The sequence below is a fragment of the uncultured Gilvimarinus sp. genome, from assembly GCF_963975215.1.
GTDB lineage: Bacteria > Pseudomonadota > Gammaproteobacteria > Pseudomonadales > Cellvibrionaceae > Gilvimarinus.
Genome location: NZ_CAXBFW010000014.1, coordinates 1 through 57,671, shown reverse-complemented (window position 1 = coordinate 57,671; position 57,671 = coordinate 1). Strand labels below are relative to the sequence as shown.

At 53.5% G+C, this 57,671-nt stretch carries 44 protein-coding genes (1 of these 44 running past the window's edge); 15 read left to right on the top strand and 29 right to left on the bottom strand.

Annotated elements, in window-relative coordinates; all coding sequences use genetic code 11:
* The 5 genes from AAC019_RS10730 to AAC019_RS10710 all read right to left on the bottom strand — a co-directional run.
* Positions 1 to 1,515, bottom strand: the 5' portion of a protein-coding gene (locus tag AAC019_RS10730) for a bifunctional acetate--CoA ligase family protein/GNAT family N-acetyltransferase (protein WP_339898850.1). Its footprint begins 1,164 nt before the window's first position; 1,515 of the gene's 2,679 nt are visible here — the first part of the coding sequence; its start codon is at positions 1,513 to 1,515; its stop codon lies off the left edge, out of view.
* Positions 1,516 to 1,654: 139 nt separating this feature from the next.
* A complete protein-coding gene (locus AAC019_RS10725) occupies positions 1,655 to 2,470 on the bottom strand; it encodes a PRC-barrel domain-containing protein (protein ID WP_339898849.1) in 816 nt (271 codons plus the stop codon).
* Between the two features lie 306 nt (positions 2,471 to 2,776).
* On the bottom strand, positions 2,777 to 3,373 hold the full coding sequence (locus AAC019_RS10720) for an outer membrane beta-barrel protein (protein WP_339898848.1): 597 nt from the start codon (positions 3,371 to 3,373) through the stop codon (positions 2,777 to 2,779).
* A 277-nt stretch (positions 3,374 to 3,650) separates the two neighbouring features.
* On the bottom strand, positions 3,651 to 4,076 hold the full coding sequence (locus AAC019_RS10715; protein WP_339898847.1) for an OsmC family protein: 426 nt from the start codon (positions 4,074 to 4,076) through the stop codon (positions 3,651 to 3,653).
* Positions 4,077 to 4,159: 83 nt separating this feature from the next.
* Positions 4,160 to 4,936: an EcsC family protein gene (locus AAC019_RS10710; RefSeq protein ID WP_339898846.1), complete on the bottom strand. Its 777-nt coding sequence runs from the start codon at positions 4,934 to 4,936 to the stop codon at positions 4,160 to 4,162.
* Positions 4,937 to 5,092: 156 nt separating this feature from the next.
* Between AAC019_RS10710 and AAC019_RS10705 the strand changes: the two genes are divergently transcribed.
* Positions 5,093 to 5,890, top strand: a complete 798-nt coding sequence (locus AAC019_RS10705; protein ID WP_339898844.1) for a DUF2807 domain-containing protein — start codon at positions 5,093 to 5,095, stop codon at positions 5,888 to 5,890.
* A 189-nt stretch (positions 5,891 to 6,079) separates the two neighbouring features.
* Positions 6,080 to 6,940 (top strand): ion transporter, encoded by an 861-nt coding sequence (locus AAC019_RS10700; protein WP_339898843.1) that lies wholly within the window; start codon positions 6,080 to 6,082, stop codon positions 6,938 to 6,940.
* A 14-nt stretch (positions 6,941 to 6,954) separates the two neighbouring features.
* Here the strand turns inward: AAC019_RS10700 and AAC019_RS10695 are convergent, their stop codons facing one another.
* Positions 6,955 to 7,461 carry a DUF2938 domain-containing protein gene (locus AAC019_RS10695; protein ID WP_339898842.1) on the bottom strand — a complete coding sequence of 169 codons (507 nt, stop codon included), beginning with the start codon at positions 7,459 to 7,461 and terminating at the stop codon, positions 6,955 to 6,957.
* Positions 7,462 to 7,524: 63 nt separating this feature from the next.
* On the opposite strand from AAC019_RS10695, the gene AAC019_RS10690 reads away from it, so the two are divergent.
* The gene (locus AAC019_RS10690) at positions 7,525 to 7,947 is read left to right on the top strand and encodes a helix-turn-helix domain-containing protein (RefSeq protein ID WP_339898841.1); all 423 of its coding nucleotides are present in this window, start codon (positions 7,525 to 7,527) and stop codon (positions 7,945 to 7,947) included.
* Positions 7,948 to 7,964: 17 nt separating this feature from the next.
* Here the strand turns inward: AAC019_RS10690 and AAC019_RS10685 are convergent, their stop codons facing one another.
* Positions 7,965 to 8,855, bottom strand: a complete 891-nt coding sequence (locus tag AAC019_RS10685; protein ID WP_339898840.1) for a type II CAAX endopeptidase family protein — start codon at positions 8,853 to 8,855, stop codon at positions 7,965 to 7,967.
* Positions 8,856 to 9,220: 365 nt separating this feature from the next.
* Between AAC019_RS10685 and AAC019_RS10680 the strand changes: the two genes are divergently transcribed.
* From AAC019_RS10680 to AAC019_RS10670, 3 genes are all read left to right on the top strand, one after another.
* Positions 9,221 to 11,299 (top strand): TonB-dependent siderophore receptor, encoded by a 2,079-nt coding sequence (locus AAC019_RS10680; protein WP_339898839.1) that lies wholly within the window; start codon positions 9,221 to 9,223, stop codon positions 11,297 to 11,299.
* A 125-nt stretch (positions 11,300 to 11,424) separates the two neighbouring features.
* Entirely contained in the window at positions 11,425 to 12,684 is a 1,260-nt protein-coding gene (locus tag AAC019_RS10675; protein WP_339898838.1) for a PepSY-associated TM helix domain-containing protein, read from the top strand.
* Between the two features lie 275 nt (positions 12,685 to 12,959).
* Complete coding sequence (locus AAC019_RS10670) at positions 12,960 to 13,946, top strand: glycosyltransferase (RefSeq protein WP_339898836.1); 987 nt, start codon at positions 12,960 to 12,962, stop codon at positions 13,944 to 13,946.
* A gap of 115 nt (positions 13,947 to 14,061) precedes the next feature.
* Here the strand turns inward: AAC019_RS10670 and AAC019_RS10665 are convergent, their stop codons facing one another.
* From AAC019_RS10665 to AAC019_RS10655, 3 genes are all read right to left on the bottom strand, one after another.
* A complete protein-coding gene (locus tag AAC019_RS10665; RefSeq protein WP_339898835.1) occupies positions 14,062 to 14,592 on the bottom strand; it encodes a cytochrome b/b6 domain-containing protein in 531 nt (176 codons plus the stop codon).
* Between the two features lie 554 nt (positions 14,593 to 15,146).
* Positions 15,147 to 15,503 (bottom strand): DUF1801 domain-containing protein, encoded by a 357-nt coding sequence (locus tag AAC019_RS10660; RefSeq protein ID WP_339898833.1) that lies wholly within the window; start codon positions 15,501 to 15,503, stop codon positions 15,147 to 15,149.
* Positions 15,504 to 15,651: 148 nt separating this feature from the next.
* Positions 15,652 to 18,498: a TonB-dependent receptor gene (locus tag AAC019_RS10655; RefSeq protein WP_339898900.1), complete on the bottom strand. Its 2,847-nt coding sequence runs from the start codon at positions 18,496 to 18,498 to the stop codon at positions 15,652 to 15,654.
* 368 nt (positions 18,499 to 18,866) lie between these two features.
* Here AAC019_RS10655 and AAC019_RS10650 point away from each other — a divergent pair, with 368 nt between their 5' ends.
* Entirely contained in the window at positions 18,867 to 19,424 is a 558-nt protein-coding gene (locus AAC019_RS10650) for an RNA polymerase sigma factor (RefSeq protein WP_339898832.1), read from the top strand.
* On the top strand, positions 19,421 to 20,404 hold the full coding sequence (locus AAC019_RS10645; protein WP_339898831.1) for a FecR domain-containing protein: 984 nt from the start codon (positions 19,421 to 19,423) through the stop codon (positions 20,402 to 20,404). Before AAC019_RS10650 ends, AAC019_RS10645 begins: the two co-directional genes overlap by 4 nt.
* A gap of 212 nt (positions 20,405 to 20,616) precedes the next feature.
* On the opposite strand, the gene AAC019_RS10640 is transcribed toward AAC019_RS10645, so the two are convergent.
* The 3 genes from AAC019_RS10640 to purL all read right to left on the bottom strand — a co-directional run bounded on the left by AAC019_RS10640 (position 20,617) and on the right by purL (position 27,944).
* Entirely contained in the window at positions 20,617 to 23,244 is a 2,628-nt protein-coding gene (locus tag AAC019_RS10640; RefSeq protein WP_339898830.1) for a TonB-dependent receptor, read from the bottom strand.
* A gap of 207 nt (positions 23,245 to 23,451) precedes the next feature.
* Entirely contained in the window at positions 23,452 to 23,964 is a 513-nt protein-coding gene (locus tag AAC019_RS10635) for a hypothetical protein (protein ID WP_339898829.1), read from the bottom strand.
* A gap of 107 nt (positions 23,965 to 24,071) precedes the next feature.
* Positions 24,072 to 27,944, bottom strand: coding sequence for a phosphoribosylformylglycinamidine synthase (gene purL, locus AAC019_RS10630; RefSeq protein WP_339898827.1), 3,873 nt, complete (start codon positions 27,942 to 27,944; stop codon positions 24,072 to 24,074).
* Between the two features lie 410 nt (positions 27,945 to 28,354).
* Here purL and mltF point away from each other — a divergent pair, with 410 nt between their 5' ends.
* On the top strand, positions 28,355 to 29,857 hold the full coding sequence (mltF, locus tag AAC019_RS10625; RefSeq protein WP_339898826.1) for a membrane-bound lytic murein transglycosylase MltF: 1,503 nt from the start codon (positions 28,355 to 28,357) through the stop codon (positions 29,855 to 29,857).
* 123 nt (positions 29,858 to 29,980) lie between these two features.
* Positions 29,981 to 30,388, top strand: a complete 408-nt coding sequence (locus AAC019_RS10620; RefSeq protein WP_339898825.1) for a hypothetical protein — start codon at positions 29,981 to 29,983, stop codon at positions 30,386 to 30,388.
* Positions 30,389 to 30,395: 7 nt separating this feature from the next.
* On the opposite strand, the gene tadA is transcribed toward AAC019_RS10620, so the two are convergent.
* From tadA to AAC019_RS10575, 9 genes are all read right to left on the bottom strand, one after another.
* The gene (gene tadA / locus AAC019_RS10615) at positions 30,396 to 31,157 is read right to left on the bottom strand and encodes a tRNA adenosine(34) deaminase TadA (RefSeq protein ID WP_339898824.1); all 762 of its coding nucleotides are present in this window, start codon (positions 31,155 to 31,157) and stop codon (positions 30,396 to 30,398) included.
* A gap of 128 nt (positions 31,158 to 31,285) precedes the next feature.
* Positions 31,286 to 32,800, bottom strand: a complete 1,515-nt coding sequence (locus AAC019_RS10610; RefSeq protein WP_339898823.1) for a tryptophan halogenase family protein — start codon at positions 32,798 to 32,800, stop codon at positions 31,286 to 31,288.
* A 57-nt stretch (positions 32,801 to 32,857) separates the two neighbouring features.
* Positions 32,858 to 33,874 carry a cupin-like domain-containing protein gene (locus AAC019_RS10605; RefSeq protein WP_339898822.1) on the bottom strand — a complete coding sequence of 339 codons (1,017 nt, stop codon included), beginning with the start codon at positions 33,872 to 33,874 and terminating at the stop codon, positions 32,858 to 32,860.
* A 64-nt stretch (positions 33,875 to 33,938) separates the two neighbouring features.
* Complete coding sequence (locus tag AAC019_RS10600) at positions 33,939 to 35,447, bottom strand: tryptophan halogenase family protein (RefSeq protein ID WP_339898821.1); 1,509 nt, start codon at positions 35,445 to 35,447, stop codon at positions 33,939 to 33,941.
* A 124-nt stretch (positions 35,448 to 35,571) separates the two neighbouring features.
* The gene (locus tag AAC019_RS10595) at positions 35,572 to 38,793 is read right to left on the bottom strand and encodes a TonB-dependent receptor (protein WP_339898819.1); all 3,222 of its coding nucleotides are present in this window, start codon (positions 38,791 to 38,793) and stop codon (positions 35,572 to 35,574) included.
* Positions 38,794 to 39,246: 453 nt separating this feature from the next.
* Positions 39,247 to 40,452, bottom strand: a complete 1,206-nt coding sequence (locus AAC019_RS10590) for a CaiB/BaiF CoA-transferase family protein (RefSeq protein WP_339898818.1) — start codon at positions 40,450 to 40,452, stop codon at positions 39,247 to 39,249.
* A 30-nt stretch (positions 40,453 to 40,482) separates the two neighbouring features.
* The gene (locus tag AAC019_RS10585) at positions 40,483 to 41,457 is read right to left on the bottom strand and encodes an NAD(P)H-quinone oxidoreductase (protein ID WP_339898817.1); all 975 of its coding nucleotides are present in this window, start codon (positions 41,455 to 41,457) and stop codon (positions 40,483 to 40,485) included.
* 20 nt (positions 41,458 to 41,477) lie between these two features.
* A complete protein-coding gene (pdxH, locus tag AAC019_RS10580) occupies positions 41,478 to 42,140 on the bottom strand; it encodes a pyridoxamine 5'-phosphate oxidase (protein WP_339898816.1) in 663 nt (220 codons plus the stop codon).
* Between the two features lie 145 nt (positions 42,141 to 42,285).
* On the bottom strand, positions 42,286 to 43,734 hold the full coding sequence (locus AAC019_RS10575; RefSeq protein ID WP_339898815.1) for a catalase: 1,449 nt from the start codon (positions 43,732 to 43,734) through the stop codon (positions 42,286 to 42,288).
* Positions 43,735 to 44,041: 307 nt separating this feature from the next.
* On the opposite strand from AAC019_RS10575, the gene mobA reads away from it, so the two are divergent.
* The 4 genes from mobA to AAC019_RS10555 all read left to right on the top strand — a co-directional run bounded on the left by mobA (position 44,042) and on the right by AAC019_RS10555 (position 47,709).
* Positions 44,042 to 44,665, top strand: a complete 624-nt coding sequence (gene mobA, locus AAC019_RS10570) for a molybdenum cofactor guanylyltransferase MobA (RefSeq protein WP_339898814.1) — start codon at positions 44,042 to 44,044, stop codon at positions 44,663 to 44,665.
* A 316-nt stretch (positions 44,666 to 44,981) separates the two neighbouring features.
* Positions 44,982 to 46,466 (top strand): SulP family inorganic anion transporter, encoded by a 1,485-nt coding sequence (locus AAC019_RS10565; protein ID WP_339898812.1) that lies wholly within the window; start codon positions 44,982 to 44,984, stop codon positions 46,464 to 46,466.
* Between the two features lie 20 nt (positions 46,467 to 46,486).
* A complete protein-coding gene (locus AAC019_RS10560; RefSeq protein ID WP_339898810.1) occupies positions 46,487 to 47,341 on the top strand; it encodes a universal stress protein in 855 nt (284 codons plus the stop codon).
* Positions 47,341 to 47,709: a VanZ family protein gene (locus AAC019_RS10555; protein WP_339898808.1), complete on the top strand. Its 369-nt coding sequence runs from the start codon at positions 47,341 to 47,343 to the stop codon at positions 47,707 to 47,709. Before AAC019_RS10560 ends, AAC019_RS10555 begins: the two co-directional genes overlap by 1 nt.
* A 21-nt stretch (positions 47,710 to 47,730) precedes the next feature.
* On the opposite strand, the gene AAC019_RS10550 is transcribed toward AAC019_RS10555, so the two are convergent.
* From AAC019_RS10550 to AAC019_RS10540, 3 genes are all read right to left on the bottom strand, one after another.
* Positions 47,731 to 48,207, bottom strand: coding sequence for a hypothetical protein (locus AAC019_RS10550; protein WP_339898807.1), 477 nt, complete (start codon positions 48,205 to 48,207; stop codon positions 47,731 to 47,733).
* A 223-nt stretch (positions 48,208 to 48,430) separates the two neighbouring features.
* Positions 48,431 to 49,243: an SDR family oxidoreductase gene (locus AAC019_RS10545; protein WP_339898806.1), complete on the bottom strand. Its 813-nt coding sequence runs from the start codon at positions 49,241 to 49,243 to the stop codon at positions 48,431 to 48,433.
* 3 nt (positions 49,244 to 49,246) lie between these two features.
* Positions 49,247 to 50,017, bottom strand: coding sequence for an enoyl-CoA hydratase (locus AAC019_RS10540; RefSeq protein WP_339898805.1), 771 nt, complete (start codon positions 50,015 to 50,017; stop codon positions 49,247 to 49,249).
* 162 nt (positions 50,018 to 50,179) lie between these two features.
* On the opposite strand from AAC019_RS10540, the gene argS reads away from it, so the two are divergent.
* Positions 50,180 to 51,913, top strand: a complete 1,734-nt coding sequence (argS, locus tag AAC019_RS10535) for an arginine--tRNA ligase (protein ID WP_339898803.1) — start codon at positions 50,180 to 50,182, stop codon at positions 51,911 to 51,913.
* A 74-nt stretch (positions 51,914 to 51,987) separates the two neighbouring features.
* Here argS and AAC019_RS10530 read toward each other — a convergent pair whose 3' ends face one another.
* The 4 genes from AAC019_RS10530 to AAC019_RS10515 form a co-directional block, all read right to left on the bottom strand.
* Positions 51,988 to 53,544, bottom strand: coding sequence for a sodium/sugar symporter (locus tag AAC019_RS10530; RefSeq protein WP_339898802.1), 1,557 nt, complete (start codon positions 53,542 to 53,544; stop codon positions 51,988 to 51,990).
* Between the two features lie 155 nt (positions 53,545 to 53,699).
* On the bottom strand, positions 53,700 to 54,833 hold the full coding sequence (locus tag AAC019_RS10525) for an aldose epimerase family protein (RefSeq protein WP_339898801.1): 1,134 nt from the start codon (positions 54,831 to 54,833) through the stop codon (positions 53,700 to 53,702).
* Positions 54,834 to 54,996: 163 nt separating this feature from the next.
* Positions 54,997 to 56,583: a glycosyl hydrolase family 18 protein gene (locus AAC019_RS10520; RefSeq protein WP_339898800.1), complete on the bottom strand. Its 1,587-nt coding sequence runs from the start codon at positions 56,581 to 56,583 to the stop codon at positions 54,997 to 54,999.
* 317 nt (positions 56,584 to 56,900) lie between these two features.
* The coding region (locus AAC019_RS10515; RefSeq protein WP_339898798.1) for a GGDEF domain-containing protein at positions 56,901 to 57,671 on the bottom strand (771 nt) is incomplete at its 5' end.

Genomic DNA, 57,671 nt, shown 5'->3' with positions numbered 1-57,671 from the left:
GTAGGCGGCTAAAAGCTCGGTGGATTGGTGAGTGTCGAGGTAATTTAGCCCCTGCTGCTGTGCACTTTCTAGCAGTTGTCGCGCGGCGATATAATCGTCCGGCACGCCTGCGGGTATCGACTCGGGCGTTTCCATTAAAAGCTTTTGGTTGCGCCGATACTGCACCATGTGCATAAAAGCACCCACGGCGCCCTCGGGTGTGCGAAACGAGGCAATACCCGCTTTGGAAAACCGCTCGCGCGCAATAAGCGAGGCGTTCTCGCCCATCCACGCCACCAACAAATTGGGGACTCTGCCGCTGCGGCGCTTAACCGTTTGAATAACTTTGGCGGCGTAGGTGTCGCCATTCACCAGCGCCGAGGGGCTATGTAGCACCAGCAAGTTATCGACTTCCGGCGCGTCCAATAACACCTCTAGTGCGTTTTGATACAGCTCGGGGGACGCGTCGCCCAGCAAGTTAACCGGGTTATTGGCATGGCCTCCCAGCGGCACCAGCGCACGCAGCTTATCTTGGGTCTGTTGCGAGAGCGCTTCGAGTCGGCCGCCGTTGTTAACCAGCGTATCTACCGCCATCAGGCTGGCGCCGACACCGTTGGCTAAAATAGCCAGCCGCTCGCCTTTTATCGGCTTGCCGTGGGCGAGCGTCTCTACCGCCGCAAACAGTTCGCGCAGCTCACCTACGCGCAACATCCCGGCACGGCGAAACGCGGCATCGTAAACGCCGTCGGCACCAATATCAGCGCGCCGGGCGTCGGTGGCGGTTTCAATGCTCTCTAGTGCGTGGCCGGTTTTAATCACCAAAATAGGTTTGTTTTTGGAGGCAGCGCGGGCGGCCGACATAAACAACCGCCCCTGACGAATCGACTCGACGTACAGCAATATTGCGGAGGTTTTGCCATCTTGCCCCAAAAAATCCAGCAGCTCGGCGTAGTTGATATCGGCCGCATCGCCCAGCGCAATAAAGTGTGAAAAACCAATCTGGCGGCGCTCGGCCCAGTCGAGAATCGTGGTACACACCGAGGACGACTGCGAGACAAACGCGATTTTACCGGGCAACGCCCCTATGTGCGCGTAGCTGGCGTTCAGGCCGATAGCGGGAACAATTAAGCCCAAACTATTGGGGCCTAAAATGCGCATGTGCCAGTGACGCGCGTTATCGAGCATTTGTTGCTGTAAGCTGCTTCCGTCCGCTTGCGACACATGCAACCCGGCGGCTATGACGATGGCGTTGCGGCAGCCTTTTTCGCCCAACTCGTCAATAACCGCCGGCACGCGATCGGCCCGGGTACAAATAATAGCCAGGTCGGGAACCGCCGGTAATTGAGCAATCGAGGGATACGCCAGCACCCCATTTACCGACTGGTACTTGGGGTTAACTGGCATAATGGGCCCGGAGAATTCGGCGCGCAACAAATTACGCATTACCGCATTTCCCGGCCGATTAGGTCGGTTAGACGCGCCGATGACGGCGACAGAATTGGGGCGCAGCAACTGCTGAATATGGTTTTGGCTCATGCCTCAATAGTAGCGTAAGGCACAGCCAGAGTCATGAGTTTGCCAGAAAAAAGCGGCCCGATAGGGGCCGCTTTAGCGCTAGCCGTGGATACAGCCTGAGGCGTATCCAACGTATTCTTAAAAACAAAAGTGCATGCGGCTAATAACCGGTGGAGCTCAATCTATCCCCTTCCTTGTATTCGGGAAGGTTATCAATGGCCTCTTTGTCCATTGGCGTATTCCAAACCACTTTATTACCCGTTACCTGCAGATTATTGGCATCGACTAATACATCTTTATCGCCAATACCCAGTAACCCGCCAACGCTGACAACAACCTCGGTCACCCGGCCGTTCTCGGTGATCACTTTTTCAACCTCACCGATGTCGTCCCCGTTGCGGTTTACGACATCCAGGCCATCTAACTGGTCAGGCTGAAGTTGCTTTGCCTCGCTTATGGTGACACTCTCACCGGCCTGAAACCCTCGTGGGGCGTCATCGCTGCCCGGCATCGGGTTATCGCTGGTGGTGCGCATCTCGCTGGCGGAAGCCTGCATCTCGGTTTCGGTTTTCATTTGCCGTTGCTGCGCACTGTTTTTCATCTGGGCGATATGCTGATCGAGCATGGTGCTTAGTAACTGCTCGTATTCCGGTGGATTTAGCCCACCACTAGCATTGGCGTCGTAGCGGCTGACTACCTGCTCGTCGGTCCAGCCATTTTTATCCAGCTGTTGCTGGTAGTAGCTGGCCAACTCTTCGGCACTAAGCTCACCACTGCCGTCGGCATCGACCTGATCAAAGGTGGGAGCACGCAGCACCTGACTGGTACGCACCTCTTCGTCGACGACCGTCGGACCATCGTCATCGGCCAACGCCTGCGGCGCAGACGCCAGCAAACAGGACAACACCACAGCCAAGGGCGTGCGCGTCATAAAATAACCTGTCGGTTGATCACTAAAATTCATTTGGATACTCATAGCCTTGTCCTCATAGTATTTTACTAAGCTCTACACAACGAGCCGGTATCCCCCTATTACTTACCAAGGTGCGGTTTCCCGCACCTATTGTTTGGCTGGTCGTTGAAAACCATCTGCGTAGTCACTGCGGCGTTACAACCGGGCTCAACGTAAGCATATGCAACCCATAACCTCGGCCTTGGCTTCCTGCGTCGCTCTAACGCCTACATCCTTGTAGGCTCCGCTTTTCGCCCAAATGTCGCCTCGTACGGACTATCTCGAAAACGTTTTTCAACAGCCTGCCTGTAGTCGCCTTATCCGGCGCTGTTAAAACGTAAACTGTAAATTGGCACTGGCGTAATCGACATCCATATTCACATCGCGGTTTTGCAACACATCAATCTCATCGCGCGACACTTCAAAGTTAAATCGCTCGTACTCCAGCTTTAAATCTAAATGCTCGGTCAACTGAAACTTGGTACCGACACCCCAAAAGGTTTCATCGCCATCAAAGCTGTTAGTGGCTTCGGCCACCTCCAAATCAAGGCTTGCATCGGCGTCCCACCACATCTGACCACCTTTGGCGTATACCGAGAACATCTGAGTAATAGGCGCCTCGAGAATTAAGCCCAGAGTTACCCCGGTGGCATCAAACTCGGCCCGGTCATTACGCGCTTCATCAAAATCGATATACGCTGTTTCAAGGCCGATATACTCGTTAAACTTAACCAAGGCAAACGCTTTTTTAGCGGCCTCATCTTCATCAAAATCTTCATCTTTAAGGGCGGTTACACCGTAACCACCCCCTACAGAAAACTCGGGCTGTAAACGCCAGCCACTTTCACCATCCGATTGCGCAAGCGACCCTACCGCTGCTGTAGAACAAACACAAAACAGAACTGCTGATGAAATATTTTTAACCATGGTTTATCTCCAATAAACTAACGTTGCCAAATCAATGGTACGAAAGCTATCGCAATGGCCGTGCCAAAACATAAAATAATATTTTTATCACAACTGGCTCACATTTTTATCGCCCGCAAAGCCCGTAAACATTAACCGCATCACATCGATTTTTTTATTACTCACTAGCCGACCAAATTCAGCGTAAAAGTTACAAGAAGAGCGTGTGTTTTACACAAAAAAAACCGCCCATCAGGCGGTTTTTTAAACACGATTAAGGCCCTCGTTAGGCCGGGCGTTAACTGACAAGCTCGGCTGACATAACAACCTTGGCGTTTAGCACTTTAGACAGTGGGCAGCCCTCTTTGGCCGCGTTGGCGGCCTTGTCAAAGGCAGTTTTGTCGGCGCCGGGGACTTTCGCCTTCACGCTTAACTGCACTTCGGGTATTACAAAGCCATCGCCGTCTTTTTCGAGCAACACCGTGGCTTTGGTGTCGATGCTGTCGGCCGTAAGCCCCGCCTCGGCAAGCTGCCCAGACAAAGCCATTGAAAAGCAACCCGCGTGGGCAGCGCCCAAAAGCTCTTCCGGATTTGAGCCCGCTTTATCTTCAAAGCGGGTGTTAAAACCGTAGGGCTGATCATTAAGCGCGCCACTTTCGGTGGATATCTGACCTTTGCCATCTTTAAGGCCACCTTCCCAATGCGCTGTCGCAAACTTTTGCATAGTATTCTCCTCGCTCGTTAACAGACATTTAACCAAACTACAGCGAATAGAAAGCACAGAGCTTGCCAGAGCCGCGCAGGCGATCAAATTGCAATCAGCGCATAGCGCCGCTGCACCTCGCGCGCACCGTACAGTCGCTCCAGGCGGCGAACCGTAAAATGGCCGGTCGCCATTTTTTGAAAGTGCTCCATAAACAAAGCGTTGACCGTGGCGCCGCCCAGTGCGCCGATAATCGGCACGGATTGGGCCGCTACTTTTTGTGATACCGGAATACTGAAGCGTGCTGCCACTTGTGCCATAAACCGCACCATCGCGGGCGCGCCTTGTTGCGCCATACCATGGTGTGCCACATGGGCCAGCGCATCGCTCATGGCTTTTGCCATAGCGGCGCGTATACCAAAGTAGCCAGTCTCGGCGCCGTCGTCCGACTCACCCGGGCCACCCAGGGCAAATACCGCCAGACAAGCCAGTTGCGCCTCCCGCTCGGTAAGTTGCTCGCCCTCGCTGCGCGCGATATCGGCAATAGAGCGAAGCATCAGGGTTGTGGAGACGGGCAACTCAAGCGCAAGCGCCGGCAAGCCAAACGCGCCGCCCAGCCCCCCACTTGCCGCCACGGTTAATTGATGCAGCCTATTAGCGGGCGCCTTGCGCTGATCGTTAAAACCTTTTAACGCCGCTTTTAATGCAGCGTCTAGTGCTTTACGGGTAGCGCTGGTTATCACGTCGCTTGCGCGTTTTGGCAACATTGATACCGCTTTTTCAATTGGTGTACCCAGCGCATTTGATAGGCGCGCCGCCACCGCCGGGGTTTCAAGCAAATACTTGGCGTGCGCTAATTGTTGCAGGTGATCTGGGTGCATTCGACAAGGCCTTTTAACGCAGTAAACGAGCCCACTAAGCTACAAGCACCTCAAGCGTTTGTAAATTGTGTTTTATCTGCATCTTTTTTGCTTTAATCGGCGTCTTTGGTGTAACGCTGCCAACAAAACGTAGCCATCACTTATCAGGATATCGCCATGAACTCTGTCTTTCGCCCCGCCACGCCGTTACCGTTGCTGTTTATCGCCTCTTTGCTAGCCATGTTTGCTTTTTCTCCCGTTTACGCCGAAGTGCCTACCAAACAGCTCTCGCTTGAGGGTATCAGTGAACTTAGTTTTAAAGGAGACGCTCAGGTCACCCTAATCCAGTCGAGCGACAACACCGCGATTATTCGGGTCATTAAAGGCGAGCTGGAAGACGTCGAGTTTGAAACCGATGGCGATAGTGTTTCGATCAGTAATCGCGGCCTGGGGTTTTGGTCTTGGTTTAAAAACGACAACGGCAGCGAGGTGGAGATTGAGATAAGCATTGCCCAGATCTCCCATATAGCCGCCAGTGGCAATATTCGCCTTAACAGTGCCAGCATTGAAACCGAGCACCTGACACTGGATGTAAGCGGCTCGAGCCAAATAACCATAGGCGCGGTGGCCGCCGAAACGCTCGGCTTAGATGCCTCGGGCGCCGTCACCGTTACCTTTGCCGCCGTTGAAGCGCAAACCATGTCCGTGGACATCTCCGGCGCCTCCCACGCAAGTGTTAGCAACGCGGGCGTCGTCCACACCCAGTCTATCGATGTATCCGGCGCCAGCCATTACAACGCCGGCAGCGTTATCAGTGAGCAAGTGGGTGTCGATGTGTCCGGTGCCTCGTTTGTTAAAGTGCAGGTCAGGCAACAATTATCAGCCGACGTCAGTGGTGCGTCTTCACTGGAGTACACGGGCGATCCGCGAATGAGCCTAAATACCTCGGGGGCAAGCACCATCAATAAGCTCTGAGCCGCTGGCACAGGGCTTTTTAACCTGCGGCGCTGTCAATAACGCCACTTGCAGCAACAGAAAAGCCCATGTAGACATGCGCTAATCTCCGCCATAGCCAGTACCAGCGCGAAGCGGTTGGCATTTGCCGTGTAATTCGGTTTAATCTGGGTAGCTTACAACCGTTCCGGAACGCAACAGGATGTCTTAATGTCAGCAAACGACCCAGCCGCCCCGCCCCCGCGCGACGAGACGCTGCGCGAAAAACTCAACCGTATTATTTTTGGCTGGGAGACGCCGGCGGGCCAGCGCTTTGATGTGCTGTTGATTTGGGCAATTTGCATCAGCGTTTTAGTGCTGATGCTCGAGTCGGTCGACTGGATTGCCATTCATTACCGCCCTTTGCTAAGGGCGACCGAGTGGACGTTTACCTTACTGTTTACCGCCGAGTACTTAGTGCGCCTGTACTGCAGCGAAAACCGCTGGCGGTACGTGAAAAGCTTTTACGGCATTGTCGATTTACTATCGATACTGCCCTCTTACCTTGCGTTTTTTATTCCTGGCGCCAACAACCTTCTGATTATCCGGATGTTGCGGGTGCTGCGGATTTTTCGGATACTCAAACTGGTACGCTACCTCGGCGAAGCCAATTTGCTGGCGCGCACCATGATGTTAGCAAGGCGAAAAATCTTAGTATTTTTTGGTTCGGTGCTAATTCTATCTACCGTATTTGGCTCGTTAATGTATATGGTCGAGGGGGCCGAGAATGGCTTTACCAGTATCCCTAAAAGTATTTACTGGACCATTGTGACCATCACCACGGTCGGCTACGGCGACATCGTACCGCACACAATATTGGGGCAAATCATCTCGGCGCTGGCCATGTTAACGGGCTACTCAATAATTGCCGTACCCACCGGCATTCTTACCGCCGAGCTCGCCCAGGAGATGCAGCGTGAGCGCGTCTCCCGCAACTGCCCCAAATGCACCCGCGCCGGCCACGAGGCTGACGCGATACACTGTAAACACTGTGGCGAGCAACTACCCGCCAGCGCGCCGCCGTCCAAATGAACCTTTTAAGATTTTTAACCGGCCCCAGAGTACAGCAACGCGGTAACATACAGCCCCATGCCAAATAAAACATGGGTAAGCAAGCTTTTTAAGCTGGCGCGAAGCGGGTGTGGCGTAAGTCGCGAAGCGACCCCCGCCCCCAAACATGGCTGCAAAATAAAATAGGGAAATACGACCGTTACTGCGCCAAAAAATAACGCCGGCACCACTGTGGGACGTGCTAACCACACAGGCCCGGCAACCAGTAGCAGGACTGCCGCAAATACAACGCCTATTAGGTAATGTAGCCCCCACCCGGTCAGCAGCTCGCCCTTAACCGGCGCGCTCTGCTTAATATTGTTATGGACAAGTACGCCGTCGCCCAAATGCCCAAGCCAGCGCCCCAGGTAACGGAAATCCAATGAGGCGACGCCCCAACCACGGCGTAGCAATAAAGCCCATACATCAATAAGAGCGGTGGCTCCAACTCCCAGACATAGCGCCGCCCAAATAAACTCCACAGTCAAAATCTGTTGATGCATAACCACCTCTAGATCGTTGTTTTGGTTAGAATACGACTTAAAGTTGACTTGAGGTCAAGACTCATGAGTGAGTTGGACATTGCAGCGGTAGCATCGCAAACGGGCTTACCCGCATCGACATTGCGCTACTACGAAAGCATAGGGTTAATTCACCCGGCAGGGCGCCATGGCCTGCGCCGCCAATACCACTCCAGCGTGCTGCAGACACTCGGACTTATTACCCTCGGGCGCGAGGCGGGGCTTACATTGGCCGAAATTAAAGCGATGTTTGCCGCCGACGGCCAGCCGCAGATTGATCGCGAGCGGTTAAACCGCAAAGCCGATGAGCTGGACGAGACTATCCGCCGGCTAAGCGCGGTACGCGATGGCTTGCGCTGCGTCGCCCGCTGCGAGGCGCCGAGCCATCTGGAATGCCCAAGTTTTTTGCGCCTGATAACGGCGGCGACGTACCAGCACAAACGCAAAAGCCAACCGCGGCGGCCCTAAAAATCACACAGCGCAATTTAAGCACTCGCTGGCAGCTTTAGGGGGCCTTTGGCAAAGCCGTGCTTGCGGTACAGGGCCCACAACACCAGGGTTATCACGGCAGCCACCAAGGCCCAGGACCATTCATCGCGAAAGGCCTTAAGGGTGTACTCATAATCGAGCCCCAAACGGGCCAAGTCCGCGGCATCCCACAGCCAGCAAACAAGGTTATTGAGCGCGTGACAAACGATGGGCACCCATAAGCTGCCTGATTTAAGGTAGATAAAACACATGATAGCGCCAAAGACCGCCGCCCCCAGAGGGTCGGTATGCAGCGCGCCAAAAATAACCGACGACCCGAATACCGCCCACAAGACACCATACTTAGGCGCCCAGCGATGCAGCAAAATACCGCGAAAAACAAACTCCTCCACCAGCGGCGGAATCACAACTAAAAACAGCAGGTTAAGCAGGTTAGGTAAAAGCGGAAACTCGCCTTCCGGGGTGAAGTAAATCAGCCAGGGCAACTCGATCACCCAGTATTGGACAAAATCTGGCAGCCAATAGGACAGCGGAATAAAGACGCCGTAAAACGCCACGGTGGCAAAGCTAAAGCTCAGCGCTGTTAGCAGCAACGCAGGCGTCCAGCTGCGTTTGGCCGGGCGGGCAAACAGTGTTTTACAAGCGCTTTGCCCACGCAGCCACTGAATAGCCACAATCATGCAAAGCAATCCGTAAAAGCAAGCGTAATAGAGCAGATCGTACCAATACCAAGGCACATCGTAAGCGTATAACCAACCGGCCAGCAGGCTATACCCCGGCACAACCACAAACGACAGCAGCCACACCGCCACAAGGTAGCGAGCTTTAAGGTCAAACCGAGGGGTGCCCTGAGTTAATCCGGAACTTGCTATGGTGCTGCTCTCCAATACCTTGCCGCAGGTGCTTAAAAGGCTACCCCGTGCAGCGCATACCAATAATCCAGTGCACCGTAACCGGGTAAGATCAGACATCCCTTTGCGGGGCTACCGGATCATATCGCCCGCAGGCGCTTGCACCAGCCAAAAACCAGCCAAAAACCAGATAGTAACCGGTTAGCCCGGTGGCTGTCGATTACAGACAATTACTGGGCAACGCTACAACCGGCACAAGCGCGGCCATTGAGATCAGAGCCTACCTCACCCAAAAATACAAATGAGAACGATTGATATTTAGCTTATCCATTGATATCATCGCCCACCTGAAACCGGTCTCATGGCCAACCCTACTGTCCTGCCGCCCCAAAGAGGTATGAATGCGTCGCCAACTTCAGCGTTTGCCACTGGCCGCCCTACTGGCCGCCAGCGCCGCCCAGCCGGTTATTGCCCAAAACAACGACAAGCCCGTGCAAATCGAGGTCGTTAACGTCTACGGCGAGCCCGAAAAATCGTCAACCGCCACCAAGCTTGATCTCTCGGTTTACGAGACACCGCAAACCGTTACGGTGATATCGCGCACCCAGATCGACGACTTTGCGCTCGATAATATCAACGACTTGCTACGCTACACGCCCGGGGTGACTGTCGAGAGCGTAGAAACGGACCGCACTTACTTCACCGCCCGCGGCTTTGATATCGTCAATTTTCAGTATGACGGCGTCGGCGTGCCTTTTTCCGCTGGCCTTTCGCAGGGCCACCAAGATACGGCGGTGTTTGAGCAGGTTGAAGTCGTTAAAGGCGCGGCGGGTTTAATTACCGGCCTTGCCAACCCATCGGCCACGATTAACTACATTCGCAAGCGGCCCACCGCCGATTTTGGCGGCTACCTATCGCTGCAAGCCGGGCCCGAGAGCAGCTACCGCCTGGAGGGGGATATTTCCGGCGCGATCAGCGATCGCATTCGGGCACGGCTGGTTATGGCCAAAGACGACGCCGAGTCTTACTTAGATCGCAATGAAAACGACAACAGCGTATTTTACGGTGTTATCGAAGGTGACATTACCGACAGCACCCTGCTAACACTGGGCTACAGCCAAAACCAAAACGATATTCGCGGCAGCTTATCGGGCGCGTTACCCATGCACTACACCGACGGCAGCGCCACCGATTACGACGTAGGTACCAGTACCGCGCCGGACTGGGCTTTTCGCGACATTGAGCGCCGCCAAACGTTTGTCGAGTTGCGCCAGCAGTTGGGTGCAAACTGGACGCTTAACGCGCACTACACGCAAAACGATATCGAGCAAGACTCCGAGCTGTTTTACGTTTACGGAACCCCCGAGCGAGAAACCGAAATCGGCCTGCTGGGCTACGCCAGCGGTTATCGGGCTGATGAAAAACAAAAAGTACTGGATGTGTTTGTCAACGGCACCTTCGCGCTGCTCGGGCAGGAGCACGATCTGGTATTCGGCTACAACAAAGCCGATATTGATTTAGTCGGTCAGTCACTTTACGACCACGTCAACGGCTACCCGGTACTGGGCAGCGATTGGGCCGAGGGCAATACGCCGCGCCCCGATTTGCAGGTTTACGATACCTACACCGATGGCAGTCAGGACAACCAAGAGCACGAGTCCCTGTACTTTGCCACCCGCCTCAAACTACTCGACTCGCTCTCGGTGCTGTTGGGCGCACGTCAAATGGAGGTGACTCAGGGCGGCTATAGCTACGGGGTGAGCGCCGATACCTACGCCGATGAGACCGTGCCCTACTACGGTTTTACCTGGGCATTTTTGGATAACGTTTCGCTCTATGCCAGTTACAGCGAGGTTTTCACCCCGCAATCGTTTGTCACGCCCGAGTTCCAACCCCTGGGCGTGGCCCAGGGCGACAACTCAGAAGTCGGTTTAAAAGTGCAGCTCAACGATGGTCAGGCCACCGGTACGCTGGCTTTTTTCCAGTCGGAGCAAAGCAACCTTGGTGAATACGTAGGCCGCGTGGATGGCGTCAATACTTACCTGGGTAAAACCTACGACAGCGAAGGCGCCGAGCTGGAGCTAAGCGGTGCCGTAACCGACAACCTCAATATGAGCTTTGGTTACACCTGGGTAGACATCACCGATACCGCCGGCACCGAAGTACGCACTTACGTACCGCGCAACTTAGTGAAGCTGGCGGCGGCTTATCAATTACCCATGCTGCCGCCATTAGTCGTGGGCGCCAGCGTTAACTGGCAAGATACCGTATCAACCACCTCCGATGCCGGGGTGCCGGTGAGCCAAAGCAGCTACGCGTTGCTGGACGTGTTTGCACGCTACCAGCTAACCGAGGATGTTTCACTGGCGCTTAACGTCAGCAACCTCACCGACGAGAAGTACTGGAACAGCCTATATTGGACTCAGGCTTACTACGGCGCGCCGCTGCAGGCATCGGCCTCAGTGAGCTGGAGCTTCTGAGGTTCGCGCGCACAAACAGCGCCGCACATGGCAATAACCTCACCCGCCACCACTAATGGCGGGTGTTTTACTTTATAATACAGCGCTATTGTTTGGCGCTCGGTTATCAACCTGGATTTAGTACTATGCGTTCTTTAATGCTTCATCTGCACCGTTATATGGGTCTTACCATTGCGGCATTCCTTGTCGTCACGGGCCTGACCGGCGCTATCATCTCGTGGGATCACGAGCTCGATGAGTGGCTTAACCCGCACCTTAACGAAGTCCACACACCCGGCGAACCACTATCGGCCTTTGCCTTAGCCGAAAAAGTCGAGGCCGAGTTCCCCAAGGTTGAAGTCACTTACTTTGAGCTAGCCCCCGAGCCCGGACACTCGCAGTATTTTTGGGTGCAACCCCGGGTTAACCCCGAGACTGGCCACCTGTATAAATCCGAGTTTAACCAGGTGTACGTCGATCCAGTCAGCGGCGACATCATCGGTAAACGTGAATGGGGCGCCGTCTGGCCCATTACCCGCGAAACCTTTATGTCGTTTTTGTACAAGCTGCACTTTAGCCTGCACATTCCCGAATTTTGGGGTATCGATCACTGGGGTATCTGGCTGCTGGGCGTCATCGCGCTCATCTGGACCTTTGACTGTTTTATCGGCGCTTACCTCACGTTGCCCAAAGGCGGCAGCAGTAAAAAACGCGAAAATGGCCGCAGCTATCTGAAGCGCTGGTCGCCCTCCTGGAAGATCCGCCGCAGCGCCGGGCCGATCCGCTTTAATTTTGATTTGCACCGCGCTCTGGGGTTGTGGACCTGGGGCCTGTTATTTGTGATCGCCTTTACCGCGTTCTCGCTCAACCTCTATCGCGAGGTATTCTTCCCGATTATGTCGACGATCTCGGATGTTACGCCGTCGCCGCTGGAGGAGCGCGCCCCAAACGATCATGACAACCCCATCACCCCAACCTTAAGCTTTGCCGACGTGTCTCAGGTAGCGCGCCAGGAGGCCGACGCCATTGGCTGGGATCAACCGGTCGGCTCTATTTGGTACGCACGCGACTGGGGTATTTATCGGGTTGAGTATTTTGCCGGCGGCGATAGCCACGGTACCGGCGGCGTCGGTCACGAGGCCATATTCTTTGATGGTCATACCGGCGAGGTACTGGGAGACTTTGTCCCCTGGGAAGGCACCGCCGCCGACATCTTTGTCCAGGCGCAATTTCCCGTGCACTCCGGCCGCATACTCGGTTTACCTGGGCGCATTTTAATTTCGATTATGGGTGTTGTTGTTGCGGCTCTGAGCATCACCGGTGTGATCATTTGGTATCGCAAACATAAAGCCAAAGAGCGCCGCATTGCCGAGGCGCGCCAGCAAAAATTTGCTAGCGCAACCTAAACCGTAATACGCAATCACTAAGTACCCAAAAGGCCGATCGCACTGCGGATCGGCCTTTTTTATTTCTGAACTAAATATATTAAATTGTGACTAAGCACCGCTAACGTGTGCATGCGTCTAAGCTTTAAAGCGGGTATTTAGCCACTACGCGCAATGAGTTGACTCGTTATTGGTTGACACGCTTTATTCTGCCCCGTATCTTCGCACCGCTTCAAATAAGGCCAGTGTGGCCTTGAAGGAACAAACCAATATCCACCACAAGGACACTGTGCGCCATGATCCACCTGTTTAACGCTTTTCACTCAGCCCATGGCGGCAGCGAACAAGAAACCCTACAGTTATATCGGCTACTCTCGCAGCAAAGCAGCACCCGTCTTTGGGCCGCATCGTCCAAGGGCTGTCCGACACTGATTGGCGAAAATAACGCCCGGCGTACCCGCCCCGGACCTGGCTACATGCCTCGCGGCGGCACTTACATTTTTGTCGGCACCCACTGGCGCGGCAAATTGTGGCCACGCTTGGCGGCGCCCCCCGAGCGCCTTATTTACGTCTACAACACGATGTTGCCCAACCTTCTGGAAAACACAGCCAAGGTGCCGCCGGGCTGGCCCAAGCCCGAGTATGTGATGATCTCCGATTTTCAGCGCCGCCTGCTCGGTGTGCCCGCCGCCATACATCCATCGCCCATTCATCTGGATCGTTTTACTCCGGCAACAATTCGCCCAGAGGGGGCGTTGCGCATCGGCCGAATGAGCCGCGACACCAATGATAAACACCACCCCCGCGACCTGACGCTTTATCGCGAACTTGCCGATGAGGGTATTGAGTGGCACCTTCAGGGCGCGCGCTGTATAGCGCCTTATATTAATCACCCCTCCGTGCATTTAACCGCAGCCGGCACCCGGGATGCAGCCGATTTTTTACGCAGCCTGGATATTTTTTATTACCAAACCGACACACATGTTGAGACTTTTGGCCGTGTTGTGATCGAAGCCATGGCTTGCGCCCTGCCAGTGGTGTGCCACCGTCACGGAGGTTATGCCGACTGGATTGAGCACGGCCACAATGGCTTGCTGTTTGATAATAACGACGAGGCCAAGGCGCTGCTAAAACGTTTAGCCAATGACAGCAACGAACGGCTACGACTGGGTTTGGCGGCGCGAGAAACCGTTGAGCAGATGTACAGTGAGAATGCCCTCAACGAGCGGCTGGCGTTTTATCTGGCCCCGCCGCGCCATAAATTACTGCGCCAAACCGGTTAGTAACAGTGCCCGCGCATTCCGTTTAAAAGTCGGGGGGACAGGGGCAACCTCTATTATTGGTTTGGTTGTCCATGAAAATGGCGGCAGGTACCTACACCAACAACTACTCCAACAACTACCCCAACATTCTTGGCAATACATCTTGCTTCGCGTTTTGACGGCGATGCCACACAACCATACTGACGTGGCCGACAATCGCCAGCAACAAAACCCACCCAAGATTACTGTGTAACAGGCTGCCAAGGTCTGTCATCCAACTGATTTTTCCCGAGTCAAAACCGGCAAAAATGGGAAGCCCAAACGGCTCAAACGCCCGCCCCGAGCCATATTGCCGCAGTAGCGCCACCGCCGGTACGCCGAGAAATAAAGCGTACAAACCTATATGCCCCAAGCGCGAGGCAAGGCTCAACTCGGGCGGCCGAGAACCCAGATTACTTAAAGCCCACAGCAACCGCAGCAGTGCCAGCACAAAAATTAAAAAGCCCACCATTTTGTGAGTGCCCCACATAAACTCGTCAAAACCTGTATCTTCCAGCAAAATATGCGCAAAAACACTGGTAAATTGCCACAGGATAGCGGCAACCATCGACCAGTGAAAAAAACGGCTTACGCTACCGTAGCGTATCTGATTATCGCGAATGGGCATCGAGTACTCTCCAGCAAGGTTTCGGCTAACGCCACGGTTATATCAGCAGTATAGAAGATTCTTACAACACACAAGAAACCAGACAGCATTATTTACGGAGGTTTACGTACGCTCCAGCGGCCGCGCGCAGCTATTCAATGAGCCAACCAACGACCACGATCAAGAGCAATACGCCGTTGTTAGATTCGTAAAAGCCTTGAACGGGCAACAAAAGCACATAGCCTGTTTCGTTCACTGTTGCAGCACCAGTAACCGTAAGCATCTCGCCTACTTTTTCTTGTGGCAGTGCACCTCACCAGCCTTATTATCTTTATGACAACACTGCCCGACAGGGGAGCTTTTACGACACCCGCCACCATGAGCAAAAACCGTACTGCTGGCAAAACATAAGATCAACATCATCAAAAACACTTTCATAGAGATCACCTTTTTTTCTTTATAATTACGTGATATTACGTTTTAAAGTAGAAACTGGGCGAATTCACTTAAAACCCAGAGAACCAGAACCTGCACAAATAAAACTAATACACCTACCGTTAAGACAATACAAGAAGTTACGCGGGCAATGCCCCCAGTAAAGGCAAGCTCTTAAGGCTTTGGTAGCGCAGTGCCAGCGCTACACAATGTGCAACCTCATGCTCTGGCAACGGTTTATCAAGCGACAACACAATCGCCCTATTGCCCTGAAACACCAATGCGTGTGCGTACAGCTCGCGAAAAGTATCCACCAGCTTGGTTTGGCAATTAAAGAATAAAAAGTACTCGCTCGGCGTTTTTGCCTTCCAGTCCATTCTGATCGCACTGCCACCTTTGGCTAGATAACTGGGCTCACCCCATTTTAACGACTCGTCCAGGTTACTGATGCCAATACGGTTGGCAACCGAAAAAACCAGATCACGCAACGCCAGCATGCTGGGCCTAACCGCTGGAGGATAGGCATCAAAGGTTGCTGCACATCCAGTGGAATCATTGACTCGTTTTTTATCATAGCGAATACATTCTATCTAGGGTTATGGTTAAATCCGCCGCTCATAATGCGGCGGCGCAACATCGGGCTTATCACTCCCAGTGATAGCGCAAGCCCACCAGAATACGGCGGCCATTTTCATAGAATCCTTGGGGTATGCCGCTTGCACTGCGAATATAAATAATCTCATTGGTGAGATTTACCCCTTCAACAGATAAGCTCACCCGATCGTTTAAATGCCAATGCACACTGCCGTCAATTTGGGTGTAGGAGGCCGTCTGAGTCTGTGAGCCAGCCAGCACCTCACCGTAAGAGCTGGAGCGATAGTTGTAAGAGAGCCGCGCATCGAGCCAATCACCCTCGAAATATACCGAGGCATTAAACTGATCGCGGGAGTTGCCTGGCAGCTCGATTGGGCCCCCCCCTGCTGGGGCGGGAACTTCAGCGTCGGTGTACGTGTAGTTAGATTGAACGCCAAAACCCCACGCGATGTCCTGTTGCCAGCGAAGTTCTGCGCCGTGGATACTAACCCCCCGGGTATTAGCCGGATGAGTGATATTCAGGCTGCGGCCACCGATTTCGCGAATCTCCGTCATCGGGTAGACAAAACTGGAAAACTCTTTATAAAAGCCGGCAATGGAAACCAGCGATGTATCGGTGCGATACCACTCGGCACTAACGTCAAGTTGATCGGCCCTATAAGGGTCGAGTAACGGATTACCCGCGAGCCCCGAGCCACTCGTAGGGTCAATAATAAAGCCTGGAGAGACATCCTCGTAATTGGGTCGCGCCATTACCCGCGCCACGGACCCACGCAGCACTAAATTATCGCGCAGCTGATAACGAACATTTAAATTTGGCAAGAGGTTGTGATAGCGATGTTTAACGGTGCGCAGATTGTCATCCAGGTAGCCGCTGGCGTACTGCTCAGTCACAACGGCTCGCAGCCCGAGGTTCGCTTGCCAATGGGACCAACTAAACTCGGCACTAAGATAATAAGCGGCGGATTCTTCCTCAATTCGATAGTAGGCGTCAGTATCTTCCCGATAGCGCAGCAAGCCTGCATCGTAACGAGTAAGCAGAATATCTTGCAGCTGTGCGTTGTCAGTGCGGGCGTAGCGAGTAACACTGCTAGCGCCTGCAACATGCGGCAGTAGCGCAGGCGTCAGGCCACGTGATACGTCGGCCAGCGAGGTTTGCCGCAGGCTATTCCAGCTTGCATAAGTGGTGTCAATCTCGCCAATCGATTGGCGATTTACCACCGTATGATCACGCAATTTAAACCCAGTTTTTACGGCCTCCAACCAAGAGACGTGCGGTTGATAGGTAAGATCAAGCTGGGCGTAATTTTCGCGGTTATTCATATCGCGAACCAGATCCCGTGAATCTTCCGAAAACTTAGTTAACGCGCTAGCGTCAGTAGGATCTAAATCCAAATACTCCACTTGTACACTATCGGGCGTTAAAGCAAAACGAGTGCGAGTATCGCCCAAAAAGCGGTAAAGGTAATCGTGATCGGTGCCACCAGACGATTGCGTTTGACCCAGCTGCCAATGCACCAGCCAAGGCCCATTGCTGTAATTCGTGTCCCAATCGACAACTTCAGTATCGATATACCCCTGGCGGTAGATAGCATCCAGTAAGGCGCCCGTTGTATCGGCACCGGTAAGCGTACCGGCGGCCAAATTCAGGTAGCCGTCATCACTGGGCCGATACACCGGGTTAGCGACCACCGCTGGTGGGCTTTGACGCAGCTTAAAACCGCCCGGCGCAAACAAATAATTGTGGTTGACGCTGTCAATATCCATTTGTGAGCGCAACACGTTAAGCGCTGTGTCCCAGTGTTCATCGGGCGACCACTGCAAGGTAACATTGCCGGTAAAGTGCTCGCGGTCTTGCTCTAACAGTGCCGTGCCTCCGCCCCATATTGCATAGACATTGTCGGTGACGGTGCCATCTGGTTCAGTAATGGTATAAAGGGTATTGTCAGCGAAAGTCTCTTGGCCGTCGCGCCGACTTTGCCGCTCTTGCCAGTTTACACTCGTCAGCACACCCCACGTGCGATCGTGGTTATTCCAACTGCCGAGTACAGAGGCCTGCGGGGCCCAGCTTTGCGCCAAGTCGCTGTACTGCTCTTCTATACTTACGCTGAACATCGGCCCAGACATAGAAAGCGGCCGGCGGGTGCGCACTAGCACCGTCCCGCCGATACTGCCCTCGTCAATGTCAGCGCGGGGAGTTTTATGCACCTCGATCGATTGCACTAATTGCGAGGCCAGGGTGGAGTAATTAAACCCACGGCTCAGGTTATCGTTAGCCCACCAATAAGCCGACGCAACGTGCTGTCCGTTAAGTAAGGTGCGATTAATGTCTTTATCAGTACCGCGAATATTAACATCCCGCCCCTCGCCCCAAAGTCGGTCGACAGAAACCCCCGCCACCCGCTGCAGGGAATCGGCTACATTGCGATCGGGAAACTTGCCAATGTCACTGGAGCTGATCACATCAATAATGTTAGCGGCCTGTCGCTTTAGCGCGAGGTTGATACGCAACGAGTTGCGCACTCCGGTGACGTAGGTCTCCTCCATCACGACCTGTTTCAATGGCGCCTGCACCACTTGTGGGCCAGCGCTGTCACGCGGTTCACCCTCAAGCCGGTGGATGACCAACGTATTGCGCCCGTCCAGGCTATAGCGCAAATCTGTTCCAGAAAGTAACTGATCCAGCGCCTGCTCAGGCGTTAAGCTTTGCTGTATGGCCTGCGTATTAAGTACAGGTAAAATATCGCTGCGATAAAAAATCTGCACACCCGACTGATCGGCAAAAGACTTTAATGCCTGAGACAATAGCTGGGCCGGAATATCAAACTGTACTTTCTGGTAAAATAGCGCGGATTCCAGAGTTGGCTCGGCCAGTGACTCTGTGCTGGCGAAAAACACCAAGCCACACGCTAGCAGCCCGCACGAACACCGGCGTTTAAACGCTATTATTAATTGATACAGACGCTTAATGGCCGAAGCACGCATTAGATTTGTTATCGCTCTGTGTAATTTGCCTTTACCCGGTGTTGGTTACTGTTACATCGGCATTGCGCAACATGCGCTATTTACCCCAAAAATACAAGATTCGCAAAATAGGGTTTACTTGACCATAAGTGCTTCAACAGCCTTTGACAAAAAAACTAAAAAAATTGTCGGGTTTTTGTTGGGGCCGTCGTTTAACCTTGTGAGATAGTGGATTCAGCGCCTTTAGCGGCGAACCACTCAATACAAACGCAGGTCGGACATCATTAATGGCGGTATCCAAAGTGAGCCTCAGACTGGTCAAAAGTGACGGCGCCGAATCGCTAGACCGGACGCAGCGCGAGTATGTAGAGAAGCTCTACAGCGAGTATCGCGCCGATCTGCACGGCTACATCACGCGCTTATTGCCCGCCGGCGCCGGCGATACCGAGGGCATTTTACAAGACACCTACGTGCGCTTGCTCAAGCAAGATAGCCTGGAAAAACTGAGTGAGAACGCCAGGGCCTATATTTACACTACCGCCACTAACCTGGTGCGAGACGCCCTGCGGCGCCACGTAAGACGCAAAGGCGAGTGGCACGAGCCGTTGAACGAAAGCGAGCTATACAGTGACGAGCAGACCCCATCACAAGGCGCCCAATGGGAGCAATCGCTGGAGCGAATACGACAGGCTCTTAGAGTGTTAAAGCCGGTCACACGGCAGGTCTTTATCCTCAGCCGATTCCACGAATACAGCTACCCCGAAATTGCGACTAAAATGTCGCTCAGCACACGCAGTATTGAGCGACACATGAAAAAGGCCGTAACCCACTTGCAGCACACACTGGATGATTTGATATGAACAGCGCCAAGCACGACGCGCAACCACAAACGGCGGCAGGTTGGTTTGCCCGAGTACAGGCCGGATCCCTGTCCGACGCTGAGCGTCGCGACTTTGAGCGTTGGCGCGCCGCAGACCAAGAAAACGCCCTAGCCTACGCCCAGTGCGAGCTGGCGTGGGAGCTTACCGGTGCACTCGCCAACGAGGCCGAGTTTACACACGGTGGCGCGCCCGCCGCCGATACCGCTTCCCACGGGATGGCTCTACACGACTGGCGAATATGGGGTTCAGTAGCGGCCAGCGTCACGCTTGCGACCACGCTGGTATTAACGGCCGATGTAGATTCAGGACAGCGCTACCAAACCGATATAGGAGAACAGCGTGTTGTGCATTTAGAAGACGGCTCATCGGTTATGCTCAACACTAATTCGATACTCGCGGTTTCCTACTCCCACAGCCAGCGCTCTTTAGTATTAGAGCGCGGTGAAGCATTTTTTTCCGTTGCTAAAAACCCTGATCGCCCCTTTGTGGTAGACGTAGGCGGAACCGAAGTGCGCGCTCTTGGTACCGCTTTTAACATCGAGAAACAACACGACAACGTCGAGGTGGCCGTGACTCAAGGGCTCGTCGAGGTCTCGGCCCAGCGCCGCTTTTGGCAAGACGCTAACCGAACTCGATTGCAGCCTGGGCAAGGCGTCATTTGGCACGCCAACGTAAGCACTGAGAGACTCACCCCAACCCCAATAGACTTAGAGCGAGTTACCGCCTGGCAAGCCCGTAAGTTATATTTTGATAACGAACAGCTCGCCGATGCATTAGCCGAGTACAACCGCTACACCAAACGCCAATTTGTGCTGGTAGAGGACACCTTAGCCGACCAGCGAATTAGCGGTGTATTTAACGTCGGAGACGACAAAGCCCTTACCTTTGCCCTGGAAAAAAGCTTGGGGGCGCGCATTGTCGCCACCGATAACCGTGTTCTCGTATTGGCCGGACAGTAACTTACCTACGCGGATATGCCGGTGTAACTCACCGGCATATCCGCTCATCCCATGACAATTAACAACGTCTCTAAAATCACTGCGTACCGGTAGTGTCAGCTGTCTTTTCTATGCATAAAAAAAGGCGCCCGAAGGCGCCAAAGTAGAGGTATAACTTCGACAAAAACCGAAGTAGGCTATGGAAATTTGCATCCTTGCATTAACACTCCCAATTAAAACCGATAACGCAGGCCAACACTGTAACGGGGGCCATTTTCGTAGAACCCTACCGGAAGCCCATCAGTGGTGCGTTGATAAATAATCTCATTGGTAAAGTTGACCGCTGTAGCAAACACGGTGAAGTTATCTGTCAACGTCCAGTCTGCGGTCGCATCCCACTGATCATACTTATCAGTCGCCAACTGCGAACCCGAGGTCAAGCCACCGTAAGATTCAGAGCGCATGTTGTACGACACCCGCATGCTGACAACATCATTCTCGTAGTACACCGATGCATTGAACTGATCCTCGGAGTTGCCGGGCAACTCTAACTGAGTCCCATCTTCATTGGCGGGAACTTCAGCGTCGGTCCAGGTGTAGTTAGCCAAAAAGCCAAAGCCTAAACCCAGGTCCTGTTGATACTGCAACTCAAGGCCCTGAATATCTGCCCCATTCGGCGCATTGTAGGGGCGCGTAACATTGATCGTGTCGCCATCAATCTGTTCCGGCTGAGTATCGGTAAAAACGAAAGTACTTAAGTCTTTATTAAAGTAAGTTGCCGCCAATAAGCTCGCCTCAGCAAAGTACCACTCGGCGCCAAATTCAAACTGATCAGCCATGATCGGTTCAAGTTCAGGGTTACCCGCCGTTGCTGTGCCGCTGGTGGCGTTGATCACAATATTAGAACTTAAGTTTTGAAAAGTGGGTCGGGCCATTGCGCGCGAAGCCGCGGCGCGCAGAATAATGTCATCGCGCAAATCGTAAATCACGTTCACACTTGGCAAGGTATCTGTGTAGCTGCGACTCACAGCGCCTAAGGTGCCATCGATGTAAGCATTAGACGTTTGATCTGTTTGCACCACTCGCACGCCAAAATTACCCCGCAAATTGCCTGCGGCAAAGTCAGCCTGTGCGTAACCGGCGGTGATCTCCTCGTTAATTTTGTAATAGGCACGTTGATCTTGTGAATAGGTCATAGCGCCAGCATCGAGAATGCTATCGATTTTTTGCGCAGCCAAATCAATATCCATAAACGCATACTGGGTCAAGGAGCCCGCAGTAGCGGCTTCTGAATGCAGTACCGGGCTCGGCCCCGACGACACGTCAGCCAAGGTAATGGCATTAAGTGCCGCCACCTGATCGGCGATCGCAGCGTTGCTGGTATCAACGCCGCCCACATCACGATTGTTTTCGATTGTGTGATCGCGGAATTTAGCCCCCACTTTTACAGACTCTATAAACCCCCACTGCACTTCAAAATCCAGATCAGCTTGAGCGTAGGTTTCGTCATCCTCCATAATACGGACCCAATCGCGCAAGTTGGCCGCATTCAAATGAATGGCGCTACCATCCAGCGGGTCAACATCGGGAAAGCTAAACTCATTGGTGTTAGGCCCAAAGTTAATGGTCTCGCGGCTGTCGCCCTCAAACCAGTAATTACGATCTTTGGTACTACCGCCCTCGGCGCTGGTTTTACCAGCCTGCATGTGTAGCAGCCAACCGTCGCCCGCGTACTCGGCATCAAGATCCAATACTTCTGACTCAACAAACGCATCACGCACAATGGGCTCATCAGCAACGCCGATGCTATTGGGGTTCTCAATTGTGCCCCCCACCAACGCCTGACGACCATCGCTTGTGGGAATAAATACCGGATCGGTGACAGTATCACCATTGGGGATCTTGTAACCACCAACCAAAAACAAATAATTTTGGTTGGAGTTGTCCATATCCATATCAGACTTAACGTAGTTAAGCGCAATATCCCACGCATCCGTGGGGCGAAATTGCAGTGTTACATTAGCCGTATCACGCTCGCGGTCTTGATTGAAAATAGCCGAGCCGCCGCCCCAAGGCACGTATACATCCTCGTAGGTCGCACCGTTTTGATCGGTAACCGTATAGAGGTCGTTAGTAGGGAACACCTCTAAACCATCGCGGCGCATGGTACGGGTTTGACTGTTAAATGACGCTAACACCCCGAAGGTCTCGGCATCGTTCTTCCAGCTCACCAGACCGGAGAATTGCGGGTCCCACTCGTCGGGTAAATCACTGTAAACCCCCTCGGCGGAAACATTAATGGTCAAGGGGTCTAAGTCCATCGGGCGACGAGTACGCACGTTAACCATACCGCCAATACTGCCTTCATCATGGCGCGCTTCGGGGCTTTTGTACACTTCAAGCGAAGACACCAACTCCGAGGCCAGGATCGAGTAATTAAAACCACGGCTTGGGTTATCGTTTGCCCACCAATAAGCTGACGACACATTTTGGCCGTTCATTAAGGTGCGGTTTAGGGTGCTATCGGTGCCGCGAACAAAAATATCCCGGCCTTCACCCCAGATACGATCGACCGATACACCAGGAATTCGCTGCAGCGAATCAGCCACGTTTTTATCGGGAAACTTACCAATATCTTCTGAGCTAATAGCATCAACAATAGAGGTGGCATCGCGTTTAACATCAAGCGATTGCGCCAAACTACCGCGAATACCCGTTACCGTCACCTCTTCCAAAGGTGGCTCTGAGTCTTGCGCCGTTACGTGGGCGCTTAGCAAGGGAAGACCGATAGAAAGTGCAAAAACAGACACTGCAAGCGGCTTTTTGCGCGCCAGCAACTGGAAACCTCTGGGGTATTGCATAATGTGAACTCCGCATTCTATTGTTATGTTAAGTGGCACTTTTTTACCGTGCTCATTAACTAAACGCCAAAACGGGAGAAACCCCGACAACTTCTTTTTAATTACAATAAATTTACGCGCAGATCGCGCTGACGATGACATTGAGCCTTAAGGGCTCACACACAACCAGCCCTACAGTAGTCTACGGGCCCTCGTGGGCATCAAGCACTAACGGCGAGGCGCACCAGGGAGAATAGATTGCCTGCGAACCGCAGAAATATCGTCCCAGCGAATTAACTCAGGCTCTGACAACACAATAGAATAAACCGCGTTAAACAAGCCATCTGCAGGTTCGTTAGTAATATCGTACAACTGCTCCTGCCAAACGTGATTTATGTTATCCCATCGGTAGATTGACCTGGTCGGCGTGTGGAATCCAATCGTGAGGATATCGCCCCCTACCATTGGCAATGAAAAGTCGCGAAGCCTAAGCATTTGCTCCGGGCTCAGTTTCGCCCAAAAATACTCCTGCCCCGCACTTTGCGCATCAGATGCCAGCAATACATCGCCGTTACTCCACACAGCAAGAATCAAACCGGTGGGGTAGCTCTTACAAGGGGAGAAACAATTTCCAGAATCTTGCCTCACAATCAACCAAGGAGAATCATCAAAATGGCTAAAGTCGTTGGTGGCACAGCCTGCCAGTACAAAAACCCAAATAACCCATAAACCTTTACGCATCACCCCACCTCAATGTCGGCTTCACTGTCCCAACTGCCCATGATTTACGCCAATAAAAAAGGCGAACCAACCGGTTCGCCTTTTTTATTGCATGTTGCAATGGCTTACTAGCCCACAAACAAACGGGCATTTCTAAACAAGCGCAACCAGGCGCCGTCTTCTTGCCAGTCATCCGGGTGCCAGGAGTTGCTCACGGTGCGGAACACCCGCTCCGGGTGCGGCATCATGATGGTGGCACGACCGTCTTGGCTGGTCACACTGGTAATACCGTTGGGCGAGCCGTTGGGGTTGGCCGGGTACGTCTCGGTAACGTTTAAGCTGTTATCCAGATAACGCATGGACACCAAGCCGCTGGTGTCACAGCTGCTTAATGCCGAGCCATCGGCAAACTCGGCGCGACCTTCACCATGGGCAACCGCCACTGGTAAGTGTGAGCCGGCCATGCCTTTAAACAATACCGAGGGCGACTCTTGAATCTTAACCAGCGAGAAGCGCGCCTCAAACTGTTCGGACAAGTTACGCACAAAACGCGGCCAGTGATCGGCACCGGGAATCAGATCTTTTAAGTTAGACATCATCTGACAGCCGTTACACACACCTAAGCTAAAGGTATCGTCGCGGTGAAAGAATTGCTCAAACTGATCGCGCACTTGCGAGTTAAACAATACAGTCTTAGCCCAACCTTCGCCGGCACCCAGAACGTCACCGTAAGAGAAACCACCGCAGCTAACCAAGCCTTTAAAGTTTTCCAGGCTTACCCGGCCAGCCAACAAATCGCTCATGTGTACGTCTACAGCGCTAAAGCCGGCGCGATCAAATGCCGCCGCCATTTCTACGTGCCCGTTAACGCCCTGCTCGCGCAGCACCACCATACGCGGTTTGCTGCCGCTGTTAATAAAAGGCGCGGCAACATCGTCACTGGGGTCAAAGCTAAGCTCCACCGACAGGCCCGGGTCACTTGCCATCAAAGCGTCAAACTCTTGCTTCGCGCACTCTGGGTTGTCGCGTAGCGATTGCATTTGATAGCTGGTTTCACTCCAGAGGCTGTGCAAAATAACGCGCGACTGATCAAACACCAGCTCGCCCGCCTGAGAGATACGCAGCCAGTCGTCATCGTTAAGCGTGCCGACTTTATGGGTACATGCCGCAAGGCCCGCCGCGGCATACAGTGCTTTAACTTGCTCGGTATGCTCGCGCTTGACCTGCATTACCGCGCCCAACTCTTCATTAAACAGAGCCGTTAGCGGGCACTCGCCCAAATCGTCGATGTCAACATCGATACCGCAGTGACCGGCAAACGCCATTTCGGCAAGTGTGGCAAACAACCCGCCGTCGGAGCGATCGTGGTAGGCCAGTAACCAGCCTTCGGCCAGAGCTTTTTGCGTGGCTTCAAAAAAGCCTTTTAGCTGCGCTGCATCGTCGACATCGGCCGGGGTGTCGCCCAAGCTATTGTAGGTTTGCGCCAAAATCGAACCGCCCAAACGGTTTTTGCCGGCCCCTAAATCGACCAGCAATAAATCGCTGGCGCCCTTATCCGTGCGCAGCTGTGGGGTTACCGCCAAGCGCACGTCTGTGACTGGGGTAAACGCCGAGATAACCAGCGACAAAGGCGCGGTGACGGCTTTTTCTTTGCCGTTGTCCTGCCAGGCCGTGCGCATCGACATAGAGTCTTTACCGACCGGGATGGTCAAGCCAAGGGCTGGGCACAACTCCATGCCCACCGCCTCGACGGTACGGTAGAGCTTTTCGTCTTCGCCTTTGTGGCCAGCGGCACACATCCAGTTGGCCGATAACTTAATGTCTTTAATATCGCCAATAGGGGCGCAGGCGATGTTGGTCAAGGCTTCACCAATCGCCATACGACCCGAGGCCGGCGCATCCAGCAGCGCAACCGGAGTGCGCTCGCCAATGCTCATGGCTTCACCTTTGGTGGAGTCGTAGCTGACGGTGGTGATCGCGCAGTCGGCGACCGGCACCTGCCAGGGGCCGACCATCTGATCGCGCGCGACCTGACCGGTTACCGAGCGATCGCCAATAGTAATCAAAAAGCTCTTGCTGGCCACGCTCGGATGAGTAAGCACTCGCTCGGCGGCTTCATTGATGTGGATGTCGGCGGTGGCAAATGAATCGGTCGTAGGCGTGTAACGGCTCGCCTCGCGGTGCATTTTAGGCGCTTTGCCAAACAGCAGCGACATGGGCAAATCCACTGGCTTGGCGTCAAAGTGGGTGTCGTTTACCAACAGGTGCTGCTCGCTGGTGGCTTCACCCACTACCGCGTAGGGACAGCGCTCGCGTTCGCACAAGGCTTCAAAACGGGCCAGATCTTGCGGGGCAATTGCCAGCACGTAGCGCTCTTGCGACTCGTTACACCAAATGGCCAGCGGGCTCATGCTGGGCTCGTCGTTGGGCACGTTGCGCAGTTCAAACTTACCTCCGCACCCGCCATCTTTTACCAGCTCGGGGAAAGCGTTAGACAAACCGCCGGCGCCCACATCGTGAATAAAGGCAATGGGGTTTTGCGTCCCTTGCTGCCAGCAGCGGTCGATGACCTCTTGGCAGCGGCGCTCGATCTCGGGGTTTTGCCGCTGTACCGAGGCAAAGTCTAAATCGGCGGACGAGCTGCCCGAATCCATGGAGGAGGCGGCACCACCGCCCAGGCCGATCAACATCGCCGGGCCACCCAGTACCACTAACTTACAGCCGGGCTGAAACGGCGGCTTATCGACGTGCTCGGTGCGGATGTTGCCGTAGCCACCGGCCAGCATAATAGGCTTGTGGTAGCCGCGACGCTCGCCGTCGTGGTTTTCTTCAAAGGTGCGAAAGTAGCCACAAATATTAGGGCGACCAAACTCGTTATTAAACGCCGCGCCACCAATGGGGCCCTCAAGCATAATATTCAGCGCGCTGCAGATGCGATCTGGCTTGCCGTAGTCTTGCTCCCAAGGCTGAAGGTAGGAGGGAATGTTGAGGTTAGACACGGCAAAGCCCGTCAGGCCAACTTTAGGCTTAGAACCACGGCCCACCGCACCCTCATCGCGAATCTCACCACCGGCACCGGTGCCGGCACCAGAAAACGGCGAGATAGCCGTTGGGTGGTTGTGAGTTTCCACCTTCATTAACAGGTTGATCGCCTCGGACGAATAACGATACTCACCGGTCTCCGGGTCGGGGTAGAAACGACCGGCCTCGGGCCCGGCCACAACCGCGGCGTTATCGGAGTAAGCGGACAATACGTTCTCGCCACCCAACTCGTTGGTGTTTTTAATCATCTTAAACAGGCTGAGCGGCTGCTCTTCACCGTCCAGCGTCCAGGATGCGTTAAAGATTTTATGGCGGCAGTGCTCAGAGTTGGCTTGGGCAAACATCATCAACTCGACATCGACCGGGTTGCGACCCAGCGCCTGAAAGTTCTCCACCAGGTAATCGATTTCGTCATCGGCCAGGGCCAGCCCCAGCTCGCTGTTGGCAGCGACCAGCGCTTCGCGGCCTCCGCCAATCACATCGACACTGGTTTGCGGCGCGGGCTCGGCGTGATCAAACAAGCCACCGGCGGCTTCAAGGCTGGAGAAGACCGACTCCACCATGCGATCGTGCAGCAAGGCCGCAATCGCCTCGCGTGCGCTAGCGTCAAACTCACCCTGCACGTGGTAGCTTATGCCCCGCTCTAAGCGGTTTATCTCAAACAGGCCACTGTTGTGGGCAATATCGGTGGCCTTAGAAGACCAGGGCGAAATCGTCCCCAACCGCGGCAGTACCAAAAACAGCTCACCCTCGTGAGAGACCTCATCCATACGTGGGCCATAGGTTAACAGCTGTGCCAGCACTTGCTGGTCCTGTTCACTCAGGGGCGCCGAGAGATCGGCAAAATGGGTAAACTCGGCGGCAACCGAGGTAATACCGGGCGCAACGGCCTGTAAATTGGCAAGCAATTTTTGTGAGCGAAACGGTGAAAGTGCCGGGGCACCGGGCAATATGAGCATAGTAGGCTGCAACCTCAAGCTTGCGGGGTTGGTTGGATTGAGCGTCTTACCGCCTGACACTTCGACTCGGGCGTAACCGATACCACCGAAGACGCCGGATTTAGGCGATACTGAGAGGGCCGGTATTGTACTGCAATTGATCAGCCTTGGCAGCATTCGAGCGGCAAAAATGAGCAATTACAGTGCCGCCAGCCGTTAACCGCCGCCCACAGCCAGATGGACGCCCACCCGCCAATCGACTATTATTCAACCAGCCCAGCTAACCTTTATTCACAAGTTTTCGGTGGTACATCGGGGTGATAATGGTTAAAATCGCGCGAAATTTGTGCGGCTGAGCTGCCGAAGAGAGGGTTCCCCCTTTGGCAGCACCGACCAAAAGCCGGTAACGGCAAGGTTAGGTATTAATGGTGATGAGCAAACTCAGGCAATACGCACGGCAGCTGCCGCAGCGCTTTTCATTTAAGCGCACGCTGTTTGGCGTACTCTTGATTGCGCTCTGTGGCGCCCTCGTCGCCAGTCGCCCCCCCACAGCCCTGGAGCAAGTGCTAGCCAGCGGCACATTGGTAGCCATCTCACGCAACGGCCCCACTACCTATTACGAAGGTCCCAACGGCACCACAGGCTTTGAATACGCGCTGCTACAGGGCTTTGCCGACTCTCTGGGCGTCACGCTGGAAATTCGCGAGCAGGAGCATCTGGGCGCCATGCTCGATATGGTCGCCGAGGGCGACGGCCAACTCGCCGCCGCCGGACTGACAATCACCCCACAACGGCAACAGCAGGTTCGGTTTACCTCGCCTTACCTGGAGGTCACCCAACAGCTTATCTACAATCGCGGCGGCGCTAAGCCACAGTCCATCGAGGACGTCTTGGGGGGCGACTTACTGGTGATTGCCGGCTCATCCCATGTAGAGCGCTTACAGCAGCTAAAAGCCGACTACCCCGAGCTAAGCTGGCGTGAAGAACCCAACCTGGAGATGATTGACCTACTAGAGATGGTGCACCGCGGTGAGGTAGATTACGCGATTGTCGATTCTAACGCCTACCACATTAATGCCCAGACTTTCCCCCGGGCAAGACTGGCGTTTGATGTGGGCGAGCCCGAAACCCTGGGCTGGGCTTTTCCGCGCTGGGCCGACCGCAGTTTGTATCAGCGGGCTCAGGCCTATTTGGCACAAATCGATGACAATGGGGTGCTGGACTCTCTGGCAACCGAGTTTTTCAGCAACGACGACCCGGTCAGCACCGGCGGGGCTCTGCTTTTTACCCACCGCCTGGAAAAACGGCTCCCGCAGTGGCAACCGCTAATGCAACAAGTCGCCGATGAAGTTGACCTTAGCTGGCAATTATTGGCTGCCATCAGCTATCAGGAATCGCACTGGAATCCAGAGGCCCGCTCCCACACGGGGGTACGCGGCTTGATGATGCTAACACGCACCACCGCCAAAGAACTGGGCGTTAAAAACCGCTTAGACCCTGAGCAAAGCATGCGCGGCGGCGCCACTTACTTAAAAGATTTGTACACCCGCTTACCCGAGCGAATCCAGGACCCAGACCGCACCCTGCTCGCGCTGGCCGCTTACAACACAGGCATGGGCCACCTAGAGGACGCGCGGGTATTAACCCAGCGCCATGGCGGAGACCCGGATAAATGGCAAGATGTCGAAAAATACCTGCCACTGCTGGCCAAACGCAAATACTACCGCACGTTAAAGCACGGCTATGCCCGCGGCTGGGAGCCCGTTCAGTACGTCAATAATATTTTGCGGTTTCGCGACATTATCGCCTGGCACGACCAGCAAGAGCAGCGCCGGTTAGCCATGGCAACCAACGCCGACAACACCCCCGACGAGCCAAGCAAGGTAAAGAGCGAGCGCAACGACAACGGCATTATGCCTATGTCAGTCTTGTAAACCTCTTATACTTGCTCACACTGGCTGGCGGCAGCCAACCTTAACACGCCCCGCAAAGATATTTGACAGCGCACCCTTGCAGCGTGACACTTTAGCCATCGTCGTTCGTAACGGAGTCACACCATGATCACTTATCTTTATTGGGCCGCCGTCATCGCACTGGCTATGGCACTGCTGATTGGCCTGGGCAAATACAATTACTGGAAAGCCGCGCTAATTAGCTCTGCCGTGGTGTTTTTAGTGGCCTGGGGCGCTTATTACTTTCACTTTGAGCAAGTGTTTGTCAAAAAATACGGCGGCGTAATGAGTGTGAGTGTACCGGATGGCCAGCAGCATATCGCCGCTACCTGGAAGGACGAAAACCTCTGGATTGAGAACTACGACCCCAAGACCAACACGTGCCATTTTAATGAATACTCAAAAGGCAACGTGCTGCAGGGCAAAGTCAGTATCAAAAACTGCAACCCGATACGGGGCAACGGCGCCACCCGCGCTATCGCACCGGTGGCGCAGCGCGAAAGCGCACAGTAACAGCCGTCTATCCGTCGGTGTCAGTACTCTGCTGACGCCGCTGTTTTTGCTCGTGTCGGCGACGCTTAAAGAACGCGCTTAACTGCTGCTGGCAAGCCTCGCGACCTACCCCGCCGGTTACCTGTACCGAGTGGTTAAAATAAGGCGCATCCAGCAGCTGCGCCTGACTCTCGACCACACCCGCTTTAGGTTCGGTGGTGCCATACACCAACCGCCCAACTCGCGCGTGTACCATGGCGCCCACGCACATGGTACAGGGCTCTAGGGTCACATAGAGCGTGCAGTCGTTCAGGCGGTAATTTCCTAACTGGCGGGCTGCTTCACGCAGCGCCATCATCTCGGCGTGAGCGGTTGGGTCACACCCGCCAATGGGGCGGTTGTAACCGCGCCCGACAACCAGGCCGTCACGCACAACCACGGCCCCCACAGGCACTTCATCGTTATCCGCCGCTTGTTCGGCCAGCGCCTGAGCCTCCTGCATCCAACGCAGATCTTCCGGGCGGTGTGCAACACGGCTGTCGGTAGCGTGAGCGAGACGCTCAGCCTCGATAAGGCTCATAGGCGCGACAAAAGCAAAGCGCGACAGCGTCTGCCCCTCACGCTCAACCGTCTCGGTAAACATCTCAAGGGGGCGTACCCACCACGAGTAATCGCCATACAGGCAGCGATACACCACCAAAGGCTCGCGGGTTTCGCTGTGGGTGGCGATACGGTAAACAAAATACTCCCCGCCTTTGTAGTGGCGGTAGAGGCCGGGGCTGATTTGCATAGCAATGCTCTGTGGTCAAAACCGCCATTTTAATGGGATTGCGACCGAATTACACCGGCAATCCCTACCGCTAACGACCACCGTCCCCAAAAAACTGGCCTGCACGGCAGGCTGTAACGCTCGCCCCCTCATTCAGACAACATGTGAGCAAGTAACTCATTATGATCCCTAAAGTTTAAGCCGCACCGGCGAATAAAGTCCGCCAATTGCTCCATATCAGCCTGAGAGCTAGCGCGAGCTTGTGCTTTATTAGATCGCTGCCGGGGGAAGGCACCATAACCTGCCAATAAGCAGGCCCATGATTTGGCCTGATAACCCACGTCCAGGTTCTGCGCGCGCATGTCTTGAGCAAACGTCTCACTGCCGGCCCACAAGTTTAAAATTGCACCCAGCCGCTCTGACAAGTTCGTATTGGCGGCATTATCACGCCAGTACTCGGTATCAACTCTTTGGTTGGCCTTATAGTGACACACAATATAATCTCGCACCGCCTCGAACTTTACGTTTATAGCATCATTAAATTCACGCTCAAATTTGTTTGTAAAGTGCCCATCCTCATAATGCCGCATAAACAACATGACCGTATCAAAAGTAAGCGCAAGGGCCGTCGCTTCCAGCGGCTCTATAAAGCCTTGAGACAAACCAACGGCCAAGCAGTTTTTCTCCCAATGCTTTTCTGCCCGGCCGACTTTCATGGTTAAGTGCCGGGCGGTGACATCAGCATCCGGTATATTTAGGTGCTGCCGCAATTCTGTTTCGGCCTGCTCTGCGCTAATGTAGTCACTACTATACACATACCCGTTACCATAACGGTTGGTTAGCGGAATCTTCCAGGCCCAACCATTTGACAGTGCCGTGGATCTTGTCGCCGGCGTAATAACATCTGATATTTCCGTGGGAAGGACGACTGCGGCATCGTTAAATAAGTTCTCTTTGTAACTTTTAAAAGAAACCTTCAATGCTCCCTGCAACAGTAACGATCTAAAACCCGAGCAATCAATAAAAAAATCGGCATCCAGTAGACTATCATCATCCAACCTGACCGACGCTAGCGCACCGTCCGAGTCAAGAACTACCTCCGTTACCGTACCATTGAGCCGAACCAGCCCTTTAGCAATGGCCCTCTCTGCAAGAAACTGCCCTAAAAGTTCTGAATCAAAATGGTACCCGTAACCCACAGAAAACGGAAAACACTCTGCGGCCAACGGCCCAAGATTGTTTTGGGTCAGATAAGATTCAAGAAAGTAATGATCCGGGTGGGCTTGCGCCTCATCCCCTTGCATACGCGCTTTAATATTGTGAAAAAACATAGGCACAGTCAGGTCATCAACCTGCGCGGGAAAGGGGTGAAAGTACTCTTTATGACCGGGCACAAAAGACCAATCAGAAAAATAAATACCATTTTTGTAGGTTGCATTACAACGAGGCATCCACTCCGACTCAGACACACCCAATGCATCAAAAAATAACTTAAGATGCGGGGTTGTTCCTTCACCCACTCCAACAGTACCGACACCGCTGGACTCTAACAGACAAACCTCTACATTATTCCAGCGAGACATAAGTAAGTTAGCAGCCATCCACCCGGCAGTGCCGCCACCCACAATGAGGATTTTTTTTGGCTTTTTAGATTCACCTTGCATACTTATAAACCACTCACTTGGCGTTCACTTAAACAACCGTCGACTGACCATTGCTTTTTATTGTTGTAGCTTTTCTATTAAATAGTCTTTAATACTTCTTTCATCTTCAGGCGATAGCTCACCAAGCACATGCTGGCACGGCTCTGGAATATACGAGACAGGGTCGACACCCTGTTTAAACAGGTAGTGATCAAACAGGTAGCGCCATGAGTTACGCTGAGCAGGCGTTAGTTTCCGCATTGCCAGTATCGCCATGCTTAAGCTGTCAATCGGAGTGGGGCTAGCAGCATCTTTAGCCCCGGAGCCGGTCCACCAATAGTTCATCAAGCCATTCACCTTGGCCAGCGAGTCCACATTGTGCCACCACAGCATAGGCATAAAAATGGCGTCACCAGGGCCAAGTTCAGCAGAGTAAGCATGATTGAGTGCTGTTCTAAAGCGCGGATAGCGGTCAAGATCTGGATCATGCACATTAACCAAGCTGACAGGAGCCCCGGCTGGGGTAAAATTAAGCGAACCAGGATACAAATTGGCGGTCTGCTCAGGAGGGAAAAGAGTGAAACGCCTACGCCCTGCTATGACACAAGCCACATTATCAGAGCCATCGTAGTGTGTACTTACCGTGCCTTCATTACCCAGCCACAGTCGTGGCTCGACATCGGGAAAAAAACTGGATTTATTTTCATTGTTAAGGCCGGGCAATATGTCAGATAGCGAGATATTTTGTATGGATACAGCAGGGTAAACCTCTTTTTCAGCCAGCTCCAGTAAACGGAACAAAAACAAGTCCAACCTTTCATCACCACGGATAAAATTAACACCCTGCATATCATCGGTGTAAAAGAATCGTCCATTAATACAAGGATGACCAAGTGCGATGTTTGCTTTCCCACCGGCATAAAAACGATTAAGGTAACCCACAAACTCGTTCGGCCCACTTTTTGCCGCATCGACTATTGGCCAATGTTTGGCAAAATCACGGATCACTATAGGCTTCTGAGCGGGAACTATTTCATTAAAAAACTGCTCTTCTGGGATGTTTTTATACTCGGGTATTTGTTTATAAGCAGTCATTTCTTATCACCCTCAATATATGCATCGCGAAATTCACCAACCCTCTTTTTAACAAGCTTATCTCTTAGGAAAAAGGCTTAGAAAAGCAGTTTTTCTTGATAAAGTCGCCATGCGTCGGCATCCTCAAGACTATATCATGCATTTTCTGCGAACTCCCTTCAAGCAGTTGCGCCAGCTCCTTATCATTAAAGGCGTTCATTAAAGGGTGATATTTTTTTGGTCTAACATTCATTCCCTCCAATATCGAATACCAGCTATCACTCCCAAAGAAATCATTTTTACCTCCTTGCAGCTGCCCTCTCTCCCGAAAAAGCTCAATCTTCTCATGCAACGAATCAGGCACAGGCATTGTCTTACACCACTGCCAAAACTCCGTATCATCACGATCGCTAGTACAGTAATGCAATATAATAAAATCACGAACCTCTTGATAATCGGCATTTACCTTGCTGTTAAACTGGTCTTCTTGGCAAATATCAAAGTCCGCATCAGGAAAGTGACGAATGAAGTGAATCAATGATTGATAAACAAGATGAATAGCCGTCGACTCTAGAGGCTCCAAAAACCCAGAGGCGAGACCCAACGCCAAGCAGTTCTTATGCCATACTTTTTTTCGCCGTCCAGTGACAAAAGGTATTACTTTTGGATCAGATATTACATCGCCGTCAACAGCACTGAGCAAAGCGTCAACAGCCTTATCATCAGAGCAATGCTGGCCGGAAAAAACATACCCATTACCTGTACGGTGTTGCAAAGGGATCTTCCAAGTCCAGCCGGCTTCACGGGCGGTAGATATTGTATAAGGGGCCAGATTTTCGGAGTTCTTTGTTTGCACCGCAACAGCGCGATCACAAGGCAAATATTTATCCCAGCTTTCATAGCCAACTTTTAACGCCTCCTCAATGAGCAAGCCTTTAAAACCAGTACAATCGATAAAGAAATCGGCCGTGACAACGGCTCCCGAATTAAGCTTTAGCGAATCAATACACTGGCGTTCGTCTAATACAACCTGATCAACTGTTGCCTCTACTCGTTTTACTCCCCTAACTTGAGAAAGCTCGCGAAGATAGCGCGCCACTAAAACAGCGTCTAGATGAAGGGCGTAGTTGTACTGAGGTAAAGGCATTTTATATTGAGCGGATCCCAACATAAAGCGATGATTCTCAGCCATAATAGCGGACGGAGAATGATCAACCCAGCGGGTTGAGTGTCCATCAGCAAGCGTTTTTAACCAGACCTGATAAAATTCATAACCATTGACCTCCTGGCCCACTTTACCAAAGGGGTGAAAATAGCTATGGCCTGGCTTAAGCCAGTCATCGAAGCGTATACCTAACTTGAAGCTAGCGGAGGTGGCCTCAATAAACTCTTTAGGGTTAATCTGGCAAACACTCAAAAAGTCCATTATCGACGGCACTGTAGACTCACCAACACCAATACTTGCAATATCTGGAGACTCTACAACGGTAATGCTTATATCACTGCCTTTTAAAACAGAGGAAAGTAAACTTGCAGCCATCCAGCCTGTAGTACCACCGCCCACAATACAAATTGACTTCAAGGTGTTATCCATAAAACGCACTCATTCAAAGGCACAACCAAACCACTATAATCGCACATAACATTCCAAAAAAAAACGCGCTGCATAGTTGCAGCGCGTTTTCAATTTAACCTCCAGTTAACTTTTCACACAGACATTAAAAAGTTGCCCGAAGACTCAGAGAGAACATGCGATCAGTCATAAAACTAAGAGCATCCGTTTTATCGCCTTCCTGATTCAACTGATATTCGGTTTCAGTCTCGGTGCCTAGCAAGTTACTACCTTCGATACCTACCTTCCAATTATCGTTAATAGTGTAATAGAAGCTAGCGTCCATCATGCCCTGATCCTTAACATAAGTTGGGACAAAATCTTCAGATTCACGCAAGGTCAACAGGTACTCAGAGCGCCAAGTGTAGGCCAAGCGGAACGAGACATCCTCGTACTCATACATGCCCACAATGTTCATATTCTCCTCTGAGTAACCAGGTAACGGCAAGTCACTAAACACACGGAAGGTGTTGCGCTCATCCACTATCTGCTCACCTACCGAGTTAAAACGTGTGCTAGGCGGTACGGCACTAGTAGGATCTTCCAAGCCATCTTGATCAATATAGGTATAGTTAAACTGTAAACCTAAACCACTCCAAGCACCCGGCAGCATGTCGTAAAACTGCGAGTAGGAGAACTCCATACCCTGAATAGTACCCGAGTCGGTATTATTGGGGCCGTAGGCGGAAGCCACACTGGTAACCCCATCGTTTTCAATCTCGAGGTCAAACTGACGGTTACGAATAATACCGTCCAGCTCTTTGTGGAACAAACCGACCGTCAATGAGCCCGCTGGTGCAAAGTACCACTCGGCGGTTAAATCCAAGTTAATGGACTCTTCAGGCTCTAGATTGGGGTTGCTAGCCGAAGCGTTTAGCGCAACGCTATCAATACCAACGACAGGGTTGGTCTGCTCATCTTGCGGTAAGTTTTCGTCCTGCAGTCTAGAATCAACATCAAGACTGACGACAGCGCGGTTACGAGTATCGATCAGGTTGGGGAAATACAAGCCTTTAGACGCACCAAAACGCAGCACTACATCATCGGTCAAACCCAAGCTTAAGTTTAAGCTTGGTAGCACTGTATCGTAGTCCGTACCATCAACGGTGCTCAACATAGACTCGCCATTGGCGAGATCGTAAATGCTTTTGTATTCTTGCTCTAAAAACTCAGCGGTTGCCGCACTACCACGGCTTGCCTCTGAAGGCAGCACCAAGAAACCAGTGGACTCTAGTTGATAGCTTACATAGCGCAGGCCGACATTACCCTTAAGGGGCATTGCCATATCATCAAACGCAAAGTCACCGCGTACATAAAACTCGGTACGCTCTTCGTTAGTGGTATTCACATCTTGCACACCAAAAGGGCTTCCCGGTGCAATACGGCCTTCCATCTGAGAGTATGGAATAGCGCAACCACCACTGCCATCGGCCGCATTACCCGCGGAATCACCTTCAGTTGACCAACCGTCTTCACATGCCTGTACCAGAGTTTGCGGGTAGTTTTTCACTAGGTCCAAACGCGGAAACAAGAATGTTTGCAGGTCGCCCTGGATAACATCGCCACCATAGTAGTCTGACATATCCAGTGTGTCGTACAAATCGGGACGATTCGCTGCGGCAGACTGTACGCGCTGATCGGCGACCCAAGGAGTCGATATGGGCGACCAACCGGCGTATTCGGTATCGCGCACCGTTAAATCTTTATCAGAGTAATAGGCACCCGCCTTAATCGCGGTAAATACACCGTCAAACGCATACTCGGCATCAATTTGGAAGCTGTCAGCGACGGCGGTATTGTGCTCCTCTTGTTGCATCCCCGAGCCAATAAACACATCAGGCTGAACCGGAACTTCGGCATCGGCATCAATAAAGCCTTTAAAATCAGTGTCGCTCAAGAATTCGATGGTAGGCCGGTCGCCACGCAAATCAAGGTAAGCAGGTAGCAAGTTGCCAACCTGATCACCGCGAGTTTGACCACTCATGTTGTAGTTGTGAACCAGCTTCTCAGAATCGATGTGTTGGTAATCCAATTCAACCGTTAAACGATCGTTGGGAGTTAGCTGAACATTAAGCGAGGTATCTTCAACAGTATTTTCATTGTAGTTATAACGCGTAATGTAAAACAGTGGCACTTCGGGGTGAACGCCTAAGCCAATACCTGATGTTAAAAAGCCTTCGTCATCAACAGTCAAAGGACGGCCGTTCTCTTCGTCTCCGATCCAATCGTGCGACACTGCCATCCAGCTCTTAAAGCCTTGAGCCGCCTGGCCAATACGGCGCTCGTTCCACTCCAGCGATGCTTCCGAGTTAATGTGCTCTAAGGTAACCTGAACCGTTTCGTCGTTGTTAGCCCACTGCAAAGAGGTGGTAAAGCCCCGACGCTCACGATCGTTCTCTGCGGTGCTGATGTGATATTGCGCGGGGGCGTACCAAGCAACACCTTCAGGCTGACCTTGCAGCGGACCACCTTCATACTGAGGTACGTAATTATCCTCTTCTTCCTGAGTGATCTCATTAGCAGTAACGCCACAGCCATCACCCCAAGCTTGGGCATTTGGCACACAAGGGCCGTCGTACATTGGACGACCCAGCGAATCTTCAGCAACAATACCTGGAGCCGGAGTACCCCAAAGATCGTAAGAAAACGGAATAACACCGCGAGAGTGGAAGTTACCCAAACCTACGCCATCGCCGCGGGTTTTAAACTCCGAGTAAGAGCCGGCCAGCAAAAAGCCAAACTTACCGGCACTGGTGTCCCAGCTGTCAGAAAACAGTGCCGAGAATGATGGAGTCACCTCTTCACGAAAATCGCCATAGTTTGCTTTACCGTTTACTGAGATCAAACGCTCGTCAGAGTCAAACGGCTTGCGGGTAATCAGATTAACGGTACCTGCGATACCACCGGAAATTAGGTCGGAGGTTTGGTTTTTAACCACCTCTACCGCCGATAAAAGCTCTGCTGGGAAGTCTTCGTAGCTTAGGCCACCATAAGGATTGGCACTAAAGGCATCGCGACCATTGATTTCACTGCGCACGCGATCCAAACCGCGCACCAATACACCAGTACCTTCGTCGGCGTAGTGCTTAGGATCATCGGATGACGCAAAGCGCTCGATAGTGACACCGGGTACACGCTGTAGCGCTTCGGTCACACTTTTATCTGGCAGAGCGCCAATATCAGAAGCGGTAATAACGTCTTTAACGGTATCGGCGTAACGCTTCATGTCTTGCGCGTTTTCGATACTTACGCGCATACCGCGTACCACGACCTCCTCAACCAGTTCTGGAGAATCCGCACCCTGCTCTTGCGCAAATGTTGGCATCATTGCCCCACTTGCCGCTGCACAGACTGCGATGCTTAATAGTTTTTTATGAAATTGCATAGCCACCTAACCCCTATTGAATTGTATTGTTATCAAAATCTAATCAATCAGCGTCCAAGCTCTGTCTTTCTTCCGCCACTGCATCGCCCCATAACTACTCAGGCGAGGTACCGCAACCTGCACGCTATCTTTAAAAGCACACCCGAAATGTTATTAACTATCACAAATTCGGTGAAACTCAGATACTTGTTTTACCTCGACTTGGACAACGTTGTCAAGAGTTTGCGACCGATGTCTCATTACCGCATTATTGTCAGTGGTTAGCGAGCTAGAATTTTCAACCTAATTTCAAATACTTAAGCGCTTTTATCAAAGGGAAGCTAAGATAGAGCAAAATACAAAAAAGCCGCTAAAGCACCTGAGCGATAGCGCAATCACTGGCGTCGCACAGCTCGCTTAAATAACACCTTGCTGCTGTAGCTGCTCTAACGCCTCGGGCGATACCCCCAACACGTCTCGCAGCACTTGGTGAGTATGGCTGCCAACCTCACCACCGGGCCACTCGGTGCGCCCCGGTGTAGCCGCAAGTTTTGGCACCATCGCCGGAATATCCAGTGGCCGACCATTAATTTCTACCCGTTCAAACAGGCCCCGGGCGTTAAAGTGCTCATCGTTAAACATATCGACAACATTGTAGATGGGGCCGGCGGGCACTCGTGCCGACTCTAGGGTTGCCAACACATCGGCGCTGTCTTGGCCGGCACACCAACTCGCCAGCGCGCGGTCAATTTCTTCTTCACAGGCCACACGCCCGGTATTGCTGGCCATGCGTGGGTCGGCGGCCATCTCCGGGTGCCCCGCCGCCATCATAAGGCGCTGAAAAATCGAGTCACCATTGCCGCCAATCACCACATATTTACCGTCAAAACACCGATAGGTATTGGTGGGTACAATGCCCGTTACCGTACTGCCCGATGGCTCGCGCACGATGCCGGCGCCGGAATATTCTGGCACCACGGCCTCCATTAAATTAAACATGGATTCATACAGGGCGACGTCTACCACCTGACCGGCGGACTCAGAATCACGTTGGCGCCCAAGCAGTGCCAGCGCGATGCCAAAGGCGGCGTGCAACCCGGCAATCGAGTCGCCAATGCTTAGATTGGGCCGAACGGGCGCCTCGCCCGGGTGACCATTAACGTAGCGAAAACCGCTAAACCCTTCGCACACAGAGGCAAAGCCGGGTTTACCGGCATAGGGCCCGGTTTGGCCGTAGCCAGAAATGCGCGCGTACACCAGCGCTGGGTTTTCGGCCTTGGCCTCGTCCGGCCCCAGCCCCCAGGCCTCCATCACCCCTGGGCGAAAGTTTTCAATTACCACATCGGCGCCCGCCATAAGCTGCATCGCCAGCTCGCGGCCACGCTCGGTTTTCAAATCGAGTGTGATGCTTTTTTTGTTGCGGCCAATGCTGCGCCACCAAAACGAGGTACCGTCTTCCACCGCTCGCCAACCGCGAATCGGGTCGCCTTTACCGGGCGGCTCGACTTTAATCACCTCGGCGCCAAAGTAAGCCAACAAACACCCGGCGAAAGGCCCGGCAATTAACTGGCCAAACTCGATTATGCGAATACCCGCCAGGGGGCGGGAGTCAGGCTGACTCATGAACCTTCCTTATTTTTGTAAGAGCCGCTTTTATAGGGTTAGCACGATCTTACCAATATGCTGGCTAGACTCCATTAACTCGTGAGCGGCGGACGCCTCGGCCAGCGGCAATTCGGCGGCAATTAAGGGCGTTATTTGGCCATTGCTCAACAGTGGCCAAACCTGATTCTCTAGCGCCTGTGCTAACGCCGCCTTGGTTTCGTCCGAGCGCGCCCGCAAGGTCGAGCCGGTTAGCGTTAAACGCTTGAGCATCACCGGAGTAAAGTCCAGCTCGACCTTACTGCCCGATAAAAAAGCTATATTAACAATGCGCCCATCGGGTGCCGCCGCTTTAATATTGCGGGCGATATAATCACCGCCCACCATATCGAGTATCACATCGGCGCCGCCCGCTGCCTTTACCCGCGCAACAAAATCGTCGGTGCGATAATTAATAGCGACATCGGCACCCAACTGCAGCGCGGCGTGGCACTTTTCATCGCTGCCGGCGGTACACATTACCCGGGCGCCAAAAGCTCTGGCCAGCATGATGGCGGTAGTACCAATGCCACTGGTGCCGCCGTGCACCAACAGTGTTTCGCCCGCCTGCAGTGCACCGCGCTGAAACACATTGTGCCAAACGGTAAAAAACGTTTCGGGCAAAGCGGCCGCCTGTACCGCACTGAACCCGCTAGGTATAGGCAACACCTGACCGGCGGGGGCGACACAATACTCGGCGTAACCGCCGCCATTGACCAGCGCGCATACGCGATCGCCCTTTTGCCAGCGGCTTACGTGTGCACCGCACTCAACCACGGTGCCGGCAACCTCCAGCCCCGGCAAAGGCGACGCCCCTTGCGGCGCCGGGTACAACCCCTGACGCTGCATCACATCGGGCCGGTTGACACCCGCCGCTTCTACTTTAATCAGTACCTCGCCAGCCCCTGCGCGGGGGCAATCAATGGTTTGCCTCTGTAATTGCTGCTCGACAATGGCTTGGGCATTAATGTGCGTGGGTAAACTCATAAAACCTCTCGTGGTTCGCGTTAGGGCGCGAGACGATCAATATGCCACTCGCCAGAATCCCGCCGCTGATAGCGAAAACTATCGTGCAGGCGATGGGCCCCGCCCTGCCAAAACTCAACCTCGGTAGGCACCAAACGGTACCCACCCCAGTGCTCGGGCAAAGGTATCGGCTGCTCGGCGTAGCGCTGCTTAAGTGATTCGAACCCGGCCATTAGCGCGTCGCGCGATTCAATTACCTGGCTCTGCGCCGACGCCAAGGCCGCCAACTGACTGTCGCGGGGCCGGGATGCAAAGTAGGCTTCGGCGTCGTCCTGCCCTAACACCTCAACCCGACCCGCCACTTTTACCTGGCGATCCAGCGGGTGCCAGGGGAACAACACGCTGGCCAAAGGATTGTGCGCAAGCTCGCCACCCTTGCGACTGGCACGATTGGTGTAAAAAACAAAGCCCTGATCGTCAAGGCGCTTAAGCAGTACTATGCGCTGCGATGGTTGACCATTTTGCGCCACGCTTGCCAGCACCATCGCCGTGGGGTCGCCGAGCCCAGCGGCCACCGCCTCATCAAACCAGCGCTGAAACTGCTCCAGTGGGTCGGCCGACAAGTCAGGTCGGCGCAAACCGCCACGGGTATACTCGCGACGCATTTGCTCAAGTTTTTGCTGCTGCTTTGGGTCTTGATTCATTAGCTACCTATCTAGGCTTATCGGGCGTGAACATGACCTTATTATACGCGCCGAGCCGACGCAAAGTTTACCGGTGTCATGCCAGACAAAAAAATACCCGCCTCAAGGAGACGGGTATTTTAGATGGCCACCAAAACGCTACAGCTTAGGCGTCGATAGCCGCTTTAACCTGGGCACCATAGTCGGCGTCGCAACGGCTTATTAAGGCCACCATGCGCTCTTGTACCGAGGCATCCGCCTGGCTTAAGCCGCCGGCAATGTTACCCACCAACTGACGCTTTTGATCGTCACTCATCAAGCGGTACAGATCACCCGCCTGAGTGTAGTGATCATCGTCCGAGGTATCGTAGCGAGTGGCTGCCGCACCCGACAAAGCCAGTGGCGGCTCGGGTACGTGATCACTTACATCGGGCGCCCCGGATGCAGCGCGATCATTGGGGTAAAAATTGGCCCCGGAGCCTTGCACACTGCCGCTGTGGTAAGGGCAGCCCGCCATTTGGCCGTCGCGCTGATAGTTGTTTACCGGACAGCGCGGGCTGTTAACCGGCAGCTGGTTGTGGTTTACCCCAACGCGGTAGCGATGCGCATCCTGATAGGCCAGTAACCGCGCCTGCAACATTTTATCGGGCGAGGCGCCCACGCCGGGCACTAAGTTGCTGGGGGCAAAAGCGGCCTGCTCCGTCTCGGCAAAGTAGTTTTCGACGTTGCGGTTAAGCTCTAAGGTGCCCACCTCCTGCAGCGGAAAATCTTTGTGCGGCCAGATTTTGGTCAAATCAAACGGGTTAATGTGGTAACTCGCCGCCTGCTCCTCGGTCATAATTTGCAGCTTAACCGCCCAGCTTGGGTAGTCGCCGCGGTCAATAGCCTCAACCAAATCCTGCTGCGCACCAAACGCCGGGAGTGTCATGGCCTCGTCGTCAGTTAGGGTTTTAATGCCCTGATTGGATTTAAAGTGCCACTTCACCCACACACGCTCGCCCTGCGCATTCCAAAAACTCAAGGTGTGCGAGCTAAAGCCATGCATATGTCGATAGCTGGCAGGAATCCCCCGGTCGCTCATCAAAATAGTCATTTGATGCAGAGACTGCGGGTGATTGGCCCAAAACTCAAATATTGCCTGTGGGTCGGGCAAGTTCGTGCGCGGGTTTTTCTTTTGCGAGTGAATAAAATCGGGAAACTTAATCGGGTCGCGTAAAAAGAACACCGGGGTATTATTGCCCACCACATCAAAATTGCCTTGCTTGGTGTAAAACTTAACGGCAAAACCACGAGGGTCGCGAGCGTAATCGCTGGAATCCTGCCCACCACCCACGGTCGAGAAGCGCAAAAACACCTCGGTTTGCTCGCCCTCAGACTGTAAAAAGTCGGCAATAGTATGATCTTTTAAGCTCTTACTCAGCGTAAAGGTTCCATAGGCACCTGTGCCGCGAGCGTGAACCACACGTTCAGGGATTCTCTCACGGTTAAAGTGCGCCAGCTTTTCAAACAGGTAATGATTATCAAAGGTCAGTGGCCCGCGCTCACCAGCACTGATACTGTTATTGTCATCCGTAACGGGGGCTCCGGCAGAGGTGGTTAAGGTCGTTTTACTCATGGTTGTATCATCCTTATAACTAGGTCTGTAACACGCTGGTACTCATCGAGCTTCACGCCCACTATTGAGTATAGAAGCTTGACTACCAACTGCATGAAGCCATTCTAGACAAGCCGAACCTTTAGCGAAAATTAATTGCCAATATAGGGTGCATAGTATTAAGTTATGGGCACCCGGAACCAAACACCGGCTTACCGCTCTATAATGAACACGATTGGACAAAGTGTGGATTCGCAGGTACAAGCGGCTATCCACCGGCACCGAGTCTCCGTATAATTGGCGCTTATTTCTACAAACTCGAGGTGACATGAGTCAGCTTCCAAAACCCGTTGGTGTCCTCTTGGCTGGCGGCCTTGCCCGCCGCATGGGTGGCGGCGACAAATGCCTGCTGCCACTAGGAGACAAGACCCTACTGGCCCGCAGCGTCGAGCGCTCCAACCATCAGGTCAAGCAGCTGCTGCTAAGCGCAAATGGCAACTCGCTGCGCTTTGCCCGCACCAAGCTGCCGGTAATACCCGACGTGTTTGCCGACAACCCGGGGCCCATGGCCGGTATTCACGCCGCCATGAGCTGGATGCAAGAGCATGACAGCGAGAATGAATGGCTGGCCAGCTTTGCCTGCGACACACCGTTTTTCCCCACCGATATGGTTACCCAACTCGAGGCGGCCCGCACCGACGCCACCACCATTATTGTGGCAAGCTCCGGCGGACGGATGCAGCCAGTGTTTGCCCTGTGGCACCGCTGCTTGCTGCCTGAGCTAACCGCCACTCTAACCGCTGGCGGCGATATTCCCTGGCTGCAGCACTGGATCGCCGAGCGCGCCCACGCCGTGGTGGAGTTTGCCTCCGAGCCCTGCGACCCTTTTATCAATATCAATGCCCCGGCCGATTTGTATCACGCACAAGATTTACTCAACAAAATCGGCTAACCATCAGGCGACGCGCTTTGCCACGGCCCCTTACCGATGTAAGCGGCTCTATCTCTACCCGCCAAGGACAAAAAGCGCCGATTTCGTTACACTGCGCCACTTACTCATTGACCCGAATCGACTAACAGCTGCCATGTACCCGATGATCACTCCGCCATAGGCGTCCGAGCCTTATCCACCCTGTTCCCGCTTGCACAGATCAAGCGACTCTGGAGCTCTAGCCCCACACAGGGCTAGCCCAACCCATATTAAAAACTAAGCAGTGCGGCTGTGGGCATAAATGCCTACCCGTACTGATGATACGGATACCAGAAACATGATGAACCATTTGCGCCAACACTGGCTTGGCAATGTCCGTGGCGATGTGCTCTCGGGCACCGTCGTCGCCCTCGCCCTTATCCCCGAAGCTATTGCGTTTTCAATTATCGCCGGGGTAGATCCCAAAGTCGGTTTGTACGCGTCATTCTGTATTGCCTTTGTCACCGCCTTTACCGGTGGCCGGCCCGCCATGATCAGCGCCGCTACCGGCGCCATGGCCTTGCTGATGGTCACCTTGGTAAAAGAGCACGGCCTACAATATTTGTTAGCCGCCTCGGTTTTGTGCGGGGTGTTTCAGATCATCGCCGGGGTGTTTAAGCTCGGCGGCTTGATGCGCTTTGTCTCCCGCTCGGTGGTCACGGGCTTTGTTAACGCCCTGGCGATATTGATCTTTTTGGCCCAGCTGCCTGAAATTACCGGCAGCAACGCCACCCTACCGGTATTTGCCCTGTTAGCAGCGGGCCTCGGTATTATTTACCTACTCCCTTACCTAACCCGCGCCATTCCCTCGCCGCTGGTGTGTATTGTCAGCCTAACGGTGGTGGCGATTTACTTTGGTATCGATGTGCGCACGGTAGGCGACATGGGCGAGCTGCCCGATAGCTTGCCGGTGTTTTTGTTGCCGGATATTCCGCTGAACTTTGAGACCCTGCAAATCATCTTCCCCTACGCCATCACCATGGCTGTGGTTGGCTTGCTTGAGTCTATGATGACCGCCACCATTGTGGATGACTTAACCGACACAGAGAGCAACAAAAATCGCGAGTGTGTCGGCCAGGGCACCGCCAACATCGCCTCGGGCTTTTTGGGCGGTATGGCCGGTTGCGCCATGATCGGCCAGTCGGTGATCAATGTTAAATCCGGCGGCCGTACGCGTTTATCCACCTTAGTGGCCGGTGTGTTTTTGCTTATTTTGGTGGTGTTTTTAGGTGACTGGGTCGCCCGTATTCCCATGGCCGCGCTGGTCGCGGTGATGATTATGGTATCGATTGGTACCTTTAGCTGGTCATCGGTAGCGGCGCTGCGCACCAACCCCAAAAGCTCGTCTATTGTGATGGTCAGCACCGTTGCCGTAGTGGTAGCCACCCACAACCTGGCATTGGGTGTATTGCTCGGGGTGTTACTCAGCGCGCTATTTTTTGCCCGCAAAGTGGGGGATATTTTATACATTGGCAGCACCATGGATGATGCCGGCGAGCATCGGACCTATCAGGTGATTGGCCAGGTATTTTTTACCTCGGCCGAGCAGTTTATCGCCGGCTTCGACTTCAAAGAGGCCGCCGATAAAGTTACCATCGATTTGCACCGCGCTCACTTTTGGGACATTACGGCCATCAGCTCGCTGGACAAAGTCGTACTCAAGTTTCGCCGCGAGGGAACACAGGTGGAGCTGGTTGGTCTGAATGAAGCCAGCGCAACCTTGGTTGATCGTTTTGCGGTGCACGACAAACCCGAAGCCATCGATCAGTTAATGGGCCACTAACGATAAAAAGGATGATCCGCATGCGCAATAAAGTAATCGCCTGTATCGACGACTCGCAATACGCTCAGGCTGTGTGTGATTACGCTGCCTGGTCGGCCAACCAAATGGACGCTCCTTTGAGTTTGTTACACGTGCTCGACGAGCTACCCGCCAGCCGCGGCACCAACTTAAGTGGCACCATTGGCCTCGGCTCCCAAGAGGCTCTGCTCGAAGAGCTGGCCAGCCTGGATGAACGGCGCAGTAAAATCGCTTTGGAGCAGGGCAAAATGATGCTGCAAGCGGCCCGCGAGCGCGTTGCCAGCAACGGCATTAGCGAGCCCGAGTCGCGCCAACGCCATGGCGAGCTGCTGGACGCGTTAAAAGATCTGGAGCAAGAGACGCGCATGCTGGTAGTGGGCAAGCGCGGCGCCGATACCGCCAGCGCCCACGGCCATATTGGCAGTCACCTTGAGGGCATCATTCGCGCTATGCAGTGCCCGGTACTGATTGCACAACAAAGTTTTAGTGCGCCGACGCGGTTTATGATTGCCTTTGACAGTAGCGAGACAGCCTTTAAAGGCGTCGACATGGTAGCCGCCAGCCCGCTATTTAAAGGCATTCCCTGCCACCTGGTGATGGCGGCAACCGATACCGCCGAAAACCGCGCGCCACTTGAGCGGGCGCAGGCCACGCTACAGGCCGCGGGCTTCGACACCACCGCCGCACTCATCACCGGTGATCCGGAAAAAGCTCTGGCCGATTACCAAGAGCAACAAGGCGTCGACCTACTGATTATGGGCGCCTACGGCCACTCGCGTATTCGCCACTTTATTGTTGGCTCCACCACCACTGCAATGATCTGCCGCACGCGTATCTCATTACTGGTGCTGCGCTAATGCCATCGTTTTACGCCGCGTGGCGCAAACTCTGCATCGCACAGTTTTTTGTCATGCTGACCATTTACATTGGCTTTGGTGTGGCGAAAAACCCGGGCGCCGTGGTGGGCGATTTTAACGATTTACTGATGCACTTTAGCGGGTACGTGGTAGCGGGCATATCCATCGGCTTTGCCTTTGGTAAACGCTCGGTAGCATGGCGCTTTTTAGTGTTGTTTTTATTCTCCACCGGCATCGAGTGCATTCAATACACCCTGCCCTGGCGCAGCTTTGATGTGCGCGATATTGCGGCTAATACCGCTGGGATAGTGTTGGGATTGTTGCTTTGGTGGCTAGTATCTTTGATTGTTAGGCGAGCGCTAAAATAAATAACATCGGGCGAATTAACGTTAATGCGTATTAGTGCCGCTCATACTTAAAGTTTTGCCCCCATCGCTGGCGCCTAGCAAGTCCCGCGCACGCTCAACCTCAATTTGTATCATTTTCTCCTTACACGATACACTTGTCCAACCACCTAATTCTGTGATCAAGTAAAACTCACCAGGTGACCCTCCTTCAATTCTAGGAAGGCTAACCCAAAACATGTCTTTCTGCCTCGAGTCGCGGGCAAGCTTCAACTCCAATTCTGTCCTATCGTCTTTCAGAACTACTCTGTAGCTTTCGGCTGGGCTAGAACCACTATGTAGCTTAATAAAGGAAATATTCTCCAGCGCCATTACCAGCCATTCTTTGTCAGCCACGCACCCGTTGATAAAAACTTTTGTCGATGACGAGTTCACAAGCTCAAACACTTCTTCAGCAATAGTCTTCTTTTTAAAATGATCTAAAACTGACCAAAACAACGTAGAAGAAAGAAATGCAAACATCGTAACCACTGTAAGCCTGGTCATTTTTTGTGAGTCACGCTCTACAAAAAACTCACTAGCACAGCTAGAAAAAATATCGCGATCAAAGCAACAAAGATAAGCAGCCCATCAACAACACGGGGATATACAGTATAAAACCAATTAATTGTCATTATTCGTCTTTACCACCAGCGGAAAGTAACACAAAGCCCACTGGTGTAGGCTTTGTGCTGTACCCCTCGTATTATTTATCTTCTAGCATTTTCCCCAATGCGGTTCCAATAGACGCCGCCCCACCCAACTGCCAACCACCATCCACCGGAATCACCGCGCCGGTAATAAAGCCGGCCAAATCGGAGCTTAAAAACAAGCAGGCATCGGCGATATCCCGCGGGCGCCCCATGCGTTTCAGCGGCACGGTTTGCAGGATTTTATCGCGCATTTGCTCGCCCGGGGCTAAACGGTCCATCCCCTCGGTGCCCTCAATGGGGCCCGGGATAATAGAGTTAACCCGCACGCCCTCGCCGCCCCACTCGATGCTGAGGGTACGGGTGATCATATCGACACCGGCTTTAGCTGCGCACACATGAATTTGGCCGGCCATGGCCAGCTGCGCTTGCGGCGCCGAGATATTAACAATGGACGCACCCGGCTTGCGCAAATGCGGGTAAACCGCACTCATTACATGCCAGGTGCCTTTTAGGTCAATATCCACCACCGCGCCAAAACCGTTATCCGATAACTGCCGCGCCAGGGCCGGAAAATTACCGGCCGCGCCCGAAACCACCACATCGAGCGCGCCCCACCGAGCGTTTAGCTGGCTAACCGCCTCGCGCACGGCGTCGCCATCGCGCACATCGGCGCTGTAGCCGCAGGCGTCCTGCGCCCCTTGCGCTTTAAGTGCTGCGACGGTCTCGTCTATTTTGTCCTGTGACCGGCTAATGACACAAACACTGGCGCCGCAGCTGGCGTAGCGCTCGGCAATACCCCGGCAAATACCGCTGGTACCGCCCACGACTAATACGGTTTTTCCTGCACAATCTATCGTTACCGACACGGCTTACCCCTTCTCAGCAGACATTAGTTTTTGCACGGCGGCGCGACACTCATCGCCCGACAGGCACTTAGCAAACTCAGCAAGCTCGGCCTCAACCACCGCCTCCAGATCAATTTGGGCACCGGCACGCAATAGCTTTTTACTAATCGCCAGCGCCTCGGGCGGACGATTAGCCAGCTCGCGGCATACCCAATCGACTTCACCCGACAGGCGTTCATCGCTGTACACCTCATTAATTAAACCAAAGCGGTGAGCATCGGGTGCGGCGATGGCATCGCCCAGCAGCAGTAGCTCGCGCGCACGGGCTACGCCCACGCGTTGAGCCAGTAAGGCGCTGGCACCAAACTCGGGGCACAGGCCCAACTTAACAAACGGCAGCTGAAAAAACGCATCTTCGCTGGCGTAAACAAAGTCGCAGTGCAGCAACAGCGTGGTGCCAATACCCACGGCCGCACCGTTCACCTCGGCTACCAGCGGCTTTTGCAGTGCCATCACCGCCCCCATAAATTGCCGCGCCGGGTGGGCCTCGGTCAGCTCCGGGGCCGACATAAAATCGGCCAGATCATTGCCAGAGGTAAAACTATCGCCGCTTCCGGTAATGCGCACGACGCGCACCTCGGAAGCGGTATCGGCCCAGCGCAACACATCGGCCAGCGACTGATACATCGCCAGTGACAGAGCATTTTTTTGCGCGGGACGGTTAATTTGAATGGTTAATACCGAGCGGACACACTCGGCTTTAATTTGGTCGCACAGCTGCAGCGGCAGATTCACTCTCACCTCCTGGGTTATAAGCTACCCGTTGAGTGTAGACCCTCCGCCGCCAAGCCGAAACCCGTGCAAGTCACAACCTGAGCTGCCGCGCCTTCTGGGCAGATGACACCCTCGCGCCTGACCGGTACAATTGCGCCTCACCCAATGACAGACTTAGGCACTATGAACATCCGCGAACAGCTTACCTCCCGAATCCAAACCGCCATGACGTTGGCCGGCATCCCTATCGAGTGTCGCCCCATGGTGGCCGCGGCCAAAAAAGCAGGCTTTGGTGACTACCAGGCCAACGGCGCTATGGGTGCCGCCAAAAAAATGGGCACCAACCCACGGGAGCTGGCGGCCAAAATTGTCGAGCTGGTTGAGCTGGACGATATCGCCGACAAGCTGGAGATCGCCGGTCCTGGCTTTATCAACATTCATTTAAAGCCCGAGTGGCTGGCCGGGTGTGTCGCCGATGCCGAGCAAGATCCGGCGCTGGCCATTAACCCTGCCGCCGAGCCAAAAACCATTGTGGTGGATTACTCATCCCCCAACCTCGCCAAAGAGATGCACGTAGGCCATTTGCGCTCGAGCATTATTGGCGATGCCCTGGTGCGTATTCTTGCCCGCCTGGGCCACAAGGTGATTCGGCAAAACCACGTGGGCGATTGGGGCACGCAATTTGGCATGCTGATCGCGGAGCTGGAAGAAACCCTGCAAACCGACGCCAGCGCCGCCATGGCCCTAAAAGATTTAGAGGTGTTTTACCAGCAGGCCAAAGCACACTTTGATGCCGACGAGGCGTTTGCCGATAAGGCCCGCAACTATGTGGTTAAGCTGCAGTCGGGCGACGCCGATGTATTAAAGCTGTGGGAACAATTTAAGCAAGTATCGCTAGAGCACAGCGCCGATATTTACCGCAAGCTCAACGTCACCCTAACCGACGCCGACGTGTGTGGTGAGAGCTTTTACAACGAAGATTTAGCGCCGCTACTGCACGAGCTGCAAGCGCAAGGGCTGGCCGTCGAAGACCAGGGCGCCCAGGTAGTGTTTTTGCAAGAGCTGGCCGATAAAGAAGGCAACCCTTCGCCGGTTATTATTCAAAAGAAAGGCGGTGGTTTTTTATACGCCACCACCGATTTGGCTGCCATTCGCTACCGTGCTGGCCAGCTGGGTGCCGACCGCATTTTGTACTTTATCGATGCGCGCCAGTCCCTGCATATGCAACAGGTGTTTACCCTGGCCCGCAAAGCCGGCTTTGTCGACAGCGACGTAAGCTTAGAGCATCACGCCTTTGGCACCATGATGGGCGCCGACGGCAAGCCCTTTAAAACCCGCTCGGGCGGCACGGTAAAATTATCGGCACTACTCGACGAAGCCGTAGAGCGCGCGGCGGCCGTTATTACCGAGAAAAACCCCGAGCTGGAAGGCGCCAATGACATCGCCCGTAAAGTGGGTATCGGCGCCGTTAAGTACGCGGATTTATCCAAAACGCGAACCAACGATTACGTGTTTAACTGGGACACCATGCTCAGCTTTGAGGGCAATACCGCGCCTTACTTGCAGTACGCTTACACACGTATTCAAAGTATTTTTCGCAAAGCCGAGATTGACCCGGACAATTTAACGGGCAACATCGTGTTGGGCAGCGAGCAGGAAAAAGCACTGGCCATTAAGTTACTGCAACTGGGTGAAGTATTAGAGCAAGTCGCACAGGATGCCATGCCGCACTTGTTGTGCACCTACCTGTACGATCTGGCCAGCCTCTATATGCGCTTTTATGAGGCCTGCCCGATCTTAAAATCCGATGTGCCAGCCGAGCTGCGCGCCAGTCGTCTGCGTTTGTGCCACGCGGTATCGCGCACACTGGCAACCGGTTTGGACATGCTCGGTATTGAGGTCAGCGAGCGCATGTAACCCCGCGCTCTAGCGCCACTAAAAAAGCCCGGCTGTTATCCACAGCCGGGCTTTTTTGTGCTCACTAATGACGCTTACCACCAGGTGGCGTAAAGCGCGATTAAAATCAACACAATACAAGCGGCGGCAATTTTAAAACCGCCACTGGTCGAAAAGTCCACTTGCTTGAGGTCAATGGCCTTTTCACTGTTTTTCTTAGAGCAAGCCGCTAACCCTAGCGCCATACAAACGATAAAGATCAAACCCACACGATCCATAAACGGCAACTCGGGCCACAACCAGCGCGCGAGGATCGACAACACAACCGAAGAAACCGCAGCCAGCAGTGCCGAGTTAGCATTGGCCCGTTTAACAAAAAAGCCCAAAATAAAAATCGCCACGACACCGGGGGTAAAGAAGCCGGTAAACTCCTGAATATATTGAAAGGCCTGATCCATTTTGCCCAATAACGGCTCGGCGATAATCATGGCAACCAGCATAGCGGTCACAGCCGCTACCCGGCCGATCATCACCAGCTTTTTCTCAGAGTTAACTCCGCCGTGCAGCTGGCGGTAAATGTCCATGGTAAAAATCGTGGAAACACTGTTGGCCATAGAGCTAAGCGACGACGCAATGGCCGCAACCAGCGCGGCAAAGGCCAGGCCCATAAGCCCGGTGGGCACCAGCTTCATCATCTCTGGGTAGGCCATATCGGGGCGCTCTAAATCCGGCGCCAGCACCAGGGCGGCAATACCGGGCAACACCACCAACACGGGCATTAACACCTTTAAAAACGCGGCAAAAGCCACCCCTTTTTGCGCCTCGCGTAAACTTTTAGCGGCCAAAGTGCGCTGGGTTATGTACTGATTAAACCCCCAGTAGGAAAGATTCATAATCCACATACCGCCGATGAGCACCGAGATACCTGGCAAGCTAATGTAGTCCTCGTGTTCGGGCGAGAGAATTAAATCAAAGCTCTCCGGCGTTTTATCTAGCAACACCTGAAACCCGGCAATAAAACCTGCACCACCAGAAACCTCGACCAGCGCTAAATAGCTAACCAGCAAGCCGCCTAACACCAGTAGCGTCACTTGCACGATATCGGTAAGCGCTACGGCCTTTAAACCACCGTACAATGAATAGGCCATCGAGAACACGGCCAAAAACAACATGCCGTACAGCATATCGACACCGACGATGGTTTTGATGGCCAGTGCGCCCAAATAAAGCACCGCCGTTAAATTCACAAAGGTATAAACCGCCAGCCAAAAGAATGCCATTACCAGCTGCACGCGCTTATCAAAGCGCTGCTCTAAAAACTGCGGCATGGTGTAGATTTTTTTCTCTAGCAGTATCGGCAAAAACCATTTACCGATAACCATCAGCGTGATTGCCGCCATCCACTCGTAAGAGGCAATCGCCAGGCCGATGGCATAACCGGAGCCCGACATACCAATGATTTGCTCCGCCGATATATTAGCCGCCACTAACGACGAGCCAATAGCCCACCAGGGCAAAGCGTTACCCGCTAAAAAGTAATCCGAGCTGTTTTTGGTGTGGCCGGACTTTTCGCGTGATACCCACCACGCCAGCAGCAAAAGAAATACACAGTAGGCGACGAATACCCCTACATCGATGGTGCTTATAGCCATGGACTCAACCCTTCAGACATTTACTATTATATTTATCGCCAGCAGCCTCACTAAGACGCCTGTATGTCACATCTTAACCGCAAAACCACTGACAAAGGCAAACGTCTGGCGGAACGCCGCCACAAACATTTGCCTTTAAAATAACCGGGCTACCGCTACAGCGTCGAAAACCGGTACACCGTGCGCGAAGAATAACGATCACCCGCTTTTAAGGTAGTGCGCGGAAAGTGCGGCTGATTGGGGGAATCCGCGAAGTGTTGCGGCTCCAGCGCCACACCAGCGTGCTTGCCATAGGTCGCGCCATCTTTAGCGGAGGTTTTACCGTTTAAGTGATTACCGGTGTATACCTGTAGGCCCGGCTCAGTGGTCAGCACTTGCATAACACGTCCACTGGCAGGGTCTGTGAGCGTGGCCGCCAACGCCACATCACCGCTAAACGCCCCACGGCGCAACACCCAGTTATGATCATAGCCAAGCGCTGCTTTGAGCATAGCATTGTCGGCGTTGATATCCCGCCCTATGGCTTTGGCCTGGGTAAAATCAAACACGGTATTGCGCACCGACAAAATCTCACCAGTGGGTATGGCTGTGTCATCCACTGGCGTATAAAAATCAGCGTTAAGCGCCAATTGATGTTTAAGAATATCGCCCGAGTCGTGCCCGGATAAATTAAAGTAACTGTGGTGAGTCAGGTTGATCACCGTATCGGCATCTGCGGTTGCCTGATAGTCAATCTGCAAGGCGTTGTCTTGGGTTAAACGATAGGTGACAGCCACCTGTAAACTTCCCGGATACCCTTCGTCGCCGGCTTTACTTAAAAGGGTAAATCGAACCGCCGGTTCATCCGAGTCGTCCAGCACCTCGCCTTGCCACAGGCGCTTGTCAAAACCGACGGTGCCGCCATGCAGGTGATTGGGCGGGTTGTTATTGGCCAGCTGATAGCTTTTGCCGTTTAACTTAAAGCGGCCCTTCGCGATTCGATTAGCGTAGCGGCCAATGGTGGCGCCAAAGAACGGGCTGTCCGACAAATATTGTCGGGGGTTATCAAAGCCCAGCACCACATCGGCGTGCTCGCCGTTGCGGTCAGGCATCGTCAGGCTGACCAATAAAGCGCCTAAATCTGTGAGCTCGGCGCGGCTGCCGCTGGCATTACTAAGGCTGTACAACCGGGTGGTTCGGCCGTCTTCAAGTGAGCCAAACTCACTGACCACCACGGCCGATGTGGCAGGTACGGCCAACAGCGTTAAAAACAAGCACAAAATTACAGGGCGGGCGGATCGTGAAAACATATGGCCTCTCATTATAGTCGTCTAGACAATTATATTATCGAGAGATTGTCGCCCAGCTTAGGCGCGCTGTCTATGGCATCACCGGCAATTTAGCACCACTTAACAAACACAAAAAAGGCGGCTGATTGACAGCCGCCCACGAGAGAAAAGTAACCAGGGTGGCTTAAGGTAGATTATCCACCTTATCGCCAATGGGCCCCGAGAAAATAAAGCCGTCGTAAATATCCCAGTTAATCGACCAGGTCATTACCCCGCTAAAATCCGGGTAGATACCACCGGCGTCGATAGAGCCACACTGAGTGCCCCGGGTAATACAGTCGAGGGCATCCATAATCGCCTGGTTAGTGGCCTGGCCAGAGCCGGCCGAGGCGGGACCAGACGGCAAACCCAGTGACACCTGCTGCGGATCAAGCCCTTCAAAGTAAACATTACCCGCGGTCTGAAAGCCCTCGATCAGCATACGCGCCGAGGCCACCATCATATCCACCGAGCCCGCCGGGTAGGATTGTGGCGCATAAGGCGTTTGCAAGCCGCCATTGTTGTACAGCTGCACATGCAACAGATCGAGCAAATCGCGGGTTTGATCGATAATCGGCAGGTAAGCGCCCCAGATACCGCCATAGGCGGTGTGGCCACCTTGCACATAAGGATGCTCCGGTGCCATGGTTAGCGCCATGCCCCCTACATTGGTATCGATGGCGCGTATAGCGCCGGGTAAGCGCGCCTGAATTTGCGTCCCGTGCAACAGCTGCGAGCCGCTTTCCAGATCGATATCGATGCCATCAAAACCCCACTCGTTAATCAGGTCGGTCAAGCTGCTGACAAAGTTCGCTTCGTCGGCATCGGTGTTCAGGGTAATGGTCCCTTCGGCACCGCCTAGCGACAGTACAAAAATCTTACCCTGCGCCTGCATGGCCGCCATATCTTGCTTAAATTGCGCGGGGTCTAAGCCGGCGCAGCTAGAGCCTGAACCGTCAAACAGGTTAAAGTGCACGGTGCCATTGCTGGCCGGATCGTTATCAGCAAAGGCGATATCAATCACATCCCAGGCATCAGAGATTTGCGACAGCGGAATCGGACAGCCCGCCGGGTTTTGAAAGTTGTGCCAATAACCCACCAGTGCATGGCGGGGGAAGTCACCGGTGTAACCGCCGCCGGGAACCGAGCTGGATGACGAGCTATTAGAGCTTGAACTGCTAGTGCTGGACGAGCTACTCGAAGAGCCGCCGTCACAGCTTTGCACCAGCGTCCAGGCGTCCTGCCAGTGGGCACCGGCGCCGGGCTCGTACGCCCAAGCGGCATTGGACGAACACCAACCGGCAACATCACAGCGGTATTCATTACCGAGATTCTCAACCAGATCCCCGCCACTGTAGCTGGTGCCGGCCACATAGCCCGGCGAGCCACAGCTACCAGTGGGCACCGACGACGAGCTGGAAGATAGCGATGAAGAGCTGCTGGAGGATGAGCTGGACACGCTAGAGCTGCTGGAGGAGCTAGCGCTATCGTCACAGACCCCCAGAGAAGTCCACTGCTGGTACTGCCCTGAGTGCTGAGCCGGAATATCACCGCGCGTCCACCAATTGGCCTCGTAGGCGCTGCCGGCATCCTGTACCTGCATGCCGCCGGTATAGGCCGTGCTCGCATTCCAATCGTTCAGTCCGGAGCAGTTAAGCGTCTGTGCACTGGCATTGATGGCCGCACTGCCGGCGCACAGCGCTGCAAGCGAAAGTAATTTTTTATGATACATGTCTATCCCTCTATTTTTGTTTTGACGACACAACCAATGGCGTTAGCCCATTTTTTGCGTCGTATAAAGCTGTTCTTTGCCCCCTAAGATTCACCAAGGGAACAAATCAGCAATCAAGGTATCTGGGATTCCTGCCCGACAAGAGCGCGTCATGCGCAATCTGGAGCTCGACAAGCGGTATCGCATAAGCCGTAGGACAACGTTGTCAGGGACAGCAATATCACGCCCAATTGCGCAAAACAAACCAGTAGCATGAGGGTGTGATGCAGTACCGGTTTTGATTTCTAATAGAAATATAAAAGCAGCGTCCCAAAAGCTTAAAGAGATAAACCGGATTCGTCGGCAGGCGGACCTAGCGCCTCAAACACCACCTGATTACGCCCCTGAGCTTTAGCCCGGTACAAGCCCATATCGGCCCGCCGGATCAAATCGTGTATGGACTCGCCCTGCTGGTACCCGGCAATACCAAAACTTAAGGTAATACCGCCACACAGCGGCTTAATCGCGCTGGAGCCGGCGACCCGTTGTCGCAGAGCATCCATTAACAGCAGAGCTCGCGGTCCATCGGTATTGCTAAGGGCCAACAGTAGCTCCTCACCGCCCCAGCGAGCCAGCAAATCAGTACTGCGCAACCGCGCTTTTAATAGCAGTGCTATGCACTGCAACACCTGGTCGCCAATACCATGGCCATAGGTATCATTAACTCGCTTAAAGTAATCGACATCCGCCAGAGCCACACAAAACCCGCCTTGCCCACGATCAGCGTGGGCTTTTAGCTGCTCCATATGCTCCGTCATATAGCGGCGGTTTAATAAACCTGTTAACGGGTCGTGAGTCGCCAGCGAAATAAGCTGTTGCTGCTGGTGCTCATTGACCACGCGCACACTCATAATTCCCAGCATCATAGCGCCGCCGCCAAACAGCACATTCGCCACATACACCCAGTGCTGATACTCGCCAAAAACACGGTTAAAGTGAATGGTGCCACCCCACAGCTCTAATAGCGCAAACAACACAATACACAACACCCCCGCGAGCCCGGCATAGCGCACACTAACCCCGGGGTTTGCCACCACCAAACAGGCGGC

Coding starts and splice junctions, on each gene's coding strand:
- AAC019_RS10725 (WP_339898849.1), bottom strand. CDS start 2,470: ATGAGTATCCAAATGAATTTTAGTGATCAACCGACAGGTTATTTTATG.
- AAC019_RS10720 (WP_339898848.1), bottom strand. CDS start 3,373: ATGGTTAAAAATATTTCATCAGCAGTTCTGTTTTGTGTTTGTTCTACA.
- AAC019_RS10715 (WP_339898847.1), bottom strand. CDS start 4,076: ATGCAAAAGTTTGCGACAGCGCATTGGGAAGGTGGCCTTAAAGATGGC.
- AAC019_RS10710 (WP_339898846.1), bottom strand. CDS start 4,936: ATGCACCCAGATCACCTGCAACAATTAGCGCACGCCAAGTATTTGCTT.
- AAC019_RS10705 (WP_339898844.1), top strand. CDS start 5,093: ATGAACTCTGTCTTTCGCCCCGCCACGCCGTTACCGTTGCTGTTTATC.
- AAC019_RS10700 (WP_339898843.1), top strand. CDS start 6,080: ATGTCAGCAAACGACCCAGCCGCCCCGCCCCCGCGCGACGAGACGCTG.
- AAC019_RS10695 (WP_339898842.1), bottom strand. CDS start 7,461: ATGCATCAACAGATTTTGACTGTGGAGTTTATTTGGGCGGCGCTATGT.
- AAC019_RS10690 (WP_339898841.1), top strand. CDS start 7,525: ATGAGTGAGTTGGACATTGCAGCGGTAGCATCGCAAACGGGCTTACCC.
- AAC019_RS10680 (WP_339898839.1), top strand. CDS start 9,221: ATGCGTCGCCAACTTCAGCGTTTGCCACTGGCCGCCCTACTGGCCGCC.
- AAC019_RS10675 (WP_339898838.1), top strand. CDS start 11,425: ATGCGTTCTTTAATGCTTCATCTGCACCGTTATATGGGTCTTACCATT.
- AAC019_RS10670 (WP_339898836.1), top strand. CDS start 12,960: ATGATCCACCTGTTTAACGCTTTTCACTCAGCCCATGGCGGCAGCGAA.
- AAC019_RS10665 (WP_339898835.1), bottom strand. CDS start 14,592: ATGCCCATTCGCGATAATCAGATACGCTACGGTAGCGTAAGCCGTTTT.
- AAC019_RS10660 (WP_339898833.1), bottom strand. CDS start 15,503: ATGCTGGCGTTGCGTGATCTGGTTTTTTCGGTTGCCAACCGTATTGGC.
- AAC019_RS10645 (WP_339898831.1), top strand. CDS start 19,421: ATGAACAGCGCCAAGCACGACGCGCAACCACAAACGGCGGCAGGTTGG.
- AAC019_RS10640 (WP_339898830.1), bottom strand. CDS start 23,244: ATGCAATACCCCAGAGGTTTCCAGTTGCTGGCGCGCAAAAAGCCGCTT.
- AAC019_RS10635 (WP_339898829.1), bottom strand. CDS start 23,964: ATGCGTAAAGGTTTATGGGTTATTTGGGTTTTTGTACTGGCAGGCTGT.
- purL (WP_339898827.1), bottom strand. CDS start 27,944: ATGCTCATATTGCCCGGTGCCCCGGCACTTTCACCGTTTCGCTCACAA.
- mltF (WP_339898826.1), top strand. CDS start 28,355: ATGAGCAAACTCAGGCAATACGCACGGCAGCTGCCGCAGCGCTTTTCA.
- AAC019_RS10620 (WP_339898825.1), top strand. CDS start 29,981: ATGATCACTTATCTTTATTGGGCCGCCGTCATCGCACTGGCTATGGCA.
- tadA (WP_339898824.1), bottom strand. CDS start 31,157: ATGCAAATCAGCCCCGGCCTCTACCGCCACTACAAAGGCGGGGAGTAT.
- AAC019_RS10610 (WP_339898823.1), bottom strand. CDS start 32,800: ATGCAAGGTGAATCTAAAAAGCCAAAAAAAATCCTCATTGTGGGTGGC.
- AAC019_RS10605 (WP_339898822.1), bottom strand. CDS start 33,874: ATGACTGCTTATAAACAAATACCCGAGTATAAAAACATCCCAGAAGAG.
- AAC019_RS10600 (WP_339898821.1), bottom strand. CDS start 35,447: ATGGATAACACCTTGAAGTCAATTTGTATTGTGGGCGGTGGTACTACA.
- AAC019_RS10595 (WP_339898819.1), bottom strand. CDS start 38,793: ATGATGCCAACATTTGCGCAAGAGCAGGGTGCGGATTCTCCAGAACTG.
- AAC019_RS10590 (WP_339898818.1), bottom strand. CDS start 40,452: ATGAGTCAGCCTGACTCCCGCCCCCTGGCGGGTATTCGCATAATCGAG.
- AAC019_RS10585 (WP_339898817.1), bottom strand. CDS start 41,457: ATGAGTTTACCCACGCACATTAATGCCCAAGCCATTGTCGAGCAGCAA.
- pdxH (WP_339898816.1), bottom strand. CDS start 42,140: ATGAATCAAGACCCAAAGCAGCAGCAAAAACTTGAGCAAATGCGTCGC.
- AAC019_RS10575 (WP_339898815.1), bottom strand. CDS start 43,734: ATGAGTAAAACGACCTTAACCACCTCTGCCGGAGCCCCCGTTACGGAT.
- mobA (WP_339898814.1), top strand. CDS start 44,042: ATGAGTCAGCTTCCAAAACCCGTTGGTGTCCTCTTGGCTGGCGGCCTT.
- AAC019_RS10565 (WP_339898812.1), top strand. CDS start 44,982: ATGATGAACCATTTGCGCCAACACTGGCTTGGCAATGTCCGTGGCGAT.
- AAC019_RS10560 (WP_339898810.1), top strand. CDS start 46,487: ATGCGCAATAAAGTAATCGCCTGTATCGACGACTCGCAATACGCTCAG.
- AAC019_RS10555 (WP_339898808.1), top strand. CDS start 47,341: ATGCCATCGTTTTACGCCGCGTGGCGCAAACTCTGCATCGCACAGTTT.
- AAC019_RS10550 (WP_339898807.1), bottom strand. CDS start 48,207: ATGTTTGCATTTCTTTCTTCTACGTTGTTTTGGTCAGTTTTAGATCAT.
- argS (WP_339898803.1), top strand. CDS start 50,180: ATGAACATCCGCGAACAGCTTACCTCCCGAATCCAAACCGCCATGACG.
- AAC019_RS10530 (WP_339898802.1), bottom strand. CDS start 53,544: ATGGCTATAAGCACCATCGATGTAGGGGTATTCGTCGCCTACTGTGTA.
- AAC019_RS10525 (WP_339898801.1), bottom strand. CDS start 54,833: ATGTTTTCACGATCCGCCCGCCCTGTAATTTTGTGCTTGTTTTTAACG.
- AAC019_RS10520 (WP_339898800.1), bottom strand. CDS start 56,583: ATGTATCATAAAAAATTACTTTCGCTTGCAGCGCTGTGCGCCGGCAGT.